Genomic DNA, 57,671 nt, shown 5'->3' with positions numbered 1-57,671 from the left:
AGCAATTGCAGCTGTTAATGTAGTTTTACCATGGTCAACGTGTCCGATAGTACCAATGTTAACATGGGATTTAGAACGGTCAAATTTTTCTTTTGCCATTTTGAATGTTCCTCCTAAAAATATAAATTTTATTGTTTGTTTTATATGTGATAGACGTTACTAAAAATCGTCTGATCATCATAAGCTATTTTACACGAAATCTTGAAAAAAGGATAGTTCTAAAAACAAACCTTTTATTCTCAAGGAAAATTATGCGTTGCCGCCGTTTTTCTTGATGATTTCTTCTTGAACAGACTTAGGTACGTCTTCATAGTGGTCAAATACCATCATAAATGTACCGCGTCCTTGTGTTGCTGAACGTAATGTTGTAGCATAACCAAACATTTCAGCTAAAGGTACCATCGCATTAACGATTTGAGAGTTACCGTGTGCTTCCATACCTTCAACACGTCCACGACGACTTGTTACGTGTCCCATGATATCACCTAAGTAATCTTCAGGAACAGTAATTGTAACTTTCATCATTGGTTCTAAAATAACTGGGTTTGCATTTTTAGCCGCAGCTTTCAATGCCATAGAAGCAGCTACACGGAAGGCCGTTTCATTTGAATCGACATCGTGGTATGAACCATCGTAAAGTTTTGCTTTGATATCAACTAATGGATAACCAGCAAGAACACCGTTGTTCATAGAGTCTTCTAACCCTTTTTCAACTGCTGGGATGTATTCACGAGGAACCACACCACCGACAATTGCGTTTTCAAACTCGAAGCCTTTACCTTCTTCATTTGGTGTAAATTCAACCCATACGTGACCGTATTGTCCTTTACCACCAGACTGACGAACGAATTTACCTTCTGCTTTAGTCGCAGCACGGAATGTTTCGCGGTAAGATACTTGAGGAGCACCTACGTTAGCTTCAACTTTGAATTCACGTTTCATACGGTCTACTAAAACGTCTAAGTGCAATTCACCCATACCAGAGATAACTGTTTCACCAGTTTCAACGTTTGTTTCAACGCGGAATGATGGATCTTCTTCAGCAAGTTTTTGTAGAGCCACGCCCATTTTATCTTGGTCAGCTTTTGATTTAGGTTCAACAGCGACTTGGATAACTGGATCAGGGAATTCAATAGATTCAAGAATAACTGGTGCATCTAATGCACATAATGTATCACCAGTTGTTGTGTCTTTCAGACCAACAGCAGCAGCGATATCACCAGAGTACACTTTGTCAATTTCTTGACGAGTGTTGGCGTGCATTTGTAGGATACGACCGATACGTTCTTTTTTGCCTTTTGAAGCGTTCAATACGTATGAACCACTTTCAAGGACACCAGAATAAACACGGAAGAAAGTTAAACGACCTACGAATGGGTCAGTCATAACTTTAAATGCTAATGAAGCGAAAGGTGCTTCGTCATCAGCTGGACGAGTTGTTTCTTCGTCTGTTTTAGTATCGATCCCTTTGATAGCATCGATATCTAATGGAGATGGTAAGTAATCAAGAACAGCGTCCAACATTAATTGAACCCCTTTATTCTTGAATGCTGAACCAGCTAATACAGGGAAGAACTCAACGTTGATTGTTGCTTGACGGATACCAGCGACTAATTCTTCTTCAGTGATTTCTTCACCTTCAAGATATTTCATCATTAAGTCTTCGTCAGTTTCAGCAACAGCTTCAACTAATTTTTCGCGCCATTCTTGCGCTTTTTCTAAATAATCTTCAGGAATATCAGTTTCTTGAATATCTGTTCCCAAATCATTTGTGTAGATTTCAGCTTTCATTTTAATCAAGTCAATGATTCCAGTGAAGTCTTCTTCAGCTCCGATTGGAATTTGAATTGGATGAGCGTTTGCTTGTAAACGATCATGTAATGATTCTACTGAATAGAAGAAGTCCGCACCGATTTTATCCATTTTGTTACAGAATACAATACGAGGAACTTTATATTCAGTCGCTTGACGCCAAACAGTTTCTGTTTGAGGTTCTACACCTGATTGAGAGTCAAGAACTGTTACCGCACCATCTAATACGCGTAGAGAACGTTGTACTTCAATTGTGAAGTCCACGTGTCCTGGAGTATCGATGATATTTACACGGTAGCCTTTCCACTGTGCAGTTGTCGCAGCGGATGTAATCGTGATACCACGTTCTTGTTCTTGTTCCATCCAGTCCATTTGTGAAGCACCTTCATGGGTTTCACCGATTTTATGGATTTTACCAGTGTAGTACAAGATACGCTCAGTTGTTGTTGTTTTACCAGCATCAACGTGGGCCATGATACCAATGTTACGAGTTTTTTCAAGTGAAAATTCTCTTGCCATTTTGTATGTTTACTCCTCTCTTTATTTAAATCGATTGTAAATTGACTTTCTGCTGCCACTTTACGCGACAGACAGAGAGGATCTTACCAACGATAATGAGCAAATGCGCGGTTTGCGTCTGCCATTTTGTGTGTGTCTTCGCGTTTTTTAACAGAAGCGCCAGTGTTGTTAGCAGCATCCATGATTTCTTTCGCTAGACGTTCTTCCATTGTGTGTTCACCACGTAGACGTGCGTAGTTAACTACCCAACGTAAACCTAAAGTTGTACGACGTTCTGGACGAACTTCAACTGGTACTTGGTAGTTAGAACCCCCAACACGACGTGCTTTAACTTCAAGAACAGGCATAACGTTTTTCATTGCTTGTTCAAAAACTTCCAATGGATCGTTACCTGTAGATTCTTTGATGATATCAAATGAATTATAGATAATGTTAGCAGCAATCCCGCGTTTACCGTCAACCATTACACGGTTGATTAAGCGAGTTACTAATTTTGAGTTATAAATTGGATCTGGTAAAACATCACGTTTTGCAACAGGACCTTTACGAGGCATCCGTAACTCCTCCTTCCGAAATATGATTTTTCAAGTTGTTATTGTCTTATTATAATTAAGCTTTAGGACGTTTTGTACCGTATTTAGAGCGGCTTTGTTTACGGTCGTTAACACCGGCAGTATCAAGCGCACCACGAACGATATGGTAACGTACCCCTGGTAAGTCTTTTACACGTCCACCACGTAATAATACCACGCTGTGTTCTTGTAAGTTGTGACCGATACCTGGGATATAAGCTGTAACTTCGATTAAGTTTGACAAACGAACACGGGCATATTTACGTAAAGCTGAGTTCGGTTTTTTAGGTGTCATCGTACCCACACGTGTACAAACTCCACGTTTTTGCGGAGAGTTAACGTTTGTTTGAGTTTTCTTAAAACTGTTATATCCTTTGTTTAAGGCTGGTGAATCAGATTTTTCTACTTTAGATTTACGAGGTTTACGTACTAATTGGTTAATTGTAGGCATTCCTTGTTCTCCTCCTTCCTTACTTCGCTTCTAGTTCCACACATCCAGGTGGTTCTTTTTTCGCGATAAAAAATAATGCAATCTCTGCACTCTTTATCAAATATGCTTTGATAGACAGTCAGCACGTCCCTATAAGGAACCTGTAGATAAAGCACCTTTGTTAGGATACCACGATAAGTATCAGCTGTCAACCCTCTTCTTTCGCCTTTCGTAAAAAAGCTTTTCCTTCTATTTAAATGCACTTTTTCTTTAAAAATTTTTATGACTTTTTCAAAAACTTTCTATCTTTTTTAGTTAAATAACGGTACAATATCTTTGACTATTGAAGGGGGCGGAAAACAGCGATGAATCTGAAACAAATGGTAGGAATCGAAGCTGCAAAATATGTAGAAGACGGCATGATTGTCGGTTTGGGTACTGGCTCAACAGCAAAATTTATGGTAGACGAAATTGGTCGTCGCGTAAAAGAAGAAGGATTGTCAATCGTGGGGGTTACTACTTCAAAAGAAACAGAGAAACAAGCCTTAGCCTTGGGCATTCCTTTAAAGGGTATTGATGAGGTTCCGTATGTGGATCTTACGATTGATGGCGCCGATGAAATCAGCGCTGATTTTCAAGGAATCAAAGGCGGTGGCGCTGCCTTACTTTTTGAAAAAATTGTGGCCACTTATTCAAAGAAATGTATTTGGATTGTGGATAAATCAAAAATGGTGGACGATTTAGGGGCTTTCCCACTTCCTGTTGAGGTTGTCCCTTATGGCAGCTGCCAACTAGTGCATTTATTTGAAGAAAAAGGCTATCACCCAGCACTTCGTCTAAACGCTGCTGGCGAAACATTAATAACAGATGGAGGCCACCATATCATCGATTTGCATTTAGAAAAAATTACAGATCCAGAAGCTTTAGGTTCTTATTTAGACAACTTGGTTGGCGTCGTCGAACACGGCTTATTTTTAAATATGGTTTCTATGGTAATCGTCGGTTATGAAGATGGACCGAAAACCTTACATGTTCCCGCACGTTAAGAATGTGTGAAAAAAGATTATTTATATAGGAAGGATAATATATGAAACGAATTGGTTATGCACGCACAACTATTATTGAAGACGATTTAAAAAATCAACTAACCACTCTCCAATCGTTTGGTTGTGATGATATTTTCCAAGAGACATTTGATCCTCAAGCGGAGATCAGTGTCTTAGACGAAGTCGAAAAACTTCTTTCTGCTGGGGATACACTTATTGTTTGTAAATTGCACCATTTAGGTAAAACAACCCGCCAATTAACAGACTTTATGAAAATGTTAAAGGAAAAACAAGTTGATTTTGTCAGCATTTCAGAAGGAATTGATACTCACCTTCCAACAGGTGAAGCCTATTTCCAATTAATGGAGAGCTTATCTGCGATGGAATGTGCACTAATTAAAGAACGAACACTCGTCGGGCTCCACAAAGCTCGTGAAAACGGAAAAGTAGGTGGACGTCCAAAAATCGATGGACGCACCGTCCGCAAAATCCGTGCATTATATTACGAAAACAAAGAAACCATCCAATTTATTTCTAATAAATGCGGCGTTTCGGTGGGCACTTGTTATAAGTACATCAATTTACCTGAGACAGATGTCGAACGGCTGTATTCCTAAGAATAAAAAAGAAGTCCTTCAGATGGGGCTTCTTTTTTGATTCGATTTCACTCTAATTTTTCAGCAACTTTCACGTTTTTTTACTATTTTCCATTGGAAATCTTGCGCAAAACGGTGTACAATAAACGTGGAAATCTTATTTTCAGAAAACTAAACTCAAAGGAGAGCTTATACATGCCAAAATTAGTTTTTTCTCGTCATGGACTTAGCGAATGGAATGCCTTAAACCAATTTACTGGATGGGCTGACGTAGATTTAGCACCTGAAGGTGTTGAAGAAGCAAAAGAAGGCGGCCGTAAAATTAAAGAAGCAGGCATCGAATTCGACGTTGCTTATACTTCTGTTTTAACTCGTGCCATCAAAACTTGTAACTATTTACTAGAATACTCAGATCAATTATGGGTACCTCAAATCAAATCTTGGCGCTTAAACGAACGTCACTATGGTAAATTACAAGGACTAAACAAAAAAGAAACTGCTGAAAAATACGGAGACGAACAAGTCCACATCTGGCGTCGTTCTTACGATACTCTTCCTCCATTAATGGAAGCAACAGATGAAGGTTCTGCAGCAAACGACCGTCGTTATGCAATGTTAGACCAACGCGATATTCCTGGTGGCGAAAACTTGAAAGTTACTTTGGAACGTGCATTACCATTCTGGCAAGATGAAATTGCGCCAGCTTTAAAAGACAACAAAACTGTCTTAGTAGCGGCTCATGGTAATTCATTACGTGCTTTAGCTAAACACATCGAAGGCATTTCTGATGAAGATATTATGGATCTTGAAATCCCAACAGGTAAACCATTAGTTTATGAATTAAACGATGATTTAACTGTGAAAGAAAAATACTACTTATAAGAACTTGTTTCTTATTAACAAAAGCGGTTTGCCAAGGCAAACCGCTTTTTTATGGATTAAATAAATTGACTTTCGGTTAAACAATCTTTATAAATCGCTACTATATCCGCTGCATACAATGGTACATAAGCCTTTTCGGCAATTGCACTATGGGCCACAGCTTGTTGTGCCATTTCTTCAAATTTATCTGCTTCGATGCCAACTTCTGGTAATGTCATTGGAATGCCACAAGCCACAAAGTAATCATACAATGCTTGAATACCTTTTTTCGCTGCTACTTCCTCCTCTTGTTCGACTATTCCCCAAACATTTCGAGCAAACTGTGCAAATTTGCCTACGGTTTGTTCAGACAAAACGTAATTCATCCAACGAGGCGTTAAAATTGCTAAGCCAATCCCATGCGTAATGTCATAAAACGCACTTAATTCATGTTCCATTGGGTGACAAGACCAAACACCTTGTTTGCCGCGCCCTGTTAAACCATTTAAGGCTAAACTACTTGCCCACATTAAATTAGCACGTGCATCATAATCTTCTGGATTTTCTAAAGCAATAGGACAATTTTTGATAACCGTTCGCATTAAGCCTTCTGACACAAAATCTTGGACATCCGTGCCTGTCGAAATACTAAAATAGTTTTCAATCAAATGACTGAAAATATCCGCTGAGCCAGCTGCTGTTTGATTTTGAGGAACCGTAAAAGTATTCGTTGGATCCAAGAACGAAACTTTTGGAATCATATTCGGACCACCAAAGCCTAATTTTTGATTGGTTTCTAAGTTAGAAATGACAGCACCTGCGTTCATTTCACTACCTGTCGCTGCTAAAGTCAAGATGGTCACGATTGGTAAAGCAGGACCTGTATACCCTTTTCTGGCTGCAATAACTGTCCAGATATCTTCTTCCGAATAAAAGCCCGCAGCTATTGCTTTGGAACAGTCAATGGTTGAACCACCGCCAACTGCTAAAATAACATCGACTTGGTTTTCTTTACACAACTCAATTCCTTTTCTAACGGTTTCAATGCGCGGGTTTGGTTCGACACCGCTCAACTCAATCAGTGTATGCCCGTTTTTTTGGGCCAAATCAGTAATTTGTTGGTACAAGCCATTACGTTTGATACTACCACCACCATAAACAAGTAAGACATTTTTGCCAAATTGATCTAACACAGCAGGTAATTCGTCTAAACGATCTTTCCCAAAACGGATGTCTGTTGGTACATAAAAATTAAAGTTTTCCATTCTTTCATCCTCCATTCAATGCTCTTACGCATTTATCATACTATTTTTTCAAAAATCCGCCAATAAAAAAGCCGAGCAAATGACAGTTGCTTTCACAACGATCGCTTGACCCAGCTTTCGATTCTTTTTTATAACGAATCGCTTGTTTTGATTAACAAATAAAGAAAATAAGGCGCACCGATGATCGCAACAATAATCCCTGCAGGCATTTCTCCATTGCCAGGCAATAGCCGACCAATCGTATCACTAACCAATAAAAGTAAACTCCCAAACAACGCCGCCAATGGCAATACCTGTTTTTGTTGCGTAAAACCACATTTGCGAGCAATATGTGGCGCAAGTAAACCTAAAAAATTAATTCCCCCTGTAACGGAAATCGCTGAAGCCGCCAACATCACCGCTAACAGCAGCGAAACGATTCGTTCTTTTTTCACAGCAATACCTACAGAAATAGCTGTTTCGTCCCCCAATTGTAAAATATCCAACAGACGATGACGCTTCATCGCAAAAAAGAACCCGATGACTAGCCAAGGCAACAAAGCGCCCACAAAGAACCAATTACTGCCCCAAATACTGCCTGCTTGCCACATTGTAACAAAACGGTACTTTTCAGTGTCAATTTTTGATGTAATTAATAAGGTGAGTGCTGAAATACCCGTACTCAAAATGACACCCGCTAAGACCATTCGAACTGGCGTTAATCCTAAACGATGATGATACGCGATTACCAAAATCCCAACAGCCGCTAGCAAGCCGCCAACTAAGGCCACAAGCGGAAGTGCAAACGTCGTGATACTTGTCGTCTCAACAAAACTAATAAACAAAATCACTGCCAACCCCGCACCGGCATTAATGCCTAAAATCCCAGTATCTGCCAACGGATTCCGAGTAATTCCTTGAAGAATAGCGCCGCTTAAGCCTAAAGCTGCGCCCGAAAGGACCGCTAGCACAATCCGTGGTAACCGAAAATCCCAAACTAACAGTTGTTTGGCCTGACTTCCCTGTCCCAAAAGAAGGGCTTTTAAATCCATGACGGAAACAGATAATTCCCCTTGCGTTAAACTGATACAAGCAGTTAGGATAATCCCAACTATTAAGACAGCCACCCAACGGGACACTTTTTTCTGTGTCATCCTAGTTGCCCTCCTTTACGAAATAAATAAAGAAAGAATGGGATGCCAATTAAGGCCGTGATAATCCCAAATGGTGTTTCAAAAGGCGGATTCACCATTCGAGCGATTAAATCTGCCACCAAAACGAGGAGCGCACCGCCTAACGCCGAGAACGGAATCAAGCGACGGTAATTTTCTCCAGAAACTGTTCGCATCACATGAGGCACCACCAAACCAACAAAACTGACCGAGCCAACCAGCGCCACAGACAATCCTGATAAAAGCAAAATCGTTATACTGGCAAACAACCGAATACGCTGCGGATTTCGCCCTAAACCAATTGTTGCATCATCGCCAAAACGTAAAATAGTCACCGACGGACTAATCAGAATTGCTAATGCAAATGCGCCCAGAAAGATCGGGACGACTATTTTTAATTGTGCCCAAGAAATAACGCTGACACCGCCAAGAAACCAAAACGTTAACTCTTGACTCAAATTGAACTGAATGGCTAAGAATTGACTAAATGATAAAAAAAGGGCACTAATACCAGCTCCCACCAAGGTCAGACGCATGGGGCTTGCTCCTCGAATTGAATGATTAGAAAGATAATAAATCAGTGCCACACTCACGCCGGCACCAAGAAAAGAAACAACTAAAAGCCACCAATAACTTGCCTGAGGGAGGAAAGCAAAAACAAGCGCTAAGCCCAAGCCAGCCCCAGCATTGATACCCAGCAAGCCAGAATCTGCCAATGGGTTTTGCGTAATCCCTTGCGCTAACGCCCCACTCACCGCTAAACTTGCTCCCACAAAAGCGGCCCCTAAAATCCGCGGCAACCGAACCGTTTGGATGACTTGATGCGCTTGATTGGTCGCATCGAAGTGCGTAAATGATTCAATAATCGTTTGAATCGAAACCGACGTCGCACCAAACATCAGCGACAGAAGCATTGTCCCCAGTAGCAAAAAAAGACAGACAAGTAACACTTGCCATTGGTGTCTATAAAATCCGCTTATGCCTTTCATCCATCCAGCTCCATTTCCATCAACTCATAAGAAAGCACTAGTGGCCGCTGTGTCTGACTATGATAACTAATTTCTGCTTGAATAGCGAAAACATCTGCTAAGCCAGTAACAGTAATCACTTCTTGCGGTGTTCCCTCATTGATAATCTTTCCCTCTTTCATCGCAATCACGCGATCAGAAAAACGAGAAGCTAAATTAATATCATGAATCGTCATCACGATAGTTTTCTGATGTTCTTGATTAATTCGTTTTAACACATTTAAAATTTCTAGCTGATGCGCTGGATCCAAATAGGTGGTCGGTTCATCTAAAATTAAAATATCCGTATCCTGTACTAGCGCCATAGCAATCCAAACCCGTTGGCGTTGTCCACCTGATAAAATCGCCACAGACTCTCTAGCTAATTCAGTTAAGCCTGTTAATTCTAATGCCCATTGTATGTACTCTTGATCTTCTGTGGTGACACTTTTCCAGCCCGATTGATATGGATACCGCCCAAAAGAGACGAGGTCAAAAACAGATAAATCGATTGTATTTTCTGGCGTTTGTGATAAAATCGCTAGTTCTTGCGCCACTTCTTTTGAAGAAAAATGTTGAAGTTCTTGGTTCTTAATGAACACCTTGCCTTTCTCGGCTGGCAAAATACGCGCAAGTGTTTTTAACAAGGTCGATTTGCCACAACCATTTGGTCCAATAATACTTGTAATAGTTCCCGATTCAAATGAACAGTTCAGCGCTTCACTAATCACTTGACGACCATATCCTGTAGTTAAGTCCTCTGCCTCTAAATAATTCATAACCATTCCTCTTTAATTTTTCTGTCGTTATTTTACATTTATTGAGAATCGTTCTCACTCATTGTTCCTTGATTATAAAAGACCCTTCCTTAAAAAGCAATGTTTCTTCCAATCAAAAAACGAATTATCTAAAAAATGCAACTTATTTGCTCAAAAAAGCAAGCGATGATTGACAAACGGTCGTTTTTAACTGATAATGAGAATCGTTATCAACTAAAAATAAAGGAGTTACACAATGAAACTTTTAAAAAAGACGGTCCTAATTGGTACCACCCTTCTTCTTGGTTCATTCTTACTCGCAGCTTGTGGTAATACGAATAAAGAAGCCAACAACGCTGACAAAACACATGAAGTAACAGATACCTTAGGCAATAAAGTAACCGTCCCCGCGAAACCCAAACGGATTATTGCGAGCTATTTAGAAGATTATCTAGTTGCATTAGGAGAAAAACCAGTGGCACAATGGACAGTTGGACAAGGCAGCATTCAAGATTATTTAGCGAAAGAATTGAAAGATGTCCCCACTATTTCCTATGACTTGCCATATGAAGCGGTTCTAAAATTTGAACCTGACTTATTATTAATCAGTTCATCTGCTCTAGTTGAAGGCGGTAAATACAAAGAATACAGTAAAATAGCGCCAACTTATGTAGTCAAAAACGGCGAAAATGTCACCTGGCGTGATCAATTGGAAGATATTGCCACTGTTTTAGATAAAAAAGAACAAGCGAAAAAAGTGTTAGAAGATTATGATACCTTAACCAAAGGCGTCCAAGAAGACCTTGGCAAAAAAGATGCTGGCAAATCTGCGGCAGTCTTATGGGTAACCAACAACCAAGTCTTTATGGTTAGCGATAATCGCTCAAGCGGAACCGTGCTCTATCAAGACTTAGGCCTCCAAGTTCCAAAATTAGTGGAAGAAATTTCTAAAAATGCTACTGCGGATTGGAATCAAGTTTCTTTAGAAAAATTAGCTGAGCTTGACGCAGACCATATTTTCCTTGTAAACAGTGATGAATCAGCACCTCTTTTCCAAGAAGCAATTTGGAAGAACTTACCTGCTGTGAAAAATAACCAAGTTCATACCTATGATAAAAAAAGTAGTTGGTTATACAACGGACCTATTGCGAATACCCAAATTGTTGAAGATGTAAAAAAAGCGCTCTTAAATTAAAAAAATGCTTGGATGATTGTTTTCATCCAAGCATTTTTTTAATTAGCAATTGCCGTTTCTAAGCCAACTTCAATCATTTCATTAAACGTCGTTTGGCGTTCTTCTGCCGTTGTTTCTTCGCCTGTCACCAAGCTATCACTCACCGTCATAATCGCCAATGCTTCTACATCAAATTTTGCTGCTAAATAATATAACATTGCCGCTTCCATTTCAATCGCTAATACCCCGTATCGACCTAAACGAAAGACATCATCTAAGCTATCTTTGTAAAAAACATCATCTGACAATACGTTACCAACATGGGTAGTAAAGCCTTTTGCTTTGGCAATTTCGTAAGATTTGAGTAAAAGATCAAAGCTCGCAATTTGTGGAAAATCATATTTAGGAAAATCATTGCGAATCGCGGAAGAAGGCGTCGCTGCTGCTTGTGCGATAACTAATTCACGAACGTTGACTTTTTCTGAAATAGAACCACACGTACCAACACGAATTAACTTCTTCACATCGTAAGAGTTAATTAACTCATGGGCATAAATACCTGCTGAAGGCATCCCCATCCCTGTCCCTTGGACCGAAACACGCTGTCCCTTATACGTTCCTGTGTAACCTAACATCCCACGAACTTGATTATAGCAGACAGGATTCTCTAAAAAAGTTTCCGCAATATATTTTGCTCGGAGGGGATCCCCTGGTAGTAAAATTTTATCGGCAATTTCACCTGGTTTTGCTTCGATATGCACACTCATTCTGGTTTACTCCTTTTTTTATAAAGCTGCTAGTGTTGCTTTCACTAACTCTTTGAATTGTCCTTTAACGCGTTCAGTTGTTTCAACTACTTCTGCATGATTTAAGCTACTTTGCATACCAGCTGCTAAATTCGTAATACAAGAGATGCCTAGTACTTTCATGCCACTATGCACAGCTACAATGACCTCCGAAACAGTTGACATGCCAACTGCATCCGCACCCATCGTCCGTGACATCCGAATTTCTGCAGGCGTTTCATATGTCGGGCCAGAAAAGCCCATATACACGCCTTCTTTTAAATCAATATTTTGTTCCGCAGCCACTTTTTTTGCCACTTCCCGATATTCTTGCGTGTAAGCATGACTCATATCTGGAAAACGCGGCCCGATTTCTTCATCATTTTCACCAATTAACGGATTATCGCCTGTAAAATTAATGTGGTCATTGATTAACATCAAATTCCCCGGTGTATATGTTTCATTTACGCCACCAGCTGCGTTGGTTACAATCATTGAATGAATGCCTAAAGCAGCCATCACACGAACGGGATAAGTGACCGTTTGCATCGAATGTCCTTCATAATAATGAAAACGTCCTTGCATCGCCAAAACTTTTTTTCCAGAAAGCGTTCCGTAAACTAATTGTCCAGCATGTCCAACGACTGTTGAAACAGAAAAATGGGGAATTTCAGAGAAAGGAATAGCAATCGCATCGGTTATTTCATTAGCTAATTCACCTAACCCTGAACCTAAGATTAGACCGAAGTCTGCTTGTTGCACCCCTTTTTCTTTCAAAAACTCAGTTGTTTCGTTTAAATGATTCGTTAACGTTGTCATGTGTTGCCTCCTCGAATTATTGTAATTGATTTAAAAAGCTTTGACCGTTTTCCGTTGCAGGAACTTCAAAGTTTTCAGCAATCGTTGCTGAAATATCTGAATAAAATCCTTGTGGCAAGCTGCCTTGTTTTGTCATTTTTTTACTATAAGCCAATAAAGGCACATATTCACGTGTGTGGTCTGTTCCTGGGAAAGTTGGATCATTCCCGTGATCTGCTGTAATTAAAAGCAAATCATCTTCGGCCATAGCTGCCATAATCTCTGGCAAACGACCATCAAAATCTTCGATGGCTTTTGCATAGCCCTTCACATCACGACGGTGGCCATACAGCGCATCGAAATCCACTAAGTTAGTAAAACTTAAACCTGTGAAATCTTTGTTCATGACCGTTAATAATTGATCCACCCCATCCATATTGCTCTTCGTGCGGATAGCTTCAGTAATTCCTTGTCCATTAAAGATGTCGTTAATTTTCCCAACAGCGATCACATCATTGCCGTTTTCTTTCAACGAATCTAAAACAGTATGGCCAAAAGGATCTAAAGCATAGTCATGACGGTTACTGGTTCGAGTGAAATTACCTGGTTCACCAACATACGGGCGGGCGATAATCCGACCAATCATATAAGGTTCGTCTTTCGTAATGTCACGAACATATTGACAAATTTTATACAATTCTTCTAATGGAATAATGTCTTCATGCGCCGCAATTTGTAAAACAGGGTCTGCTGAAGTATAAACAATTAAATCCCCAGTTTTCATTTGATGTTCGCCATAATCATCAATGACTGCTGTCCCGCTATATGGTTTGTTACAAACAACTTTTCGCCCAGAAAAATCTTCAATTTGTTTCAGCAATTCTTCAGGAAAGCCATTTGGGAATACCCGAAAAGGTTTTTTGATGTTCAAGCCCATAATTTCCCAGTGACCGGTCATAGTATCTTTTCCAACAGAAATTTCTTCTAATTTGGTGGCATAGCCATCGTGGTCTGCCACTGCTTTGACACCTGTTAAAGGAGCAATAGTTCCCAATCCAAGTTTTTCTAAATGAGGAATGGTTAGTCCCGCTTCTTTGGCAATATGACCCAGTGTATCACTGCCGACATCTCCAAATTTTTCAGCATCTGGTGCTTCACCAATACCGACTGAATCTAGTACGATTAAATGAACACGTTTAAACACACTTGCTTCCTCCTCTAAGGTCGTAAATACGTCAAGAATGACAATTATTTTACGCTAGCCTTTTAAATAGTCTCGAGAATCAAACAGAACAATCTATTTATTCTCAGCTCTTCAATTATACCATGAATCCGCTATTATTGCCTGAAAGAGCATTAAAATTTTCACTGATTCCTTCGATTTTAGCGGTTCTTAAGGTCCGTTAAAAGAAGAGTATCATCATGCTCTTCTTTTTACTGATGTTCACGAGTTACGCGCTTAATTATCGTTAAGAAAAAAGACCTTCGTCATAGATTGACGAAGGTCTTTTTCTTATTTCGTTTTGACGTAATTTTTCCCGTTCGCTTTTGGTCCCGATGATTTTCCGAAGAACACAACTAGGACTAAAATGGTCAATACGTATGGTGCTGCTTGTAGATAAACTTTTGGAATTTCTGAAATAATTGGTAGGTTTTCCCCAGCAATACTCAAGTTTTGTGCAAAACCAAAGAATAAGGCTGCGCCCATTGCCCCAAGCGGATTCCATTTACCAAAGATCATTGCGGCCATTGAAATAAACCCTTGTCCTGCAATTGTGGTAATCCCAAAACGACCCGCAATACTTTGAGCAAAGACAGCTCCGCCCATACCGCCTAAGAAGCCGGATAACAAGACGCCAGAATATCGCATTAAGTAGACATTAATTCCCAATGTATCTGCAGCTTGTGGATGTTCCCCCACAGAACGTAACCGTAAGCCAAAACGTGTTTTATAAATGACAAACCAAGCTAAAATCGCAATCAAAATTGCTACGAAAGCTGGTAAAGAGGTTTTTGCAAAGAATAGTTCACCAATCACTGGAATTTTTGACAATCCTGGGAAAGAAAAATAGCCAAATGATTGTGTAATCATATCTGTTTGTCCTTTTTGATAAATAACTTTTACTAGGAAAACCCCTAGCGCCGGTGCCATCAAGTTAATGACAGTACCACTGATAATATGATCTGCTCGTAAGTTAATAGTTGCAACGGCATGTAAGAGAGAAAAGACAATCCCGACAAGGCCTCCTACTAAACAAGCAATCCATGGTGTCGCCGCGCCAAATGTATCAGCAAACGTCAAGTTAAAAACGACCGAACTGAAAGCGCCCATTACCATAATACCTTCCAAACCAACATTAACCACACCACTTCGTTCTGAGAACGTTCCGCCTAATGCTGTCAAGATGAGCGGAGTTGCATACACTAATGTTTGCGTGATGATTGAGGAAATTGTTGCTAAATCCATTAGATGTCTCCCCCCTCTTGATTGTTTTTGTCTGGCGCCGCTTCAATTGTTTCTACAATCGCTACTTCTTTTTTACTACCAGACGCTTTTGCTAACAAGAAACGAATTAAATAACTAATTCCCACAAAGAAAATAATCGCTGCAATAACAACATCAACTAATTCGGTTGGTACACCAGCTATCAACGGCATTCCTTGTCCACCAAGTTTTAACATTCCAAACAGTAATGCGGAAAGTAAAATCCCGATTGAACTACCTGCTCCTAATAGAGACACGGCCATACCATCGAACCCAATGCTCAACGATGTGTTTTGAATAAAGAAGTTTTGGAAAGTCCCCAATCCTTGGACCGCACCACCTAAACCAGCCAGCGTTCCTGAGATCATCATGGATAAAATAATCGTTCGCTTGCTGCTCATTCCAGCATATTCAGAAGCAAATGGGTTTAACCCCACCGACCGAATTTCAAAACCAAGCGTTGTTTTTTTCATCAAGAACCACACAAGAATAAGGAAAATGAAGGCCAAGAAAATGCCGATGTTCAAACGAGAGCCATCACTGATACTTGTTAAAAACGGTGAGCGTAATGATGCATTCGCACCAATCATTTTGGTGATCCCTTTGTTCGCCATAATACTTGGTTTCATGACATTATTAGCAATATGATTTCCTGTGTATAATAAAATATAATTCAACATAATCGTAACAATAACTTCACTCGTCCCAAAATAGGCACGCAAGAAACCTGGAATGGCTGCTGCTAAAGCCCCTGCAACCGCGCCAACAATAATCGCCACCGGCAACGCAATCATCCGGGGTGCATCAGGCATGGATAAAGCGACCCAAATACTAGCCACCCAACCACATAAGGCTTGTCCAGAAAGCCCGATATTAAAGAATCCAGCCGAATTTGCCACCGAGAATCCTAAAGCGGTAAAAATCAACGGTGCTGCGGTTACAAAAATCTCACCAATACTTTTCTTTCCTTGGAAAGCTGTTTCAAACATCGCTTGATACCCAGCCACTGGGTCATAGCCAAAGATAACCATAATAATTGCCCCTAAGAGGAAACCCATAATAACAGATAACACAGGGACTAAAATATTTCTTATTTTTTCAGAACGATTATTCAACAGTTTCACCTGCCTCTACTTTTGATAACTCAGCACGGGCTTCTTCCAATGAGTAGCCAGCCATTAACAAGCCCAATTCATTTTCTGTCGTTTCTTTCGGATCAACAATTCCGACGATTTCCCCCGCATGAATAACAGCGATACGATCAGAAACGTTTAAAATTTCGTCTAATTCAAAACTTACTAATAAAACAGCTTTATTTTTATCTCTTTGTTCAATTAGTCGACGATGAATGTATTCAATAGCTCCGACATCTAAACCGCGTGTTGGTTGAGAAACAATCAACAAATCTGGATCGCGGTCAACTTCTCGGGCAATAATCGCTTTTTGCTGATTCCCACCTGAAAGCGCCCGAGCTGGTACTAATTCATTAGGAGTCCGTACATCATATTCTTCAATTAATTCACGGGCATGTTTGTTAATCATTCGATAGTTTAAAATACCTGTTGAACTGTATGGTTTTTGGTAATACGTTTGTAGGCCAATATTTTCAGCCAATGTCATCTCTAATACCAAACCATATTTATGTCGGTCTTCAGGAACGTGGGCGACACCCATTTCCGTAATTTCCCGAGGTTTGCGATTAGTAATCTCTTTTTCATTCAAATGAATGGAGCCTTTTTCGACTTTCGTTAATCCTGCTAAGGCTTGGATTAATTCTGTTTGTCCATTGCCATCAATCCCCGCAATCCCAACAACTTCCCCTGCTCGGACATCTAAGCTAAGATTTTTCACTGCATCTAAGCCGCGGCTTTCTTTCACTACTAAATCTTTAATTGATAGAATTGTTTCTTTCGGTTGCGCTGGTTTTTTCTCTGTTTTGAAAGAAACAGAACGGCCCACCATCATATCGGCTAACTGTTGCGAAGAAACGTCTTTCACATTGACGGTGCCAATACTTTGCCCCCGGCGAATGACCGTACAACGGTCCGCCACTTTTTTAATTTCATCTAACTTATGTGTAATTAAAATGATCGATTTGCCTTCATCGGTTAGTTCTTTCAAAATAATCATTAATTCATCAATTTCTTGTGGCGTTAATACTGCGGTTGGTTCGTCAAAAATTAAAACGTTCGCCCCGCGATATAAGGTCTTTAAAATTTCAACCCGTTGTTGCATACCTACAGAAATATCGCGAATATAGGCATTGGGATTTACATCCAACCCGTATTGCTTAGACACTTCTTCAATCTCTTTTTTCGCTTTTTTCCGGTCTAAAATACCGCCATGGGTAGGTTCACTACCTAAGATAATATTTTCAGTCACAGTAAAGGCTTCAACTAACATAAAATGCTGATGGACCATTCCGATTCCTAAACGATTGGCTGCAGTAGGACTTGTAATGTTGACTTTTTCGCCATTCATATAAATCTCACCTGAGGTCGGTTCCAATAGCCCTGATAAGATATTCATCAAGGTCGACTTGCCTGCACCATTTTCACCTAGCAGTGCGTGGATTTCACCAGGTTTTACTTGTAAATCAATTTGGTCGTTGGCTTTGAACGTCCCAAATTCTTTGGTGATTTTACGCATCTCAATTACGTTTTCTTCTTGAGACAAGGTCTATTCACTTCCTAACAAAATTATATTGGCAATACTTTAGAGGGTAATTTTGACCCTTAACTAAGTAGTTGAAGAACCTCAACTATTTAGTTAAAAATCCAAACATCATAAAGGGTTTCCTTGGCAGCCGTCGCTGCCAAGGACCACTTCATTTTTAGAAGGAACAATAATGAGCCCTTCTTTTTTCATTTAGGAGCTTAAATTATTCTGGTTTTTCTGGGACTTTTACGTCACCTGAGATTACTTTATCTTTTGCTGTTTTAACAGCTTCTTTTGTTTTGTCGTTTAAATAGCCGTCTGTTAAGTCAACGCCACCATCTTTTAATCCATAAACTAAATGTTCGCCACCAGGGAATTTGTCTTCTAACGCACGGTTGGCAATATCTTGAACCGCTGTGCCGACACCTTTAAGGGTTGAAGTTAACGTGAAGTTGTCTTCTTTGCCGTCTTTTGTTTTGTACTTGCCATCAGCATCTTGATCGCGGTCAACACCGATTACCCAAACTTTGTCGCCAGAACCTGATTCATTCAAGTCTTTTGCTTCTTGGAAGACCCCTTGTCCAGTAGCACCAGAAGCATGGAAGATGATATCAACGCCATTTTGGTACATTGCAGCAGCTAAAGCTTTCCCTTTGGCAGGATCAGCAAATGAAGCCGCATATTTTGTATCAACAGTAATTTCTTTACCTAATTCTTTCGCAGCATCAGCCACACCTTTTTCAAAACCAGCTTGGAAACGGTCAATTACGACCCCTTCTTCACCACCAACAAAACCGACTTTGTTCGTTTTTGTTTCGTTTGCAGCAGCAACACCGGCTAAGTAAGCTGCTTCATTATCTCTAAATGTTGCAGAAACGACATTCTTTTTGCCATCGATTTGATCATCGATTAAAACAAAGTTTGTATCAGGGTTGGCATCTGCTGCAGAAGAAATTGCATCTTTTAGCAAGTAGCCAATACCAAAGATTGTGTTGAATTTACTTGATACCGCTTGGTCAATATTTGTTGTATAGTCAGCTGCATCATTCGATTGAATATATGCATACCCTTTTGAACCTTCTGGTAAATCATGTTCTTTACCCCAAGCTTGCAATCCTTCCCAAGAAGATTGGTTGAACGACTTGTCATCCACGCCGCCTGTATCTGTAATGATTACAGCACTATGCGCTGCATCCCCTTTGCCACCGCCGCTTTCAGCGGTTTTGCCTTTGCCACCACCACATGCTGCAAGTGAAACTGATAAACCTAATGCAATCAAACTAAAACCGAATAATTTTGCTTTTTTCATTTCTGTAAAGCCTCCTAAAAATAGTTTAATGTATTTAAACAACTAAGTTGTTTCTAAGGTTGGTCTGGGACTTTTACGTCACCAGAGATGATTTGTTCTTTGGCTTCTTTAACTGCCGTTTTGGCTTGATCGCTTAGGGCTTCTGTTGTTAAATCAACACCGCCATCTTTCAATCCATAAGTTAAATGTTCGCCGCCAGGGAATTTATCTTCTAATGCAAGATCAGAGATTTTTTTCACAGCAATATTTACCCCTTTAATGGTTGAAGCTAACGTTAAGTTATCATCCTTGCCATCTTTGGTTGTATATTTACCGTCTTCGTTTTGGTCACGGTCAACACCAATCACCCAAACTTTATCTTTTGAACCTGTTTCATTTAGCGCTTTGGCTTCTTGGAAGATTCCTTGTCCTGTAGTCGCCGCTGCGTGATAAATAATGTCGGCACCTGCTTGATACATAGAAGAAGCTAAGGCCCGTCCTTTTGAAGCGTCTGCAAATGTCCCTGCATAAGTAGACGTAATTTGAATATCTTTTCCTAATTTTTTGCCAGCATCTGCTACACCTTTTTCAAAACCAGCTTGGAAACGGCCAATAACAGGTCCTTCAACCCCGCCGATAAATCCTACTTTGTTGGTTTTCGTAGTGTTAGCTGCTGCCACACCTGCTAAATACGCAGATTCATTATCTCTAAATGTTGCAGAAGCGACGTTGTTTTTCCCATTAACTGTATCGTCGATTAGAACGAAATTCGTTTCTGGGTTGGCGTCCGCTGCATCTACTACTGCATTTTTTAGTAAATACCCAATGCCAAAAATCGTTTTAAATTGACTTGAAATGGCTTGGTCAATGTTTGATGTATAATCAGATGCTTCATTTGATTGAATATACGCATACCCTTGAGGTCCTTCTGGAAGTTTGTGCTCTTTGCCCCACTCTTGCATTCCTTCCCACGCAGATTGGTTAAAAGATTTGTCATCAATGCCGGCTGTATCTGTGACCATTACGACACTATGTTGTGGATCACCTTTTGTGTTGGCGTTCTTTTTGCTATTGCCGCCACATGCAGCTAACCCAATGGTTAAGGCAACTGCTGCCAATCCTAGACCTAAAAATTTTACTTGTTTCACTTTCCGAAAAGCCCCCTACTATTTTATCTATTATTTCATTCGCATTTATGCTATTGAAATCTACTTTGAGCCCAACGAAACCTTATGTCCTTTTTTTAAAAATCTTTATCTGTAAATGAATAGGGCAATAATGCCTCAACTGTCATTGTTTTAGTCGCGCCATCTTTACCAACTAGCGTGACCGGCATTTGTGGATCAAAGAATTCAGCCATTACTTGACGACAAGCGCCACATGGAGAAATGGGTGCCTCTGTATTACCTGCTACAACTAAATGTTGGAAGGTCCGTTCATCTTCTGAAATGGCTTTAAAAATCGCCGTTCTTTCTGCACAATTTGTTAAACCAAAGGAGGCATTTTCAATGTTGACCCCTTGATACATTTTCCCGTCTGTAGTCACTAAGCAAGCGCCCACAGGAAAGTTAGAATACGGTACATAGGCGTGTGCCAATGCTTCTACGGCACAATCAAGCCATTCTTGTTTTACTGTCATCTTTTTCGCCACACCTTCGTTTAATTTGAAATACGAATTAATACCCTTCGCCAGTTGCGCCAGAAACAATTGCTACACCCGTACTTGCACCGATGCGTGTTGCCCCCGCTTCAATCATTGCTAACGCTTCTTCTGCATTATGCACGCCACCGGAAGCCTTAACGCCCATGTCAGGACCAACTGTCTCACGCATTAAACGAATGTCTGCTACTTTAGCGCCGCCTGTTGAGAAGCCAGTAGATGTTTTAACGAAATCGGCACCTGCTTCTTTGGCTAATTCACAAGCTTTAACTTTTTCTTCGTCTGTTAATAATGCTGTTTCAATAATCACTTTGACTAACGCTTTTCCTTTGGCTGCATCTACTACGCCTTGAATGTCTTGACGTACGTGATCGTATTGTTGTGATTTTAATGCACCAATATTAATCACCATATCCACTTCATTCGCACCATTTTTAATCGCATCAGCTGCTTCGTATGCTTTAACTTCTGGTGTATTTGCCCCCAAAGGAAAGCCAATAACGGTACACACAGCGACGTCGGTATCTGCTAATTGCTCGCTAGCAAAAGCGACCCAACAAGGATTGATACATACAGAGAAAAAGTTGTACTCCTTAGCTTCGTCAATAATTTTTTGGACAGCGGCTTCTGTCGCTTCTGGTTTCAAAATAGTGTGGTCAATCATGCGGTTTAATTCCATGATGAGAATTCCTCTTTTCTTATTGTTTTATTCCGTAATAATATCGTGAATCAAAATAGGCTCTTCGCCGGTTGGTCCAATTTCAATGTTTTTATAAAGCAATTGTTCGACTTCTGTCACGTCTTCACGATTGGCATAAATAGTTAGTAATGATTCGCCTTTTTCAACTGGGCTCCCTACTTTTTTGTGAAGTTTCAAGCCAACTGCAAAATCAATCGTATCTTCTTTCGTAGCACGGCCAGCGCCCAGCAACATTGCGGCAACGCCAATTTCATTGGCAACGATTTTTTGTACCACGCCTGTTTCTTTGGCAGGTAAATCAAATTGATAAGTTGCGGTTAATAATTTTTCTGGCTGGTCAACAACGGAACTGTCGCCGCCTTGATTTTCAATCATTTCTTTAAATTTTGCGAGTGCTCGACCGCTTGCTAATGCTTCTTCTAATAAAGCCCGTGCTTCGTCTAACGTCTCGGCTTTTTTAGCTAAAACGACCATCTGACTTCCTAAGACATAGCACATCTCCACTAAATCTTCTGGCCCGTTTCCTTGCAAGGTCTCGATTGCTTCAACGATTTCTAAACTGTTTCCGATGGCCTCCCCTAAAGGTTGTGACATGTCTGAAATCACTGCCATCGTTTGGCGATTTGCCAGTTTCCCAATGCGAACCATTGTTTCCGCTAATCGACGAGCACTTGCTAGGTCTTTCATAAAGGCCCCTTCACCAGTAGTCACGTCTAAGACAATCGCATCTGCCCCTGCGGCAATTTTTTTACTCATAATGGAACTTGCAATTAATGGAATTGAGTCAACAGTGGCGGTCACATCACGTAACGCATAAAGTTTTTTGTCTGCTGGTGCTAGATCACCTGACTGACCAATTACTGCCACTTTTGTATCGTTCACCAATTGAATAAAACGTTCTTCTGTCAATTCAACTTTAAAACCAGGAATCGCTTCTAATTTATCCAACGTACCGCCCGTGTAGCCTAAGCCACGACCAGACATTTTTGCTACATTGACCCCGACACTAGCAACTAATGGCGCTAAAATAAGCGTCGTAGTGTCGCCTACGCCACCTGTAGAATGCTTGTCGACTTTGATTCCTTCTATAGAAGAAAGATCCACAATTTCGCCTGAATGGACCATTGCTAACGTCATTTGTGTAATTTCTTCGTCTGTCATATCTTGGTAAAAAACAGCCATTAAAAAGGCACTTACCTGATAATCTGGAATTGAACCATCTGTGTATCCGTTGATAATAAATTGAATTTCTTCGCTTGTTAGTTGATGCCCGTCACGTTTCTTTTCAATAATGTCTACCATTCTCATGAATTCGTTCCCTCCGATTTCCCGATAATGTATTATACAACAAAATCGTTCAGCTTTAAACCATTTAGTAAACCAGTTTACTATTATTTTTTTCTTGTGAAAACGCAAACAACACGAACATTCTATTTCTAAGCTGTTTTTTAAATCGGTTTTGTGCTTTTTCTAGCAATAAACGTTGCATCAAAAACTTTATTTGGAACTTTCCCTGTTGGATCTGCAATAGCTTCCACCAAAAATTTTGCTGCATAATAGCCAATATCAAAACTCGGCTGATAGACGGTTGTTAAACTCGGCACCAAATATTCGGAAATTTCCAAGCCATCAAAACCAACCACCGAAATATCGTCAGGAATTTTCTTGCCCGCTTCTTCAATGGCTTGATAAGCTCCCATCGCCATTTCATCATTGCCACAAAAAATTGCTGTGATTTCTTCATTTTTCAAAACTTCTTTTGCCGCAGCATAGCCGCCATGCAAGTTCAATTCCCCAGCACAAACATAATGCGGACGAAAAGGTAAATTGTTGTCCTGTAACGCATGCTGATACGCCGTCACTCGTTCCGTTAAACGATAATAGCCGGCACTTTCACGCAACATGCCAATATGCTGATGCCCTTGTTGAATCAAATGATGGACCGCTTGATAAGCACCTTCGTACTCTTTAACGATTAATCGTCCACTATCTCGTGGATTAATCCCACGATCGACAAGAATGACAGGAATCGGATGTTCTCGTCGGTCTTTTAAAATATGATTTTCTGGCAAAACATTCGGCGTGGCAAAAATAATGCCATCTACCGACCGATGAATCAGCTCGCTAACATATTGCATCGCTTGTTCGGAATCATGCTTTGAATTGCATAACAAAATCATGTAGCCTAACGAATTTAAATATGTTTCCACACCTTCAATCACTTTTGAGAAAAAGAAATCCGTCACATCTGGCACAATCATACCAATGGTTTTGGAATGACGGTTGATTACATTCGAAGCAAAGTAATCTGGTTTGTAATGATTTTCAGCGACTACCGCCAACACCTTGTTGCGGGTTTTTTCACTGAAACGACTCCCTTTATTATTCAGAATTTGTGAGACGGTTGTGACAGAAACACCAGCCATATCAGCAATTTCTTTAATCGTTAGTTTCATCGCGCCCCTCCCAACGTCTCCTTTTGCATTGACAGACATTTGTAGACGTGTTACAGTCTTCAAAATACTTATCGAATCTTTTACATTTTAACAAAAAAAAGACAAAAGAAATAGACTAAAAAGATTAAAAAACAAAAGAAAATGGAGGCTATTTTTTTCATGGAAGAATCCCGTGTCCGTCAATTACCAAAAATCGAGCTGCACTGTCACTTAGATGGGTCGATTCGACCAACCACTTTACGCACCATTGCTGAAAAACAAAACATTCCATTACCCCAAGACGAACAAGCCTTGAAAGAGTTAGTGGTTGCCCCTGAAAAATGCACCGATTTGAATGATTATTTAACTCGGTTCGACTTCGTGCTAACCTGTCTACAAACGGCCGAAGCTTTGCAAGCAGCGGCGTATGACGTGATTAGCCAAGCTGCCGAAGATGGCGTGGCTTACATAGAGGTGCGTTTTGCGCCTTCGCAACATACAGAAAAAGGCTTACGGTTACCTGAAATCGTGACTGCTGTTTTAACTGGCTTAAAACAAGGCGAAGAAGATTTTGGTGTAAAAAGCAATGCACTGTTATGCGGCATGCGGCATGATCAACAACAAGCCATAGAAAAAATCGTTCACTTAGCGCATGATTTCAGAGAGACAGGCGTTGTCGGCTTTGATTTAGCTGGCAATGAAGTCGATTTCCCTCCATACACATTTGAAGACGTATTAGCTTTAGCCAACCAATTGTCAATTCCATTAACACTCCACGCTGGGGAATGCGGCTGTGGCAAAAATGTCGCTGATGCTGTCACTTTAGGTGCCACTCGGATTGGCCACGGTATTGCTTTGAAAGATACACCCGAATATTTGGCGCTCTTAAAAGAAAAAAAGGTTCTTTTAGAAATGTGTCCAACTAGCAACTTCCAAACAGGCACCGTCAAAACATTGGCTGAATACCCTTTTCAACAATTTATAGAGGCTGGCTTAGCCGTCTGCATCAATACCGATAATCGCACTGTTTCAGATACTACGTTAACGAAGGAATTCATGAAATTGGCCACTTGGTATCAATTAAGTTATGACGAAATGAAGCAACTCACTAAAAATGCGCTTGCAGGTGCTTTTTTATCGCCAGACGAAAAAAAACTGTTGAACCAAAAAATTGATCAAGCATATCTATTCTAAAAAAGAACCTCCACTAAAGTGGAGGTTCTTTTTTACTCTGCTTCTTTAACACTTCGTAAAATATAATAGCCTTTGTCTTTTGTCACAATTTCAACATTGCCAAATACTTCAGCCATTTTCTTTTCTGCACTAGGTGCACCTTGTTTCTTTTGAATAACTACCGTTAGTGTGCCACCAACTTTCAACAACGGAAAAGCCCCTGTTAAAATGCCATGGACAACTTTTTTGCCTGCACGAATGGGCGGATTGCTAACAATCGCCGCGTAGGTCGTTTCGTTTAAGGTTTCATACACATTGGAAGAATGGATATCCACAGTAGTAATTTGGTTGCGTTGGGCGTTCATTTGAGCTAGCCCAACTGCCCGTTGGTTGACATCCACCATTTCCACCAGTCGACCAGTCGCCGCTGCTAAGGACAACCCAATTGGTCCATAGCCACAACCAACATCTAACAAACGGCCTGCTGGTAAATTTTCCCATTCAAAGGCATCAATCAACACACGAGAACCATAATCCACTGTTCCTCTTGAGAAGACCCCGCTATCGGTCGTAAACTGAAAGGTCCGACCACGTAATGGAAAAGACCAGCTTTCTAAATCATGTGCTAATTCTGGATTTTCTGTATAATAATGATTCGCCATTTTGTTCTTCCTATCTATGCTTGTTTTGGTTTTAGTCTACCCTTTATTTCTCGAACAATCAAGGCACCTAATAATTCATAGCCCACTTGTGAAAAATGCAAACCATCTGCTTGTAAAAATTCATCCGTTCCAGGATAAACAGTCATCGCTTTATACAAATCAATAACTGGCAAGTTATGTGCCGCTCCGACTTCTTGTGCAACCTTGACCAATTCCTTGATACGCGTTTGTGGACGTTCTGGACGTCTGCCACTATCCGCATATGGTGGTGTAATTAAAATCACCTTTTCTGAACCAATTTCGTGAATCATTGTTTCAAGGTTTTCTCTAAACGTGGCTACTGTTATATTTCGATCCAGTGACGCATCATTGGCGCCAAAGAAAATCACCACCTCATCAGGTTTCTCAATTAGTACTTCTTTATTTAATCGTTTTAAACCATCCTCTGTTGTATCGCCAGGCATTCCAGCATTAATAACGGCCACTTCTTCTAGACCCATCGCAGCAATATCCCGTTTCACTAAGTCAACAAGAACAGGTGAGACGGCTTCCTCTAAATAACCAGCAGTAATGCTATCACCAAATAATACAATTTTTCTCATGGCTTTTCCCCTCTTTTCTAACAGTTTTCTCTTTTCATGATACCATTTTCATCATAAATTGGCGAAGAAGGGAATTCTTTTGTAAAATCCTGTGTTTCCCTTGTGAAATTATGGTAAAATGTACAAAGATTGAACAGGGTTTGGTGGAGGAACAATGGACGATAAAATGAATTACTACCCAATTTCCAGAGAAGAATGGCATGGGTTTTATCATGACGGCAAAGCACCGTTAACCGAAGCAGAATTGGATAACATTAAAAGTGTGAACGACCAAATTTCACTAAAAGATGTACAAGAAATTTATGTACCCTTAACGCATCTTATCCATTTATACATGAAAGAATTTGAATCGCTAACACTTAGCAAAGGATTATTCCTACATGAATATGTCTCTGTACCACCATTCATCATTGGAATTGCCGGCAGTGTCGCCGTTGGTAAAAGCACCACCGCTCGTCTTTTGCAAAGAATTCTGGCCCGAACGTTTAAACGAAGAAACGTTCAACTCATTACAACGGATGGATTTTTGTATCCCAATAAAGTGTTAGAAGAACAGGGAATGATGGACCGAAAAGGGTTTCCTGAAAGTTATGACATGGAAAAGCTAATTAATTTCTTAAACGAAGTCAAAAGCGGCAAAGACGAAATTAAAGCACCCGTCTATTCTCACAGTGTCTACGATGTTATCGAAGGCGAATATGAGTTGATTCAACAACCAGATATTCTGATTGTTGAAGGCATTAACACCTTACAGTTACCCGCCAATCAACAAATTTATGTGAGTGATTTTTTTGATTTTTCTATTTTTGTGGATGCCGATCCAGCCTTAATTGAAAAATGGTACCTAGAACGTTTTGGGGCCTTATTAGATACGGCTTTCTTAGATCCTAATAATTATTATTACCAATATGCAATTGGCAAACGGGAAGATGCTTTCGCCATGGCACGGAATGTTTGGAAAACCGTGAACTTGCCGAACTTGGAGGAATATATCTTGCCAACGCGCGGACGTGCGGACATTATTTTGCATAAAACGGAAAATCATTTGATTGACCAAATCTATCTACGTAAATATTAAGGGTTGACGAGCTAAGAAATATCCTGTATCTTTTGTAGAAATATCCTTGAAAATTTTCAGCAGAATGCATGACTTTCAAGGAGTAAAATGTTTTAATAAGTATAGCTAGACAAAGAAGAGTACGGAGCAAAAGTGAACCACTTTTTAACCGCCTGATTCTCGGCTGTTTGAAAGTAGCCCCTGCGGAATTAAGCCAAAATTTTCTAAAAATCGTAAAACAATTTTTGAAAATCCTTTCTTAATTCTTGGTGCTGACCACTTTTTAACCGCCTTTTCTTTAGATAAATTTAAATGGATAAGGGGTAATAGACGTGACTAACGTTGCCGATTTGACATCTGTCGAAAAAATTATTGTTTTAGACTTTGGTAGTCAGTTTAACCAATTGATTACTCGTCGTATTCGTGAATTTGGCGTATTCTCTGAGTTATTAAGCCACCGAACTACGGCAGAAGAAATTCGCAAAATCGCGCCTAAAGGAATCATCTTCTCAGGTGGACCAAACAGCGTGTATGACAAAGATGCTTTTAGCATTGATCCAGAAATTTATGAGTTAGGAATTCCCATTCTTGGCATCTGCTACGGTATGCAATTAATGACTCATAACTTAGGCGGAAAAGTAGAACCTGCCGCAAACCGTGAATACGGAAAAGCAGAATTAGAAATCCTTGGTGATGCGACATTATTCCAAGGAACACCTGCGAAACAAACCGTTTGGATGAGCCACGGTGATTTAGTAACAGAAATCGCTCCTGGATTCGAAAAAGTTGGGACAAGCAACGACTGTCCAATCGCTTCTATCGAAGATGCCAACCGCAAATTCTACGGCGTACAATTTCACCCAGAAGTTCGTCATTCAGAATATGGTAACGACTTATTACGTCACTTTGCTTTTGATGTGTGTGGCTGTACTGGTGACTGGAGCATGGAAAACTTCATCGATATGGAAGTCGCTAAAATCCGTGAACAAGTAGGCGATAAAAAAGTCTTACTTGGTTTATCAGGTGGCGTTGACTCAAGTGTTGTCGGCGTGCTTTTACAAAAAGCTATTGGCGACCAATTAACTTGTATCTTCGTTGACCATGGATTATTACGTAAAGGTGAAGCGGAACAAGTAATGGAAAGTTTAGGCGGTAAATTTGGCTTAAACATTATTAAAGTAGATGCGAAAGAACGCTTCTTAAGTAAATTAGCAGGCGTTTCTGACCCTGAACAAAAACGTAAAATCATCGGTAACGAATTTGTGTATGTTTTTGATGACGAAGCAACTAAACTTGCTGGGGAAGAAGGCGTTTCATTCCTAGCACAAGGAACTCTTTACACAGACGTCATCGAATCTGGTACAGAAACTGCGCAAACAATTAAATCACATCACAACGTTGGTGGTCTTCCTGAAGACATGCAATTTGAATTAATTGAACCTTTAAATACATTATTCAAAGACGAAGTTCGTGCCTTAGGAACTGAACTTGGCATGCCTGATGCAATCGTTTGGCGCCAACCATTCCCAGGACCAGGATTAGGTATTCGTGTGCTTGGTGAAATTACAGAAGATAAATTACAAATTGTTCGTGATTCAGATGCTATCCTACGTGAAGAAATCGCAGCAGCTGGCTTAGATCGTGACATTTGGCAGTACTTTACTGTCTTACCTGGCATCCGTTCAGTAGGCGTTATGGGTGACGGCCGTACCTACGATTACACAGTCGGTATCCGTGCTGTGACTTCTATCGACGGCATGACCGCTGACTTTGCTCGTATCCCTTGGGATGTTTTACAAAAAATCTCTGTGCGCATCGTGAACGAAGTTGCACATGTAAACCGTATCGTGTACGATATTACTTCAAAACCACCTGCAACTGTGGAGTGGGAATAACAATCAACCCGCTAGAAAACCTATTTTATAGGTGTTTCTAGCGGGTTTTCTTTTGTGTTATCACACTTTCCTCCCACCATTCTCCGTTTTTCCTTTGCTCCACCGCCCTCAAAGTCCTATAATTTAATCATAAGAATAGTGGCTATTAATAAAATTCATCAATTAAAAGGAAGCGATTTCAACATGTCAAAAGCAACTTTTCTTAAGTATGGTTTTGTTGTCCTCTTCATAGGAATTTTTTTACTTCGTGCCCAAAAATTTATTTCTGAGCCCCTTTCGTACCTTTTTTCGGGTATTCTTTTGCTTATTGTTGCGTATTTAATACTCGTGAAAAAAATGAACTTTTTCTCAAGTTTGCTCACTGTTACCGATCAACCTTCTTCTACCCAACAACGATTGGGTCAAATCTCTGGTTTTGTCAGTTTATTGATTGGTTTACTTCTGGTAATTCTTAGCTTCATTTTCTTTCTCCAACTTTGATTCCCCCTTGACTCTCCCTTCACTCTTGGCTATGATTACCTTAGCAAGTACAATGGTGTACTGTAAACAGTCGAGCAACGGCGCTCAAAAAGATTGGCTTTCGTGCATTCTTTTTGAGCGCTTTTTATTTTTAGAAAGTAGGGAAATTGAATGGAAAAAATGTACCGCAGTCCGTATGAAGCGTACCCGTATCTATCTTCTAAACCAGAAGATTTACGATGTGATTTTGAATTAATGACTGATGAATTAGCCTCGATGACAGGTCTTCTACGAGGATATGTGCAACAATTAGACGTCCCTGAACAGCCTGCACTAACAGAAGAACTAGCTAAAATTTGCGAGTTAATCTACCATGTCAATCCAACGACCCGAACAAAATTAACAGTCACAGAGGAAGAAATAGCTTGGCTTTTGGAACGTGTCAATACTATGAATGAACTGACATACGAAGAAAATCGTCCTTTTGTTTTACCGATGGGCACAATCTGTTCCTCTTATGCACACATTTTAAGAGCCAAAGCCAAAGATATTGTTCGTTTACTTTATCGCATGGACTATGGTGGTAAAAAAATTGATCCGCAGCTGTATGATGTAGTCAACTTACTCTCAGGTTACTTTTTCATGTTAGCTTTGTATCTAAATCAGCTCGAAAATGGTGAAGAAGTCCCCTTTGTTTCTCGCAACTATTCTATTTAATTTGGAGGAAGATGATGAATTCATTACCAATACTTGAAAAAGCAGTGGGCGCGATCACCCTGCTTTCCGAAGAAAAACAAAATGCCGAATATGAAGGCTTTTTATGCCAAGTTAATGAATCGCAACAACTTATCCGCAGTCGCTTAGCCAAAAAAACGCCGAAAAAAGAAGGCTATTTTGTAGCCTTTTGGGAAAAAAATCAACAAAATCAGAACGAAGCCTTTGATGCAACGGAAGCCCCTGAAATGTTAGCAATTGTCATTTCTGATCAAGAAAAGCAAGGTCTCTTTCTTCTGCCGAAAGAATGTTTAATCCAACAAAAAATTCTCAAAACGCACCAACAAAAAGGCAAAATGGCAGCCCGTTTTTATCCTTCTTGGTGCCAAAACCTTAATCAAACCGCGAAAAAAACACAAAAATGGCAACTAGCTTACTTTACTGATTTATCTAAATACTAAAAACGTCAGCTGGCTTCAGAAGCCAGCTGACGTTTGTTTCTTCTACTGTTTAACCAATTGGTGGCGTACCTTCTGCGTTCCCAGCAATCGCTTCGATTTGAATCTGGGCACCTTTTGGTAAATCCGTCACACCAATCACTCTTCTGGCAGGCGTGCCTTCAGGGAAGTACGTTTGGTAGACGTCATCTACTGCCGCCAGCTCTTCAATCTCTTTCACAAAAATGTTCACTTTCACCAGATCAGCTAAGCTGTGATCCACACTTTCAATAATCGCTTTAATGTTTTCTAAACATTGCGTCGTTTGTTCCTTGATTCCGCCAGCAACTAACGCATTTGTTTTAGGGTCCAATGGTAGCTGAGCTGATAGATGGTTGTAATGAGAAAAAGCAACAGTTTGTGTCGAAAATGGACACTTCGGTGCGTGATCTGTATTATTTGCTTCAATAATTAATCCATGTCGATCTTCAATCGCTTGTGGTGGTGTACCATCTCCATGAGAAACCACCGCTTCTACTTGCACCGCCGCGCCCATTGGTAAATCAGCAACAGCAACCACTGTTCGTGCTGGCATATAATTGACCGTGCGCGCAATTCCTGAATCTGGGAAAAAAGCGGCATATACTTGATTGACAGCTTCCAGCTTAGATAAATCTTTTAAATAAATGTTGATCTTCACAATATCATCAAAAGGCACATCAATACTGGTTAAAATGGCTTTTATGTTTTTCAAACATTGTTTTGTTTGCGTTTTAACACAGCCAGCCACAACTCTGCCCGTTTGAGGATCTATAGGCAATTGTGCAGACAGATTGTTATAGTGAGAAAACGCAACCGTTTGACTGGCTAAAGCATCAATTGGTGCCTGAACCGTCTGATTTGTTAATTTAATTAAATCCCCAGCTTGAGGTGCATTAGGGATAGTTCCTTCCCCATTTGAAACAAGTGCCTCCATTTGAACAGAAGCGCCTAACGGCAAATCTGCGACGGCGACCACTGTTTTAGCTGGATAATAATGGGTAAAAAAGGCCGCATAGACCTCCTCAACTGCGGCAACATCCCGCATATCTTTGACAAAAATGGTCATTCTGACAATGTCACTCATCACATGGTTGATACTTTCAACAACCGCTTGGATATTTTTCAAGCATTGTGTCGCTTGGGACCGAATGCCACCTTCTACCAATTGTCCAGAGGTTGGCTCAATAGGTAACTGTGCTGACAAATGATTATAGTGGGAAAATGCGACTGTTTGGGCTGCGAGAGGATGCTTTGGTGCACGCTCTGTATTTCTTGCTAAGACGATATTTTCATTACTCATAACTCTACTCCCTTTTTTAGCATTCCAACAAAAATGATTCCGCTTACATTTCCAAGCGTTAAACTTCCAACAAGATCCTTTTTATTTTCCTGCTTTTCTATTAATGGTGATAGCTTTCCACCACCACTTCTTTCAGTCTACAATAAGAACAGGAACATTTCAATAAGGCATTCCTAAATTGATTGTTGGCACTCAAACAAATCTTCTTCCGTTAAAGAAGACTGGCACGAATCAAGCTTGATTCGTGCCAGTCTTTATAGATAACTCGTTAGCTTTAACTAGTTTTATTTAACCACCATATACTCACGATAATTTTCCGAGAACGTATCCATTAGCGTATAAATTCGTTCAAAATCATAGTCACGACGAGGGTCATCATACCAAACACATTGAATACTTCCAATAATTGGAAGATTTGGGCTACCTGCTGGCACATCTGTAAATGCTTTTTTCGACATATTTGCTAAAGCATCGTCATATTGATAAATGCCAGAATCAACATTGCCAGCGACCCAATACCACGCATCATTGGTATTAAAAATTTTGTGTCCTTTTTGAACAAAGTACTCAGGTTTGGCTACGTCATATCCGCTCCAACCGGCTGTCCAATAAGAAATAATAATCTCTGGGTCAAATGTACCGAAAGAATCGTCGCTGTTGTAATAAATGCCATCATTGAAGCTCATTGGCTGCATGCCCGCATCTTTAATTATTTTAGCTAAATCATTCGCATAAGCGACAAAATCCTTGTAGCGCCCAGAAGATTGCAGTTTCGCCCAACCGCCTGTGTCGACATCATTTGCATACTCATCGCCACCAAAATTGAAAATTTCACTATGCGCGGAAAAATAAGCCACGTACTTACTGATAATCGCCTTTGTGAAATTCACTGCCTTTTGGTTTCCTAAATCTACTGTGCGTTTTGAGCCATCAAAAGTGGGATTTTTAATCGCTAGTTTTTCCATAGCCACTAACAACGCATCCATATGTCCTGGACTGTTAATCACGGGAATGATGTTGATGTTGCGCGCTTTCGCAAAAGCCAACAACCGATCCATTTCTTTTTGTGTTAACGCGTTGCCATTAGGATCATTGTAATACGCGTTGTTGCCTCGTTGGATTGCTTTTGAAACCCGGTTGTGGTTGTATTTTTTACCATTCACATTGACCGACATATCATCCAAGATAAACCGTAAGCCATCATTTCCTAAAATTAATTGGACATCTGTGTACCCATTTTGACTGGCTTTGGCCACTAATTCTTCCAGTTGTTCCACGGAAAAATATTTTCTTCCCGCATCAATGGAGAAGACACTTTTTAAAGGTTGTGTTTGTTTCTCTTTTAAATTATCCAAAGCTGTTTGGACCTCCGTTTGCCAAGTAGTCACTTGCGCGGCTGTATACGTTTTTCCCGCAAGTTCTGTTGCGACTGTCTCTTTTGTTGTTTGTAGTGCTTGAATCGTTTCTGGTGTATAGTTTTCTGCCTTTTCAATGGCTGTAACTGCTTGATCCAACGTACGATATAAAGTGGTTAAGTCAATGGCTAACAGGCCTTTTTCTAATTCAGCATCATAGGTATTTGAAATCCCTTGGCCATAATCGCCACCTAAAATAGCTTTATTCACATCATAAAGCGTTGTTGCTTGTGTCACTGCTTCTGCGGCTCTATTTTGTGCTTCAAGGTCTGTGTTGGCGTAGCTAATTCGTTTTAAATAGTGTTGCGCAGCCGCTTTCATCTCTGCAAGAGAAACGCCTTTACTCTCTGCAATGGCCGTTTTTGTCCAAAGTAAATTAGAAGGTTTTATCTGATTTAAATCGTCTTCATTATAGGTGCGACCATCGCGATCTAAGGCATAGAGGAACATGCCCCCTAAATTATTTTCATAAGAATAACGAGCTACTTTATACATGTTACTTTCCATATACGGCTCTTTTGTGTCATACCAGCGGTTGCGATCTTGCTCTTCTGGGAAAGTTAATCCTGGAACAAATCGTTCCCCATTGAGAACCGGACTTAAATTATTTAATGCTCGTTGCGTGCGTTGGTCATCGCTGCCGTACTGTTGATACGCGAGAAAATCGAAACAGTCACTGACATCTTGTAAAGGTGGTAAATATTCTGCATTGGTATCATACAAAAATGGACGATCCGTTCCCGACTTCGGTCCAATGTATTTTGATAATGCACGAATGACACCATTAGATAAAACAATATCTTTTTCACTTGGACGAGTTTCCATGTCAATATCTAACCCATCAATTCCTAAATCATCAACAAATTTGGTTAGCAACTCTTTCGCATAAGCATCAAATTCTGCTTCTGTAGGCGTTGTTCCTGCATAAGGAACTTTTAATAGCTCGCTATAATCAATCCCTCGAACTAAACGAACACCTCGTGCATGTAATGCTGGCGCATACTCATTTTTTAACGTATCATAAAATGGCTGTGCAAGTGCTTCTTGTCCTTTTGGCACATAACTAAAGACATTCACAATGTCAATACCATAAGGAATATCGTGCATCGTTAGCCAATTTTCATCTGGCAATGTTGTATTAACTCCTTGCATCGTTTTGTCACGCCAAGCCCGATAATAAACCATAAAATGTTTCTCTTGGGTCGGCTCATTGGCTTGGCTGACCATTGGTTGATGAAACAGACTAAATAAGATAAACGTCAAGCCAACCAATAACAAAAGACCCAGCCAACTGACAATTGTTTCTCTGTTTTCTCCTCTTCCTGTCGATAAATCGTTCCCCACTTTGAACACCATTCCTTTCTGCACTCCATTCATTTTTGTGTATCCGCCTAAAAAGAAAGCGCATACACAGTCATCAATAGAATAACAAAAAATAACGAATTTGCAAAATAGAAACTGGAAAAATGAGGATTTTCTATAAAAATCTTTTCCCGCCTAAAATCACTTTCGTTAGGCGGCGTTTAAATGGTAAATTTTGAGACTTGCAAGAAAAACAGGCCTATTTTTCTTGCAATTCTCCTTTACTTAGTCGTGATCAACATCGGCGATTTTCACAACAATTTTCCCTTGTGCTCGTCCTGTCAGTGAATAATCCACCGCTTCTTGAATTTGGCTAAAAGGAACGACTCGGTCAATTATCGGCTGTAATTTTCCCTGTTCAATGAACTCAGTGAGTAAAGCTAATTGCTCGCCATCTGGACGCATAAACAAAAAATGATAACTAACATCTGTGGCTTGCTCCAATCGATGAATCTTGCGAGTAGCTATTTTAAAGGCCCATTGTTTCCAAAGCGGCAAGCCATACTCTTTAGCAAAACGTTCGTTGGGAATGCCTGACAATGTAACGACTTTTCCCTGAGGTTTAACCACTGAGAAAGCTTTTTCTAAGATTGTCCCCCCCATTGTATCAAACACATAATCGTAGTCGGATAAAACTTCTTCAAAATTTTGTGTCCGATAGTCAATCACTTCATCTGCTCCCAACGCTTGAACCCATTCTTTATTTTTACTACTCGTGGTGGTGGCAACGTAAGCGCCTGCTAGTTTTGCTAATTGAATCGCAATGGTTCCAATCCCTCCTGAACCTGCTTGAATCAGGACTTTCTGGCCTGGCTGCACATTCATAATATCATGTAGCGCTTGATAACTTGTCAAACCGACTAACGGAATGGCCGCAGCTTCTTCAAACGTTAAATTTTTCGGCTTCATAGCTACAGCCGCTTGATCCACTGCAATATATTCAGCAAAAGTTCCCACGCGATTTTTGGGTACTCGTCCGTAAACTGCATCGCCCAGCCTAAAATTTTGAACATTTTTTCCAACAGAGACAACAATCCCAGCAAAATCACTGCCTAAAATCAGTGGCATTTGATAATTTAAAAGCATCTTTACTTTACCATCTTTTGTTTTTAAATCAATCGGGTTGATACTGGCAGCGATAATTTTGACCAAAACATCATTGTCATGAATGGTGGGTAAGGGCACCTCCTCGATTGCTAATTCTTTTTGTCCGTATTTATGAATTAAAGCGGCTTTCATCATTGAATCTTTCCTCTCTTTCTATCTCTTTTATTGGTTTAAAAGTTTAAACCTTTAATCAATTAGTATCTTAACGAAGAATGGAATCCACGTCAAGTTTCAGCCCTCAGCGTATTTTATTGACAAAAAACACGAAAAATGGTTTAATCGTTTAAAAATACGAACCAAAGAGGCGGAAAAATATGAAAGAATTAGAAGAAATTCAAACAGAATTTACTGCGCTTAGTGATTTTTTAATCGCATTGGGTGATGAAAAACGCCAAGCAATTATTATTGCACTGTTAGAAGACCAAGCCTGTGTTGGCCGTCGTGTCACTGAGTTAACAGAGGCGACACAGCTCTCACGCCCCGCTGTTTCTCACCACTTAAAAATTTTGAAACAAGCCAAATTAATTGATTGTCGCAGTGAAGGAACTAAAAATTATTACTCACTTTCTCACGATACCACCAAAATTGAGCAACTCCAACAACTATTGACCCACATTACGTCGATTATGCCAGGGAGGAAGCAAGCATGAAAAAAATTCTCGTGGTCCTCACAAACGTTTCCCGTTATCACGGCACCGAAGAACCGACTGGCCTCTGGCTAGGTGAAGCCACGGAGTTCGTGGAAGAAGTAACCAAAGCAGGATTTTCAGTTGACTATGTTAGTCCCCAAGGAGGCTATGTCCCTTTGGATCCCCGGAGTATGAAATATGTAGATTCATCCATTATGGCGGTTTATGGAAGTGCCGATTTTCAAGAACGAGCGCTAGCGCATTCCCTCTCTCTTGAAGAAATTGAGCCAGATGAATACGCAGCAATTTACTTTACAGGAGGCCATGGCGTTATGTGGGACTTTCCTGATAACCCTCAGTTGCAAGCAATCACTCGTAGCCTTTACGAACAGGGCAAATACCTAACTTCTGTTTGTCACGGAATTGCTGGTCTTTTAAATGTCAAAGATGCGTCAGGAAATTATTTGATTGCAGATAAAACCATTACTGGCTTCACTACTGCAGAAGAAATTTTAGCCATGAAAAAAGCAGTTGTTCCTTTCTTAAACGAAACAATTGCCAAAGAACATGGTGCTACTTTTGCGAAAAAACGCCCCTATAAAGAATTTGCGTATCAAGATGGCCTTATAATCACTGGGCAAAACCCTTTTTCTGTCCGCGCTGTCGCAAAATTGTTAATTCAACAATTATCAAAATGAAACAACAGCGACTACTTTTAGGTAGTCGCTGTTGTTTCATTGCTTCTTCTTTTTTCCGAAAGCCGAAGCCCTAACATAAAAAATTTTTGATTAGCTAAAGAGTAACATCGCGCCAATTAAGATAATTAGGTTAATTAAGCCTAAGACAATCATTGGTTTGGCCATGAATTTTGTCCAAGTGGCATATTGAACTTTGGAAATTTCCAAACCACCCATTACGACACCAGATGTTGGCGTGATCAAATTAATCAAACCACAACCTGAAGCAAAAATCATAACCATCACTTCTGGACTTAAACCAATGTTTTTAGCTAACGCACCCATTACAGGAATGGAAACGTACGCTAAGCCAGAAGTTGAAGGAATTAGGAAAGATAAACCTAAGTATAAAACAAAGGCACCGATGACAAATAAAACTGGGGAGAGTCCTTGTAATAAGCCTGCCGCTTTATCAAGGATAAATGAATCTAAATACGTTTTAGACATCAAAACAGATGCCCCGCGAGCAACTACAATGATTAAAACAACGGATAACATATCTTTGGCACCGTCGATAAATGCTTCAATGGTTTCTTTTTCAGTAAAGCGACCAATCAAGGCAGCAATGATCCCTAAAAGGAAGAACCACATCGCTAAGTCGCCAAAGTACCAGTCACCGAAACTGTTGCCTGTTAAAACAGACGTCCAGCCTTTGAAAATCGTCACTCCAAAGTCGTTCCATGGAATTAAGGAAACAATCATAACGACAAAACAGAAAGCGAATACCATTAAGATTTTTTTATGACGATTCGTAAATGGCATTTCTTTCGACGCTGCTTGTCCATACGTTTTTTCCATATCCTCTTGTTCTTGTAAAGATAAAATTGTTGAACCTTTGTCAGCCTTCACTTTTTTCGCATAACGCATCACAATGAAAATAGAATAGCTGGTAGAGGCCGCCCACAAAATAGCACCGACAATTAAAATAATTCCTGTATTCGGCTGAATGCCAATACCTCGTAACGCATCCATCGCTACCCCTGTGGAGAAAGGGTTAACCGTTGAACCGATAACACCTGATCCTGCACCCAATAGCACAGTCCCCACTGCGACAAACGTATCAAAACCAGCGGCGACCATGGTGGCACTCAATAAACCATAAAAAGGAATTGTTTCTTCTGCCATTCCATAAGTCGACCCACCAATAGAAAATAAAATCATTAAAATCGGAATGATTTTCAATTCGTTCCCTTTTAACTTTTTAACGACTGATTGAATCCCTGCTTCAAGAGCCCCAGTTTGCGTCACAATATTTAAAAAGCCACCGAGTACTAAAATAAAAATATTAATTTCAATGGCATCTTTAAACCCATTGAATGGAGCCATGATAATATCCGATAATTTGGCCCCTACCACGTGGTCAACCATTTTGCCATCAATTTCTCTTGGGGTAAATGGCTGGCCATTTAGCAAGACCGTTACGATACCTAAAACAATTAAAATAATAAATAAAATACTAAAAGACGAAAGCTGTTTTTTGTTTTTCTTCTTTTTTTCTGCCATATCCTTTTATACAGGAACCTACTTTCCTGTATCTCCCTTCTCTATGATTAATTACTCAATCGATCAATAAAGAATGGTGTATCTAGAAAAGTTAAGAATTTATGACTGTAGCTAATACGGTTCATTTGGACTAATTTTTTCATAACACTGCTTGCTGTTTCCCGCGTAGTTCCGCTCATTCGTGCAATGTCATTAATGGTAATTGGACAAGCAATTGCAACGCGTTCTCTGTTGTCAATTCGTTCTCCTAAATCATTTAATAACATCGCCAGTGATGTCACAATCCGTTCACATGCATCATTGGTTGTTCCTTTTTGGATTTTGATCATGCTTTCTTTTAAAAGGACCGATTGTTCTTGAATCCAATGAATCAATTGCTGGGGATTATTTTGGAGAAAACGCTCAAACAGTTTAACTGGCACAAATACAACCTCAATATCCGTATAGGCAATCGCGGAGTCGTAATGAACCTCATCTTGAAACAGTCCGATTCTCGGAAAAAGAGCCTGCTTTTTCATAAAATGCAGATAGGAAAAATTACCACTGCGATCATTTTTTTCAATTTTAATGACACCTGAAACCAATAAAATTAAATGATTTCTCGGATCACCTGGATAAAAAAGGACTTGGCCTTTTTTATAGGAGCGAACGAAACTCTCGTTACGCAATTCTGTTAGTTCTGATTCAGAAAAGTATTGAAAATCTTGATTATTTTTAGTGATTATTTTCTCTATCATCATCTTAATTCTCCTAAATACTATACTTTATTTTGTCACAACCGTTCCTACGATTTCATCGCCGCTCATACTTCCTAAGTTTTCCAAAGAAGTGATAATTGCTTGTTTATTAGGTTGGCTTTCTACAAAATGAATGGCGGCTTCAATTTTCGGTAACATACTACCTGGTGCAAAATGACCCGCTTGTTTGTATTCTTCCAACTCTGCTACAGTGACATTGGTTAATTGTTTTTCATCTGGTTTGCCATAATTAATGCACACATAATCCACGCCAGTTAAAATAACTAGTGCATCCGCATCCACTAATTCTGCTAGTTTTTCAGAAGCAAAATCTTTATCAATTACTGCTTCGACACCTTTTAATTCTTGTCCTACGACAGGGATGCCGCCGCCACCACATGAAATGGTAATTATATCATTTTTTATTAAGGTATTAATAGTCTCAGCCTCGTGGATGTCAATTGGCTTAGGACTTGGAACGACTTTGCGCCATCCACGTCCTGCATCTTCTTTAAAAATAGCACCTGCTTGCATTGCTTCTTTGGCTTCAGCTTCTGTTAAAAATGGACCGATCGGTTTTGTTGGATTTTTGAAAGCCTCATCTTCTGGATCCACCACCACCTGTGTTAAAACAGTAGCCACTTGTTTCTTGATTCCTGCTTTATTTAATTCTTGATTAAGCGCATTGGACAACCAGTAGCCGATACTTCCTTGTGTCATAGCAACACACGTATCTAGCGGCATTGCTGGATTTTTTTCAGAATCAGCTGCTTGTTGTTGCAATAATAGATTACCGACTTGTGGACCATTGCCATGTGAAACAATCAACCGATGCCCTTGTTTAATTAAATGAACTAAATAGGCAGATGTTTGAACTAATGCTTGCTGTTGTGCGTGTGCGCTAGCATCATTTGAAAGGATGGCATTTCCGCCTAGTGCAACGACCATTTTTTTCCCCATTACAAATCCTTCTTTCCTATCATAATAAAGAATAGGCCGCCCTTCAAAAGAAACTCTTAAAGGGCGAAACAACTATTCTTTTTTCAATGTTTTTTCAGTTGCTTCCTACACACGAGGAATGAATAAGTTGCCTAAAGTAGCTGCCATGATCGCTTTAATAGAATGCATTCTGTTTTCTGCTTCTTCAAATTGACGACCATATTTACTGCGGAAGACTTCATCCGTAATTTCCATTTCAGTAATGCCAAATTTTTCAGCAACCATTTCTCCGTATTGTGTTTTCGTATCATGAAAGGCTGGTAAACAGTGTAATACGATTAAATCGCCATCCATGTTTTCGGTTTTTTCTAACATAGCCATATTAATTTGATAAGGTTTCAACAGATTGACACGTTCTTCAAATTTATCTTCTTCACCCATGGACACCCAAACGTCTGTATATAACACGTTGGCTCCTTTAACGCCTTTAGCAACGTCGTCTGTAATCATTAATTCTGCACCAGATTCTTTCGCAAATTCTTTTGCGTAATTAACGACTTCATCAGAAGGGAACAATTCTTTTGGTGCACAAATGCGAACATTTACGCCTAAAATAGCACCTGTCACTAACAAGCTGTTTGCCATGTTGTTACGGCCATCGCCGACATATACTAAAGTGATTCCTTCTAAACGACCAAAGTTTTCTTTCACTGTCATAAAGTCCGCAATCATTTGTGTTGGATGCCATTGATCCGTTAAACCATTCCAAACAGGAACACCAGAATATTTCGCTAAATCTTCCACTACTTCTTGACTAAACCCACGGAACTCAATCCCGTCAAACATACTACCTAAAACAATCGCTGTATCTTCAACAGATTCTTTTTTACCTAATTGAATATCGTTGGCGCCTAAATACTCAGGATGTGCCCCTAAATCAATCGCTGCTGTAGTAAATGCAGAGCGTGTCCGTGTCGAAGTTTTTTCAAATAAAAGAGCGATATTTTTTCCTTCTAAATAGTGATGTGGAATCCCTTTTTTCTTCAATTCTTTTAAGTGAATACTGAAGTCTACCAAATACTCTAATTCTGCTCTTGTAAAATCTTTTTCTGCTAATAAACTACGTCCTTGAAATACTGAATTCATGATGATTCCTCCTATTTTTGGGTGTTTTTTAAAGATCTTCACGGTAAAGTGGCATACTCATACAACGAGGGCCACCACGGCCACGTACTAGTTCACTTCCTGGAATGTAATTCAATTTCACGCCTGCTTCTTCTAGCGCTTTATTCGTAATCGTATTCCGATCGTAAACAACAACTTCCCCAGGGGCAATTGCTAATGTATTTGAACCGTCGTTCCATTGTTCACGGGCTGCTGCGGTTAAATTCCCAGCGCCGCAACGGATTAATTGAACATTGTCTAAATGCAAGTATTTGCATAAAATGTTATCTAATGTATCTTTTTCTTTTGTAATTTGGATGTCTCCATCTGCTTTTTCAGTGATCGAGTAAACAACCAAACCACCTTCGATTTCTGGATGAATCGTAAATTTATCATAGTCAATCATGGTAAAAACGGTATCTAAATGCATGAATTTACGATGTTCACCGATATCAAAAGCCAAGATATTTTTGAATCCTAATTTTTGTTCAAAAATATTTCTCGCAATTTTTTCAATTGACGCGGCATCCGTTCTTTGAGAAATCCCAATGGCCACCACTTCTTTTGAAAGAATTAATTCATCGCCACCTTCAATTCTGGTTGATTCTGAACGATCATAGACTCTAGGAACCTCTTTTCCAGCAAAACGAGGATGATAATCAAAAATGTATTGCCCAAAAATGGTTTCCCGTTGTCGAGTTACTGAATACATATGATTTAAAGAAATCCCGTGCCCCATTGTCGCAAAGTTATCACGTGTGAAGTATAAGTTAGGCATTGGATCAATAATGAATGGATAATCCGCTTCAACCATATCTGTTAAAAATTCTTGCTCATATTTAGGTAATTCTTGTTTTTGAATGCCTGCAATCGCTTTTTGAATAAGTTCTTCGTTGTCGTCAATTTCTAACATTAACTCTCTAACTTTTTCTTTTGCTGATTCGCTGCGAATATTGGCTTCTTCTAAGAATTGGTCAATAAATTGTCGGCGGACCTCTTCATTAATCAACGCTTCAGCAGCTAAGTCCTCTAAATAGACCACTTCGATATCTTTTGATCGTAACAACTCTGCAAATGCATCATGTTCTGCTTGTGCTTTTTCTAAAAACGGAATATCATCAAACAACAATCTCTCCAGATAATCTGGCATTAAATTTTCTAATTCCTTACCTGGACGATGTAACATCACTGTTTTCAATTTCCCGATTTCAGAAAATACATTAATTGGATGACTCATGTGAAATAACCTCCTCAACTTAATTACAAACACAGAATAACAGACCTGATTAACCTAGGACGTGAGCCATTTGCCAAACAAAATACCAAATATACAACGGTATTCTTTCTTATGCATATTTCCAGCCTAAAAGAATGCGCTTTCATAGATATTCTAAAAAAATAATGCATAATTAAATAAAAAAAAATGCATTTATTCAAAAAAAATTATTTTTTCATGCACTTCATAAAGTTATAATCTTACAGAGGTAAAAGGAAGGGAGCCAGCAGTCAAAACGACTTCTGGTTCCCTTCCTTTTATGCGTTACTTTTTGACAAAGGTGTTGGCTGAATAAATTGTTGAAAATACTGCTCTAGTTCTTGTGCTTTTTCCTCGGATGATGAAACAATAATAACAGTGTCGAAGCCAGCGACAGAACATTTCTTTTCACACAAAGACACTTCATCAAGTACAGCTGAAAACAATGTTGCGTTGTCTGGTAATGTATGAACCACTAGTAAAAAGGCGACACGTTCAACTTTGGTCACTACCTCACGAATTGCTTGTATCAACTGTTCTTTTTTTCGTTCTTCTAAAGAAGTGAATTGTTCAAAAATCGTTAACCGCATCTCGCCAGACTCATCTAATGCTTTGACGACTTTTAATTCCCATAAATCCCGTGAAATCGTTGCTTGTGCGACATTTATCTCGCGCTTTTTTAATTCTCTTAACAACTCATTTTGACTATGAATTACAGTTGTTTGAATGATTTTTTTAATCAAACTTTGGCGTGTTTGCTTATTCACAAATAACACCCTTCCTCCAGACATTTACAAAGCAATACTAGCAGAATCTCTCTAATTAGAATAGAAAAAGGGTCGTTTAGCTAAAAGGTTCTCATTGACTTTGTCGGATATTTCGCATTTAAAAAAGTGAGACTTGCACAATTTAGTAAAACGTTGTACAGTGATTTTAGGGAATTACTGGCACCGTTTTAAATAACAGCAATGATGTTTTTTTTGCATGATTAACTGAACTGGAGGAAAGTAATGAACCGATTAAAACGCCAAACGATGATTAAGCGATTGGTCACAGAAAATGAAATCCATACACAAAGTGAATTACTAGCATTATTGGAAAAAGAAAATATTCACACCACACAAGCAACTATTTCTCGTGACATTCGTGAGCTGAATTTAAACAAAGTAGACAATGGTCAAGGAGAAGCCTATTATCGTATCTTGAATAATTCTGCCCTTCGTCCAAAATATAAAACAGATGAAGAACGTCTTGTTGACATTATTATTGAAACTGGTGTTTCTTTAACACAAATAGAGTTCACAAATCTTTTAACCGTCTTACCTGGCAACGGGCAAGCCATCGGGGTTTTAATTGATCGCATACGTATCCACAACCCTCATATCTTGGGCTGCATCGCTGGGGATGATACTATCTTAATTCTTTCAAAAAATAAAGAAGATGCCCTTGAAGTTAACAACTATTTCCAGCAGTATTTGTACCACCCATAATTCGTCACTTAGTGAAATCGACTATTTTTTGACATCATTGCTATTTTTATTAAAGATAAAAATCTCCAGAGGATACTTTCCTCTGGAGATACAATTATTTCATTGAATCTCTTACTACTAATTATCAGATAACTATTTACATAAAATTAAACAGTTCAATTCAATATAATTTTCTCATCCACAAAATCTAAAGATTTTTCGTCATGAGCTATATATATCCTTAAGCTCTTTGGTAATGTATCTCTGATATATTCTAATATTTTCCTTTTACTGCTCTGATCCAAATTACTCATGGCCTCATCTAAAATAAGTATTTTTGGCTTCCTTAACAATGCTCTAGCCAAATTTATTTTTTGTTTTTGTCCACTTGATAAATTAATTCCACCCTCTGCTATTACTGTATCTAATCCTAAAGGAAAGGAATTTATTACTTCTTCCAATCCTATATTTTTTAAAATATCATAAATATATTCATCATCAAATGAATCAGCTTCTAAGAACAGATTTTCTTTTACTGTTCCAGCCATTATAAACGGTCTGCTCGTTATCTGGATAACGTCTTTTCTATAGGAACTTATATTATTGAAAATATCGTTGTTACCAAGGTATATATGTCCTTGGTCTGGTTTATAAAGTGATGCTAAGATATTACTTAAAGTGCTTTTGCCACTGCCATTTTTACCGTAGATACCATATGTTTTTCCAAAATAAAATTCTTCTGAAAAATCTTTCAAAACATAAGAAGTAGCTCCGTAAGAAAATCGAAGTTTCTTTACAGATAATTTTTTTGAATTATTGAAGTCTATTTGTTTTGCGATAGATTCAGTTTCTTCTTTTGTCACATGAATGATATCATTTAACTTTCTAACCATAACAACTACGTTTTGTATCTCTTTTTGATATTCAATGATGTTTTTTACTGGTGAAGTAAAATAAGTTATCAGTGATATATAGGCTATTAGTAGCCCAATACTTATACCTCCATTAATTACTAATATCCCCCCTTGCCATAATACACAAAGTGTGCCTACTGATTCGATCAAAATAATGATACTAGATTGTACGTTCTGATAAATTACACTAATTTTTTCTTGAGAAGTCAGTTTTTTTGCATTTTTTAAAAATTTTCTAGTAAAAAAATTTTCTAATTGAAAAACTTTAACTGTCTCATATCCATTTAAAATCTCATTTAATGAAGTAATTGTTCTTGAATTTATGTCTATAATTTTAGTATTAACTTTATTTAAAGGCTTAATAAACAATATAGTAATTAATAAATAACTAAAAAATATTCCTAAGGTAATACTAAAAAGTTCCTTACTTATAACAAATAAGATAGCTCCACCTGCTAATGCTATAAAAAATTCCAAAAACAGCGATAGTACTAGTCTAGTCAATATTGATTGTACTTGTGTAGCTATATTATATCTTGTCAGCACTTCTCCACTGTTTTTACTTTTTAAGTTAACTATCTCCATATTTATAAGCTTATTCAAAAAAACTGAGAACAAGCTATCATTCATACGCTTTGACATTTTAGCTATAAACAACGTACGTACTATTCCTAAAATCCATTGAAATAGATATAACAAAATGATAGCCATAAATAAATAATTAAAATTATCAAGTATATTTAGATAGATTTTTTCAAAAAAGTTATATGTATGTATTTTCTGCACGCTTTTTTCTGTCTGTAATATAAAAGTATCTATAAATTTTTGGTAAGAGAAGCTTCCTATAAAAGAAATTAATGCCATTATGATTGAAAAAAATAAAACAATGCTCAAGGTTCCTTTTTCTTGCTTTAAGCTCTCATAATAAAAATTGTGATTTTTCATCTTAGGAACAGAATTTTTTATTTTATCTATATCAAAGTTCACTATTCTTCCTGTCCAAGTAGATTGAAAATCTTTTAATTCTTGTTTTAAAATCCCCAGAGCTGGGTCAAAGATTTTGATATGCTTTTTATTTATAGCTTCCACTACTACAAAATGAGCTAAACCTGATTTTGTAATGATATGTGCTATAAAAGGCAGATGTATTTCATTATTTTGTATACCTTCAATTAATTCAGCCCAATTACCTTCAAGCCCTTCAGGATTTAAGTTTAATTTCCTTGATCCATCCAGTATTCCTTGAATCGTAGTCCCAGATTCACTTGTTTTTGTTAATTCTTTAGCTGTCACCAGAGATAACTTCCCACCAGAAAGGTTTACGATGGTTGCTAAACAAGCTGGTCCACAATCCTTTATTTCTGTTTGTCTTATCCTTTTAAACATATCTTCCCCCTATTTTGAAATATTTAGATATTACTTTTTGATATACAAAAATAAATTGAATTCCACAAAAAATAAGTACCCCTAAAAATAGTTTCAAATCATAAAATAAGAAAAAATTGAAAGGAGTAATTAAAAAAACTTGAGCACGAGTATCGATTAAAAAGTCATACAGATAGAAATATGAAATACTTGTTATAGATATCCCTATACCACTTCCTATCCATGTACCTGTTAATAATTTTAAACAAAACTCTTTAGTCAATTGTAGCGGACTACATCCAAGGGATGTTTTTATCTGTAGTTCTTGTTGTGACAACAAGAATCGTCTCTTTAATTGCATAACAATGTAAAAAATAAAAAATAAAAATAATGCAATTATTAATACTAACAAACTCACTTCCAGCATTGCTAACAAGAAAATTAATTCTTCTGAAGTATCATTATTAAACAAATGGAAAATTGGAGAGATGTTTTGAGCATCCTTTTCTTGGCTCTTTTTAAATAAATAGACATAAAAATATAATCGGACAAACACAGTAATCCATAAGTTAATAAACATTGAAAAATAGAAATATTTACTGATTGATTTTATTTTTAATAAGTAATTAGACCTATTTATAGTCAATTCTCCACCTCTATAACTTCATTCAATTTTTTTTCTGTTATTTCGTAAATCTTCTTCTTTATTGATGGAATCTGATCATAGTCATGTGTAACCACGATTAGAGGGATATTATACTTATTACTTACACGGTATAAAATATTCATTATTTTTTTTGATGTATCTGGATCTAAATTTCCTGTAGGTTCATCTGCCAAAATAAGTTCAGGATTTTTTATAATTGCCCTAGCAATAGCAACCCGTTGTTTCTCTCCTCCTGAAAGAAGAGAGATTCTCGTGTGTAGTAACTCTGTAATTTTTAATTCCACAGCTAGTTTCTCGACCTGTTTTTTGATAATCTGACTAGGAATTTTTTTGATTTTTAAGGGATAAGCAATATTTTCATACGCACTTAACCATTCAATTAGTTGAAAATCTTGGTGAACATAACCTATGCTCCGCCTATACGATATCAATTTTTTCCTCGTATCTAAACAGACTTTTTTTTCATCTAGAACAAATTCTCCCGTAAAATACGGATGTTCACCTGCGAGTATGTTTAAAAGCGTTGATTTACCTACGCCGCTTTTTCCTATAATAAAAGAGACTTCTTTGCTAGAGAATTCAACAAAATCAATTTGATAAAGAAAAAAATTTTTTTGAGTCAGTACTTTTACATCTATCAACTTAATATTCATTATCTAACCTGCAATTCATTCTAAAAATACGCTATAATGTTTTTTTATTTGTTCTTTGTATGTGGAAGTAAATTCAAATATTACTTCTTCATCAGATACTAACAGAAATTCAACAACTACTGTGCTCGTTTTTAAAAATTTATCTCCCTCAATTTTAGTGGATAAATTTTTCAAATTAACTTCACCTTGTAAAGCCTTAACTGAAAATATATCTTTTATCTGTGTATTCTGAGGAACTCCATCATTCAATAAATTAAGTGTTAATTTTATACTATTGTTAGCTTCCTTTTTTAATCTACTCACTTCAACTAACTGAACATAATAATAGGGAAAGGCTATTTGTTCTGCTTCTGAATACGTTTCAACCACATCGATAGCCGAGTCATCATCTTGCTTATGCACTAGAGACTCAGGTGTAGCACATCCTGTAATAACTAACAAAGCTAAGATATTGTATAATACCTTCATATTTTTCATTCGTACAATCCTCATATTATCTGTGCAACTTCAAAAGAATACAATTTTTGTTGACTAAAACTGTATTCTTTTGAAAAGACAACATTTTATCTCCAATATGAAACAAAAATATGGTTATATACTTGCACATGTCTTAAGTAACCTGCTTTACTTCCACCACCTGCATTACACAACCAACAATGCCAATGAAAACCAGCTTTAACTTCTCTTGCAACCGTTTCGTTAATCTTTTTCATTTTATCACTCCTTCCTAAATTATAAAACAAATATATTATAATTAGAAAACAATGTCAATTGTTTTAATGTTAAAAAACATTGCTTGTCCAAAAGCTTGTATATAAAGTTATTTTTTGGTCAACCTTTGCATTTAGTTATTAAAGAATAAAAGCTGTAATGTAATTTTATTCTAATAAAATAATGAGTTTTTCTTTTGAACACCGTCTTTTTTTTGTATAATAATCAAAAAGCAAAGAAAGGGTTTCTTATGACTGAACAATTCATACTCACTTCAAACGATCAACAAACTCAGCTCAATGTACGTCATTGGCCCTGTCCTTCACCCAAAGCCGTAGTTCAATTGATTCACGGCATGGCAGAGCATATCCAACGTTATGATGAATTTGCTCGTTTTTTAAATCAATTGGGGTTTGCCGTAATTGGGCATGATCATCTAGGTCATGGCGAATCTGTACAACCAAGCTCACCGATCTATGGTTTTTTTGGAGAACAAGGGCCTGAAAATGTCGTTACAGATATTCATCAAGTGAAACAATGGGCTATGAATCACTATCCACAATTGCCCTATTTTATGATGGGTCACAGCATGGGGTCTTTCGCCTTGCGCAACTACCTGCAAGACTATCCTGTGACTATGCAAGGAGTCATTTTCATGGGCACTGGAACAAGTCCGTTACCTTTAACCGCCGCATTGCCTTTTATTAAAAAAATGGCCGAGAAACAGCCGAAAAAACCAGCTCCGTTCATTGATAAGCTGGCATTTGGTTCTTTTAGCAAAAAATTTCCTGAAGCAAGTTCCTTTAATTGGCTCTCTAAAAATCAAGCCAATGTGGCTGACTATGAAAATGACCCATTAATGGGCTTCGTATTTACCAACAATGGTTTTGCTACCCTTTTTTCGCTTGTTAAACGAGCCAATCAAAGGAATTGGTACCAAGCGATCCCAAAAGAATTGCCTATTTTAATCATTAGTGGCGCTGAAGACCCAGTTGGTGATTTCAGCAAGGGACCAGCGAAAATTCAAAAGCAATTAAAGCATGCAGGTTTTCAGCACGTGACGTTACGGCTATTTCCCACTTTGCGTCATGAAATTTTATTAGAAACGGAAAAAGCAACAGTTTTTCAAGAAATTGGGCATTGGTTAACGGATTTAACGAAATAAAAAAGAAGGTTGATGTTGTGACATCAACCTTCTTTTTTAATCTATTTTCGTTAAACCGCCCATATAAGGACGTAGAACTTCTGGAATCGTTACCGTGCCATCTTCATTTTGATAATTTTCCAAAATGGCAGCCACTGTTCGACCAACAGCAAGTCCTGACCCATTAAGAGTATGAGCATATTGAACTTGACCCGTTTTATCACGATAACGAATCAACGCCCGACGTGCTTGGAAGTCTTCACAGTTTGAACAAGAACTAATTTCTCGATACGTTTTCTGTGCCGGAATCCAAACTTCTAAATCATAGGTTTTCGCTGCCGAGAAGCCCATATCACCTGTCGAAAGAGTAATCACTCGATAAGGGAGGCCCAATTTTTCTAAAATGTCTCCAGCATTGTTGGTCATTTTTTCTAATTCTTCATAGGAGTGTTCTGCATCACTAAATTTAACCATTTCTACTTTATGGAACTGGTGTAAACGAATTAATCCTCGGGTATCACGGCCTGCGCTACCCGCTTCCGAGCGAAAAGAAGGACTTAAAGCAGTAAAATAAATCGGTAACTCTTGCGCCTCTAAAATTTCATTATTATAGTAGTTAGTTAATGGGACTTCCGCTGTGGGGATCAGCGTCAAATCACTTTCTGCAACTTGGAAAACATCTTCTTTGAACTTAGGAAACTGACCGGTGCCAAACATTGCTTTGCTATTGACCAAATAAGGAGGAATCACCTCGGTATAACCATGTTCATTAACATGTTGATCTAACATAAAATTATAGACCGCTCGTTCTAAACGAGCCCCTAAGCCTTTGTAATAAAGAAAACGGCTACCAGATACTTTCGCGCCTCTTTCAAAATCTAAAATTCCTAAGGCTTCACCGATTTCCCAATGTGGTTTCGGTTCAAATGAAAAAGTTTTCGGCGTACTCCACCGCCGAACTTCTACGTTAGCGGCTTCGTCTGCACCAACAGGCACGCTCTCATGAGGTAAGTTAGGCAGACGTTCTGCAATGGCTGTGCATTGTTCTTGCAAATGAACAACTTCTTGGTCTAAAACTTTAATTTGCTCGCTAACTTCTTGCATATTTAGCAATTGTTGTGAAGCATCTTTTTGTGCACGCTTTAATTGTGCAATTTCTCCTGATACCTGATTACGGTGTTTTTTCAATTCTTCAACTTTAACAAGTAACGCTCTCCGCTCTTCATCTAAAGCCAAAAAGCGTAATAAAACTTCCTCGTCCACACCACGTGTTTTTAACTTTTTCTGCACCACTTCTACATTTTGGCGAATTTTTTTCATATCCAGCATCTTATTTCCCTCTTCATGATTAAATTTTAAACAATGGTGAATTTTACTTTTTCAAAAATCTCATTCTTCATTCGTTGGCCAGTCGCTGTGCCAGCTAAGCCACCTAAACCCGTTTCTCTCAATTCTCGTGGTAATTGACGGCCGACTTTATTCATGGCTTCCACTACTTCATCTGCTGGTATTTTATTTACAATTCCAGCTAAAGCCATATCTGCAGCGATTAACGCATTGCCTGCACCTACTGTATTTCGTTTGACACAAGGAATTTCGACTAACCCAGCCACTGGGTCACAAACTAAACCTAATAGATTCCCTAAAGCCATAGCAAAAGCTTCAGAAGATTGGCGTGGTGTTCCGCCAGCCGCTTCAACAGCTGCGGCGGCGGCCATCGCTGAAGCACTGCCTACTTCGGCTTGACATCCACCAACTGCACCAGCAATCATCGCATTGTTGGCTGTGACCATCCCAAATAAAGAACTGGTAAACAAGAAACGAATTTGTTGATCACGCGTTAAATTCAAGGTATTTTTAATCGCTGTTAAAACCCCTGGTAAGGTGCCACTTGCACCAGCAGTTGGCGTTGCGCAAACAACGCCCATTGCTGCATTGACTTCATTAGTACCTAGTGCGGCTTGAACTGCAGACATCATTAAATCACCTGATAACGTTTTGCCAGCTGCGCGGTATTTTTTTAAACGTGCCGCATCACCGCCCGTTAACCCAGTAGGAGAAAAAACGCCTGCTCCTTCTTGCGAGCGTTTAACAGCTGCATCCATGACATCCAAATTTTGACCCATCTGTGTCCAAATTTCTTCATAGCTTTTTTGGCTACGCTCCATTTCTTGCTCAATCATCAAATCAGAGATTTTTTTTCCTGTTTTTTCAGCTTTATCGATAAATTCTTCAATCGAAAGGTACATATGTCAAACTCCTATCATAATAAGATTATTTTCGATGTGTCATCTAGTGAAAACAGTTGTTCTTTCACCGAGGAAATTGGTGCCGAATCTAAGTCAAAGATGAATAAAATTTGATCCCCTTCCACATAACGAGACACAGCATTCACTTGAATATTATTTTTTTGTAACGTATCTTTAAAAGCTTGCATCGCCTGCTCTTCTTGATTAATGACTAACAAAATAGGTAAAGGACCATGTAGTTGGACATTGAAACCGTCTAATTCAATGTATTTCACCTCGATAGTGCCGCCACCTACAGAAATTCCTGTTAAATGAATTTCGTGCGTTGCATCACTGAGTGTTACACATGCTGTATTAGCATGCTTCACTGGACTTTCTTCACTCATTTCTAAAAATTGAATCTCGATTCCTTGTTCTTCCGCAAGTTCAATGGATTGTGTTACGTTGGCATCATCTGCTGCTAGTCCAAGAATTCCACCAATAATTGCAAAATCAGTCCCATGTCCTTTATGCGTGTCTGCAAAAGATTCATAGTATTTAATCACAATTTTTTCTGGCGTTCCGCCGAATAACTTTCTTGCCGCTAAGCCAATCGCTAATGCTCCAGCTGTATGCGAACTAGATGGACCAATCATAATAGGACCGATAATGTCAAAACAACTTTTGTAGTTCATTACTTTGTTCACTTTTTTAGGTTTATTGATGGCCATAGCTGTGTTCATACGTAACTCCTCCTTTGGTTTTTACTGCTTCTTTTTCTTTCTCACTGGTTACTTCCGTCGTTCCTTCAAATTCTGGTGTATTATCCACCGCTTCAATTCTGTAACGTTTAAAGACCAGCGCACCTAAAAATCCAAACATCAGACTGACCACTGTGATAATCGCTACTGCTAGTAAAGTCGTTTGAATGGCATTGTTACCTAATGTCACAAGTAAACCAGCCCACGGCGTTGCCATTCCTGTCACAGGTACTTTTAAGCCAAAGAAAGTCACTACAATACCACTAACCATTCCAGAAAATAAATTCGTTGCGTAAATAGGAATTGGATTGGAACTGATGATATCGACTTGTGTTAGTGGCTCGATTGCTACAGCTAACGGGGTTGAAGCTGTGCCTAGTTTTAACTTTTTAAATAGCGCCGCATTGACAATGGAACTGCCGTAACAAGTCAACGCACCGACAGCCATTGGTACACCAGTCAAACCAATCAAGGCAGTTAAAACCATTGAACTTAACGGTGTCATACCAACAATCGGGATAATAGCACCTAAAATTGCGCCCATCACATATGGATTGCCATCTACTGCACTTAAAATCGTGCCCCCAATAACTTCTAGGACACCTAATACAACGGGTTGAATAAAACCAGCAACTAACGAAGCAGCGACTGGAATGACTAAAATAACGACTAATAAGTCAATCCCTTCTGGAATACGTTTTTGCATCTGCTCAACAACAAAAGATAAAAGATACGCGGTAATAAAAGCTGGTAACAAGCTGACTTTAATCAATGACAGACCTAAAATAATTGAAAAAACTGGACTAATCCCGAAAGCCAGCGGCACAAGAGCTCCAGCTGCTAAACCACCTAGACTACCCATAGTTTCACCAATTTGCGACACATAATCTAAATGAAAAACGCCGCCTACTGCATACCGCAAAAATGCCTCTGGTAGAAAGGTGGCACAAGCTGCACCAGACAAAGCACTTAAAGATTTTTTCCCTCGCGGTGCTTTAAAAGAGAATAGGGACATGCCACATAAAACTAAGACTAACATCAAGATTCCTGATAACGTTTTCATTTCTTTGCCTCCAACTATATTTTTTTATAACGGATGGTACTCCTGAATAAAATTTTTATTGCTCAACAAGTGAAAGAATGAGCGAGCATTCTGATGAACTAAAGTACAATGAGTAATAAAAATTTCATTCCACATTCAGAGTATACGACTAAACAAAAGTTTAGTCAATGTATTTTTTTTAACGTAAAGAATCTTATTGCTTTTCCATTAAAAAAGTATTACACTAAAATTAATTTCAGTGTAGGGGAGGATATCACTTGGAGTCATATTTACGTTTAAGTGAAGTAGATAAACAAATCTTACATTCACATGCCTTAATGCTTGATGGATTAGGGAACTTCTTTGGTAGTACCCATGAAGTCATTCTTCATAGTTTAGAAAATTTGGAAAGTTCAGCTATCAAAGTCATCAATGGCCATTTCAGTAACCGCAAGGAAGGTGCCCCCATTACTGATATGGCGTTAAAAATGTTAAGTCAAGTAGAGTCGGAACATGATTACGCTGTGAAACCCTACTACAATAAAAATCAAAAAGGGGTTATTTTAAAATCTTCCACCATTCCAGTTATCGGTGAAAATGATCGTATTATTGGATTAATCTGTATCAATATGCATTTAGAAATGCCATTAATTGACTACTTGCAAGACTTATTACCTTCAGGACAACAAAATGATATGTCCCAAGAGCTTAAAAATTCTGAACATTTTTCTGACAATATTGACGAATTAATCACTACTTCACTGACAAAAGTAAAACAAGCAGTAGAAAGCGATCCAAATGTATCACATTTGAATCAAAATAAAGAAATTGTTATTCGTTTATATGATCAAGGAATTTTCAATCTCAAAGATTCTGTCATAAAGATTGCCGATCGATTAGGTATTTCAAAAAATACCATCTATTTACATATCCGCAATCATAAAAAAGAAGAAGCTTAAACCATCAAAGCCACCAACGCTAGTTAGCGTTGGTGGCTTTAATCACTTCTCTTCTATTTTAATTTGGTAAATCAAACAAGTAAGGTGTCCCTATTTCTCCATTTAACGTAACATCTAAGCGATTTTTTGTGCCGGGAACTAAATTACTGGCTGTGAAATTCCCTTGGGCATCCGCAGTAAAACTTGCTAAAATCACCCGCGCATCATCTGCACGTGACACTAAAATAGTTGCATTAGGTGCTGTTTTACCAGAAATTGTCCCTTGTTTCGGATCAATCGTAATATTGCTAAAAGAAAGCGCTGCTTCTTGTCCTGAACTTGGAATGTCAATTTGGACAGGTGCACTATTCCGTTGATCAACGGTTGCGATTAATTGAGTAGTCGCTCCCGCTCTGGGACTAATTACTGTAAAATTGCCATTGGCATCCGCATAAAAAACACCTGCTTGTGCAGAAGCATCACCTACTACCGTTGCTGTAATGGTTGCATTAGGTAATGTAGTACCATTAATTTCATTTCTTTCAGGATTGAAAACAACATTGGTAATTGTAATGTTTGTATCAGGTGCTTGGTTTTGAGGGACTTCATTCGTTTCATCAGTTCCTGCAGAAGGCTGCGCGGCATTTTCTGACGGATTTTCCCCTGCCACATTAGAATTTTGACCCGTGACAGACGAATGACTATTTTTCATTTCTTGTTGGCTAGAGGATTTCTGCGTGGCTTTCTTTGTTTCTTGCTTTGGCTTAGAATCATTTGTGCTTGCTGTTTTTTTGTTTCCACATCCTGCTAAACTTAAAGACAATACACTGAACGTTAACATACTGAACAAAACAATTTTTTTCATTTTTCGTTACCTCCAGAAATCTTTTTGTAACATTAATGTAACATTGTTTTAAAAATCTAGCAATAATTTTTCAACCGTTTTCCTTTTTGTTTAAAAAGAAAAAACCTACACAAAGGCATTTAGCCTTTGTGTAGGTTTTTATCTGCTAAATGGATTTAATGTTTGCGATAGCTTAAATAGTAAAAGCCAGAAACAAAAATAGCGCCACCAATGATGTTACCTAAATAAACAAAAATAAAATTACGGAAAAAATCCCCCCACTGAACGCCGCCTTCAAAAATTGCGGCTGGAATGATGAATGCATTCGCCACACTATGCTGAAAGCCAATTGCAACAAAAATCATTACTGGAAACCAGATGCCTAATAGTTTCCCCGCTGCATCTTTCGCACCATAACAAAGCCATAAGGCCAGCCCTACAAACCAGTTACAGCCAATACCTGAAATAATTGCCTGAAGCCAAGTTGCTGCAACTTTATGTTCCGCAAGAGAAAGAACCTGATTTAAATAGGCGCCGCTACTGGTTAAACCTAAATAATGGCCAAAAAAATAGGCAACAAATAGGGCACCAACTATATTTGCCAATGTGATTGTGACCCAGTTCACGATTAATTCTCTGAAAGAAACCTTTTTAGCAAACCAAGCCGTACTCACCGCCATCATATTTCCTGTGATTAACTCACCACCAGCCATTAAAATAACAATTAGACCAATTGGGAAAACCGCAGCTCCCACTAAAGCTTGAACACTGGCTAAATCTGCTGGAATAGAGGCGGAAACACGCACATAAGCCAAATAGCCGAGGGAAATCATGGCACCGCCGATAAATCCTAAAATGAGTTTTGCTACCAAAGGCTTTTGAATTTTTTTCTGACCATTTTCAATACTGATACTTAAAATTTCATCTGGTGTATACAAATATTTCACTTCCTTTGTTTTTTGTCCTCCTTTACTTTACCCTTATATCACAGAAATTCAAGTACTTTTGTGTATTTTTTCACTAAAAACTGTAGTTCTTTTAATTTTATATAAAAACATCCTGAAACAAGTCCTATTTCTTGTTTCAGGATGTTTACTTATCCGTTTTTAAAGAGTTATCTTTTCACTTTAAAACAATAGGTTGCCATGGCTAACGATAACATGCTAAGACCTAGGAAGCTCCCAACTGCTGAAGATTGTTCCCCTGTTTTGGGGAATTTTTTCTTGGCAATTTTAGTCGTATTATCCGCTTTTTTGACTGTTCCTGACGAATCTTGTTTCGTTTGTATCTGTTTAGTTGCTTGGTTTTCTGCTGCGGATTCCTTTGTTTGACTAGCCTTGGCAGAGGTCTTTGAATTACTTTGAGAGGCATTAGGATCTTGATTAGACTCTTCCGCGTAAATGACAGAGTTTTCGCCTTTGTTTTGGCTGTTTGCGTTTACAGTGCTTGGGGTGCTACTCTCGCTTGTACTGTTGGTTGCGCTGGTCGTACTTGAAGTGTTACTTTCATTTGTATTGCTTGGTTCACTTGGCGTAATTGAAGCACTGCTTTCCCTTGTACTACTTGTTTCGCTAGTTGTGCTTGGCGTGCTGCTTTCCCTTGTACTACCGCTCTCACTTGACGTGCTTGGCGTGCTGCTTTCACTCGTGCTACCGCTCTCACTTATCGTACTTGAGGTGCTGCTTTCGCTTGTATTACTGGTTTCGCTGGTTGTGCCTGGAGTACTACTTTCGCTTGTACTACTGC

Annotated in this window: 58 protein-coding genes (1 of these 58 running past the window's edge); 15 read left to right on the top strand and 43 right to left on the bottom strand. The window is 38.7% G+C overall.

Annotated features, from left to right (window positions below; translation table 11 throughout):
* The 4 genes from tuf to rpsL form a co-directional block, all read right to left on the bottom strand.
* On the bottom strand, positions 1 to 99 hold the 5' portion of the coding sequence (gene tuf, locus HMPREF2810_RS00565) for an elongation factor Tu (protein WP_002356194.1). Its footprint begins 1,089 nt before the window's first position; the window shows 99 of its 1,188 coding nt (coding positions 1-99); its start codon is at positions 97 to 99; its stop codon lies beyond the left edge, outside the window.
* Between the two features lie 150 nt (positions 100 to 249).
* Positions 250 to 2,331 (bottom strand): elongation factor G, encoded by a 2,082-nt coding sequence (gene fusA, locus HMPREF2810_RS00560; protein ID WP_002356192.1) that lies wholly within the window; start codon positions 2,329 to 2,331, stop codon positions 250 to 252.
* An 83-nt stretch (positions 2,332 to 2,414) separates the two neighbouring features.
* Positions 2,415 to 2,885 carry a 30S ribosomal protein S7 gene (rpsG, locus tag HMPREF2810_RS00555; RefSeq protein WP_002356191.1) on the bottom strand — a complete coding sequence of 157 codons (471 nt, stop codon included), beginning with the start codon at positions 2,883 to 2,885 and terminating at the stop codon, positions 2,415 to 2,417.
* Positions 2,886 to 2,940: 55 nt separating this feature from the next.
* Positions 2,941 to 3,354 carry a 30S ribosomal protein S12 gene (gene rpsL / locus HMPREF2810_RS00550; RefSeq protein WP_002356190.1) on the bottom strand — a complete coding sequence of 138 codons (414 nt, stop codon included), beginning with the start codon at positions 3,352 to 3,354 and terminating at the stop codon, positions 2,941 to 2,943.
* A gap of 344 nt (positions 3,355 to 3,698) precedes the next feature.
* On the opposite strand from rpsL, the gene rpiA reads away from it, so the two are divergent.
* The 3 genes from rpiA (at position 3,699) to gpmA (ending at position 5,857) form a co-directional block, all read left to right on the top strand.
* Positions 3,699 to 4,379 (top strand): ribose-5-phosphate isomerase RpiA, encoded by a 681-nt coding sequence (gene rpiA / locus HMPREF2810_RS00545; protein WP_002383851.1) that lies wholly within the window; start codon positions 3,699 to 3,701, stop codon positions 4,377 to 4,379.
* A 41-nt stretch (positions 4,380 to 4,420) separates the two neighbouring features.
* Positions 4,421 to 4,996 carry a recombinase family protein gene (locus HMPREF2810_RS00540; RefSeq protein WP_002356188.1) on the top strand — a complete coding sequence of 192 codons (576 nt, stop codon included), beginning with the start codon at positions 4,421 to 4,423 and terminating at the stop codon, positions 4,994 to 4,996.
* 174 nt (positions 4,997 to 5,170) lie between these two features.
* Complete coding sequence (gene gpmA, locus HMPREF2810_RS00535; RefSeq protein WP_002359343.1) at positions 5,171 to 5,857, top strand: 2,3-diphosphoglycerate-dependent phosphoglycerate mutase; 687 nt, start codon at positions 5,171 to 5,173, stop codon at positions 5,855 to 5,857.
* Between the two features lie 56 nt (positions 5,858 to 5,913).
* On the opposite strand, the gene HMPREF2810_RS00530 is transcribed toward gpmA, so the two are convergent.
* The 4 genes from HMPREF2810_RS00530 to HMPREF2810_RS00515 form a co-directional block, all read right to left on the bottom strand.
* Positions 5,914 to 7,116 (bottom strand): iron-containing alcohol dehydrogenase, encoded by a 1,203-nt coding sequence (locus tag HMPREF2810_RS00530; protein ID WP_002383849.1) that lies wholly within the window; start codon positions 7,114 to 7,116, stop codon positions 5,914 to 5,916.
* Between the two features lie 113 nt (positions 7,117 to 7,229).
* The gene (locus tag HMPREF2810_RS00525) at positions 7,230 to 8,234 is read right to left on the bottom strand and encodes a FecCD family ABC transporter permease (protein WP_002383848.1); all 1,005 of its coding nucleotides are present in this window, start codon (positions 8,232 to 8,234) and stop codon (positions 7,230 to 7,232) included.
* Positions 8,231 to 9,241: a FecCD family ABC transporter permease gene (locus HMPREF2810_RS00520; protein ID WP_002367634.1), complete on the bottom strand. Its 1,011-nt coding sequence runs from the start codon at positions 9,239 to 9,241 to the stop codon at positions 8,231 to 8,233. Before HMPREF2810_RS00520 ends, HMPREF2810_RS00525 begins: the two co-directional genes overlap by 4 nt.
* On the bottom strand, positions 9,238 to 10,044 hold the full coding sequence (locus HMPREF2810_RS00515; protein ID WP_002383847.1) for an ABC transporter ATP-binding protein: 807 nt from the start codon (positions 10,042 to 10,044) through the stop codon (positions 9,238 to 9,240). The genes HMPREF2810_RS00520 and HMPREF2810_RS00515 overlap by 4 nt, the downstream gene beginning before the upstream one ends.
* A gap of 229 nt (positions 10,045 to 10,273) precedes the next feature.
* On the opposite strand from HMPREF2810_RS00515, the gene HMPREF2810_RS00510 reads away from it, so the two are divergent.
* A complete protein-coding gene (locus HMPREF2810_RS00510; protein WP_002361532.1) occupies positions 10,274 to 11,212 on the top strand; it encodes an iron-hydroxamate ABC transporter substrate-binding protein in 939 nt (312 codons plus the stop codon).
* A gap of 38 nt (positions 11,213 to 11,250) precedes the next feature.
* On the opposite strand, the gene deoD is transcribed toward HMPREF2810_RS00510, so the two are convergent.
* The 12 genes from deoD to HMPREF2810_RS00450 form a co-directional block, all read right to left on the bottom strand.
* Positions 11,251 to 11,958 (bottom strand): purine-nucleoside phosphorylase, encoded by a 708-nt coding sequence (deoD, locus tag HMPREF2810_RS00505; protein WP_002359338.1) that lies wholly within the window; start codon positions 11,956 to 11,958, stop codon positions 11,251 to 11,253.
* An 18-nt stretch (positions 11,959 to 11,976) separates the two neighbouring features.
* Positions 11,977 to 12,795 carry a purine-nucleoside phosphorylase gene (locus HMPREF2810_RS00500; protein ID WP_002356180.1) on the bottom strand — a complete coding sequence of 273 codons (819 nt, stop codon included), beginning with the start codon at positions 12,793 to 12,795 and terminating at the stop codon, positions 11,977 to 11,979.
* A gap of 16 nt (positions 12,796 to 12,811) precedes the next feature.
* Positions 12,812 to 13,978, bottom strand: coding sequence for a phosphopentomutase (gene deoB / locus HMPREF2810_RS00495; RefSeq protein ID WP_002356179.1), 1,167 nt, complete (start codon positions 13,976 to 13,978; stop codon positions 12,812 to 12,814).
* 309 nt (positions 13,979 to 14,287) lie between these two features.
* Positions 14,288 to 15,241: an ABC transporter permease gene (locus tag HMPREF2810_RS00490; protein ID WP_002383846.1), complete on the bottom strand. Its 954-nt coding sequence runs from the start codon at positions 15,239 to 15,241 to the stop codon at positions 14,288 to 14,290.
* The gene (locus tag HMPREF2810_RS00485; RefSeq protein ID WP_002356171.1) at positions 15,241 to 16,374 is read right to left on the bottom strand and encodes an ABC transporter permease; all 1,134 of its coding nucleotides are present in this window, start codon (positions 16,372 to 16,374) and stop codon (positions 15,241 to 15,243) included. The genes HMPREF2810_RS00490 and HMPREF2810_RS00485 overlap by 1 nt, the downstream gene beginning before the upstream one ends.
* On the bottom strand, positions 16,367 to 17,935 hold the full coding sequence (locus HMPREF2810_RS00480) for an ABC transporter ATP-binding protein (protein ID WP_002383844.1): 1,569 nt from the start codon (positions 17,933 to 17,935) through the stop codon (positions 16,367 to 16,369). The genes HMPREF2810_RS00485 and HMPREF2810_RS00480 overlap by 8 nt, the downstream gene beginning before the upstream one ends.
* Positions 17,936 to 18,140: 205 nt before the next feature.
* Positions 18,141 to 19,226 carry a BMP family lipoprotein gene (locus tag HMPREF2810_RS00475; RefSeq protein WP_002356169.1) on the bottom strand — a complete coding sequence of 362 codons (1,086 nt, stop codon included), beginning with the start codon at positions 19,224 to 19,226 and terminating at the stop codon, positions 18,141 to 18,143.
* A gap of 53 nt (positions 19,227 to 19,279) precedes the next feature.
* The gene (locus tag HMPREF2810_RS00470; protein ID WP_010714989.1) at positions 19,280 to 20,353 is read right to left on the bottom strand and encodes a BMP family lipoprotein; all 1,074 of its coding nucleotides are present in this window, start codon (positions 20,351 to 20,353) and stop codon (positions 19,280 to 19,282) included.
* A 95-nt stretch (positions 20,354 to 20,448) separates the two neighbouring features.
* A complete protein-coding gene (locus HMPREF2810_RS00465) occupies positions 20,449 to 20,913 on the bottom strand; it encodes a cytidine deaminase (protein WP_002383839.1) in 465 nt (154 codons plus the stop codon).
* Positions 20,882 to 21,544, bottom strand: a complete 663-nt coding sequence (gene deoC / locus HMPREF2810_RS00460; RefSeq protein WP_002359333.1) for a deoxyribose-phosphate aldolase — start codon at positions 21,542 to 21,544, stop codon at positions 20,882 to 20,884. Before deoC ends, HMPREF2810_RS00465 begins: the two co-directional genes overlap by 32 nt.
* Positions 21,545 to 21,571: 27 nt before the next feature.
* Complete coding sequence (locus HMPREF2810_RS00455; protein WP_010714988.1) at positions 21,572 to 22,873, bottom strand: pyrimidine-nucleoside phosphorylase; 1,302 nt, start codon at positions 22,871 to 22,873, stop codon at positions 21,572 to 21,574.
* A gap of 140 nt (positions 22,874 to 23,013) precedes the next feature.
* Positions 23,014 to 24,021, bottom strand: coding sequence for a substrate-binding domain-containing protein (locus HMPREF2810_RS00450; RefSeq protein WP_002356164.1), 1,008 nt, complete (start codon positions 24,019 to 24,021; stop codon positions 23,014 to 23,016).
* 141 nt (positions 24,022 to 24,162) lie between these two features.
* On the opposite strand from HMPREF2810_RS00450, the gene add reads away from it, so the two are divergent.
* Complete coding sequence (add, locus tag HMPREF2810_RS00445; protein WP_002356163.1) at positions 24,163 to 25,194, top strand: adenosine deaminase; 1,032 nt, start codon at positions 24,163 to 24,165, stop codon at positions 25,192 to 25,194.
* Positions 25,195 to 25,226: 32 nt separating this feature from the next.
* Here add and HMPREF2810_RS00440 read toward each other — a convergent pair whose 3' ends face one another.
* Both HMPREF2810_RS00440 and HMPREF2810_RS00435 read right to left on the bottom strand, forming a co-directional pair.
* The gene (locus HMPREF2810_RS00440; protein WP_002356162.1) at positions 25,227 to 25,835 is read right to left on the bottom strand and encodes a class I SAM-dependent methyltransferase; all 609 of its coding nucleotides are present in this window, start codon (positions 25,833 to 25,835) and stop codon (positions 25,227 to 25,229) included.
* 14 nt (positions 25,836 to 25,849) lie between these two features.
* Positions 25,850 to 26,437 (bottom strand): SGNH/GDSL hydrolase family protein, encoded by a 588-nt coding sequence (locus HMPREF2810_RS00435; RefSeq protein WP_002383835.1) that lies wholly within the window; start codon positions 26,435 to 26,437, stop codon positions 25,850 to 25,852.
* A gap of 154 nt (positions 26,438 to 26,591) precedes the next feature.
* Here HMPREF2810_RS00435 and coaA point away from each other — a divergent pair, with 154 nt between their 5' ends.
* From coaA to HMPREF2810_RS00405, 5 genes are all read left to right on the top strand, one after another.
* Complete coding sequence (gene coaA / locus HMPREF2810_RS00430) at positions 26,592 to 27,515, top strand: type I pantothenate kinase (RefSeq protein WP_002361524.1); 924 nt, start codon at positions 26,592 to 26,594, stop codon at positions 27,513 to 27,515.
* A 311-nt stretch (positions 27,516 to 27,826) separates the two neighbouring features.
* Positions 27,827 to 29,389: a glutamine-hydrolyzing GMP synthase gene (gene guaA, locus HMPREF2810_RS00425; protein ID WP_002356158.1), complete on the top strand. Its 1,563-nt coding sequence runs from the start codon at positions 27,827 to 27,829 to the stop codon at positions 29,387 to 29,389.
* 138 nt (positions 29,390 to 29,527) lie between these two features.
* Positions 29,528 to 29,869 carry a hypothetical protein gene (locus HMPREF2810_RS00420; RefSeq protein WP_002383834.1) on the top strand — a complete coding sequence of 114 codons (342 nt, stop codon included), beginning with the start codon at positions 29,528 to 29,530 and terminating at the stop codon, positions 29,867 to 29,869.
* Between the two features lie 150 nt (positions 29,870 to 30,019).
* Positions 30,020 to 30,565, top strand: a complete 546-nt coding sequence (locus tag HMPREF2810_RS00410; protein ID WP_002383833.1) for an ATP:cob(I)alamin adenosyltransferase — start codon at positions 30,020 to 30,022, stop codon at positions 30,563 to 30,565.
* Positions 30,566 to 30,579: 14 nt separating this feature from the next.
* Positions 30,580 to 31,023, top strand: coding sequence for a MepB family protein (locus tag HMPREF2810_RS00405; protein ID WP_010714986.1), 444 nt, complete (start codon positions 30,580 to 30,582; stop codon positions 31,021 to 31,023).
* A gap of 49 nt (positions 31,024 to 31,072) precedes the next feature.
* On the opposite strand, the gene HMPREF2810_RS00400 is transcribed toward HMPREF2810_RS00405, so the two are convergent.
* The 3 genes from HMPREF2810_RS00400 to HMPREF2810_RS00390 form a co-directional block, all read right to left on the bottom strand.
* Positions 31,073 to 32,341 (bottom strand): RidA family protein, encoded by a 1,269-nt coding sequence (locus tag HMPREF2810_RS00400; protein WP_002419414.1) that lies wholly within the window; start codon positions 32,339 to 32,341, stop codon positions 31,073 to 31,075.
* Positions 32,342 to 32,625: 284 nt separating this feature from the next.
* A complete protein-coding gene (locus HMPREF2810_RS00395; RefSeq protein ID WP_010714984.1) occupies positions 32,626 to 35,133 on the bottom strand; it encodes an EndoS/ChiA family endoglycosidase in 2,508 nt (835 codons plus the stop codon).
* 210 nt (positions 35,134 to 35,343) lie between these two features.
* Positions 35,344 to 36,360, bottom strand: a complete 1,017-nt coding sequence (locus HMPREF2810_RS00390) for an NADP-dependent oxidoreductase (protein WP_002419416.1) — start codon at positions 36,358 to 36,360, stop codon at positions 35,344 to 35,346.
* Positions 36,361 to 36,539: 179 nt separating this feature from the next.
* Between HMPREF2810_RS00390 and HMPREF2810_RS00385 the strand changes: the two genes are divergently transcribed.
* Both HMPREF2810_RS00385 and HMPREF2810_RS00380 read left to right on the top strand, forming a co-directional pair.
* Entirely contained in the window at positions 36,540 to 36,875 is a 336-nt protein-coding gene (locus tag HMPREF2810_RS00385; protein WP_002356136.1) for an ArsR/SmtB family transcription factor, read from the top strand.
* A complete protein-coding gene (locus HMPREF2810_RS00380; RefSeq protein WP_048942525.1) occupies positions 36,872 to 37,552 on the top strand; it encodes a type 1 glutamine amidotransferase domain-containing protein in 681 nt (226 codons plus the stop codon). The genes HMPREF2810_RS00385 and HMPREF2810_RS00380 overlap by 4 nt, the downstream gene beginning before the upstream one ends.
* Positions 37,553 to 37,642: 90 nt before the next feature.
* Here the strand turns inward: HMPREF2810_RS00380 and HMPREF2810_RS00375 are convergent, their stop codons facing one another.
* The 6 genes from HMPREF2810_RS00375 to HMPREF2810_RS00350 form a co-directional block, all read right to left on the bottom strand.
* Positions 37,643 to 39,094: a YfcC family protein gene (locus tag HMPREF2810_RS00375; RefSeq protein ID WP_002383451.1), complete on the bottom strand. Its 1,452-nt coding sequence runs from the start codon at positions 39,092 to 39,094 to the stop codon at positions 37,643 to 37,645.
* A 47-nt stretch (positions 39,095 to 39,141) separates the two neighbouring features.
* Positions 39,142 to 39,834 (bottom strand): Crp/Fnr family transcriptional regulator, encoded by a 693-nt coding sequence (locus tag HMPREF2810_RS00370; RefSeq protein WP_002363490.1) that lies wholly within the window; start codon positions 39,832 to 39,834, stop codon positions 39,142 to 39,144.
* Positions 39,835 to 39,858: 24 nt separating this feature from the next.
* On the bottom strand, positions 39,859 to 40,791 hold the full coding sequence (gene arcC / locus HMPREF2810_RS00365; protein WP_002383452.1) for a carbamate kinase: 933 nt from the start codon (positions 40,789 to 40,791) through the stop codon (positions 39,859 to 39,861).
* Between the two features lie 105 nt (positions 40,792 to 40,896).
* Entirely contained in the window at positions 40,897 to 41,919 is a 1,023-nt protein-coding gene (gene argF / locus HMPREF2810_RS00360; RefSeq protein WP_160747730.1) for an ornithine carbamoyltransferase, read from the bottom strand.
* 25 nt (positions 41,920 to 41,944) lie between these two features.
* Entirely contained in the window at positions 41,945 to 43,171 is a 1,227-nt protein-coding gene (arcA, locus tag HMPREF2810_RS00355; protein WP_002356129.1) for an arginine deiminase, read from the bottom strand.
* Positions 43,172 to 43,467: 296 nt separating this feature from the next.
* Complete coding sequence (locus HMPREF2810_RS00350; protein ID WP_002383454.1) at positions 43,468 to 43,980, bottom strand: arginine repressor; 513 nt, start codon at positions 43,978 to 43,980, stop codon at positions 43,468 to 43,470.
* 219 nt (positions 43,981 to 44,199) lie between these two features.
* On the opposite strand from HMPREF2810_RS00350, the gene HMPREF2810_RS00345 reads away from it, so the two are divergent.
* A complete protein-coding gene (locus HMPREF2810_RS00345) occupies positions 44,200 to 44,679 on the top strand; it encodes an arginine repressor (protein ID WP_002356125.1) in 480 nt (159 codons plus the stop codon).
* Positions 44,680 to 44,834: 155 nt separating this feature from the next.
* Here HMPREF2810_RS00345 and HMPREF2810_RS00340 read toward each other — a convergent pair whose 3' ends face one another.
* The 5 genes from HMPREF2810_RS00340 to HMPREF2810_RS15850 form a co-directional block, all read right to left on the bottom strand.
* Positions 44,835 to 46,958 carry a peptidase domain-containing ABC transporter gene (locus tag HMPREF2810_RS00340; RefSeq protein ID WP_002416131.1) on the bottom strand — a complete coding sequence of 708 codons (2,124 nt, stop codon included), beginning with the start codon at positions 46,956 to 46,958 and terminating at the stop codon, positions 44,835 to 44,837.
* A complete protein-coding gene (locus HMPREF2810_RS00335) occupies positions 46,951 to 47,583 on the bottom strand; it encodes a hypothetical protein (protein WP_010714982.1) in 633 nt (210 codons plus the stop codon). The genes HMPREF2810_RS00340 and HMPREF2810_RS00335 overlap by 8 nt, the downstream gene beginning before the upstream one ends.
* Positions 47,580 to 48,257 (bottom strand): ABC transporter ATP-binding protein, encoded by a 678-nt coding sequence (locus HMPREF2810_RS00330; RefSeq protein ID WP_002383460.1) that lies wholly within the window; start codon positions 48,255 to 48,257, stop codon positions 47,580 to 47,582. The genes HMPREF2810_RS00335 and HMPREF2810_RS00330 overlap by 4 nt, the downstream gene beginning before the upstream one ends.
* A 15-nt stretch (positions 48,258 to 48,272) precedes the next feature.
* Positions 48,273 to 48,734: a hypothetical protein gene (locus HMPREF2810_RS00325; RefSeq protein WP_002383461.1), complete on the bottom strand. Its 462-nt coding sequence runs from the start codon at positions 48,732 to 48,734 to the stop codon at positions 48,273 to 48,275.
* 86 nt (positions 48,735 to 48,820) lie between these two features.
* Positions 48,821 to 48,970 carry a hypothetical protein gene (locus HMPREF2810_RS15850; protein WP_002367605.1) on the bottom strand — a complete coding sequence of 50 codons (150 nt, stop codon included), beginning with the start codon at positions 48,968 to 48,970 and terminating at the stop codon, positions 48,821 to 48,823.
* A 212-nt stretch (positions 48,971 to 49,182) separates the two neighbouring features.
* On the opposite strand from HMPREF2810_RS15850, the gene HMPREF2810_RS00320 reads away from it, so the two are divergent.
* Positions 49,183 to 50,133 carry an alpha/beta hydrolase gene (locus tag HMPREF2810_RS00320; RefSeq protein ID WP_002383462.1) on the top strand — a complete coding sequence of 317 codons (951 nt, stop codon included), beginning with the start codon at positions 49,183 to 49,185 and terminating at the stop codon, positions 50,131 to 50,133.
* A gap of 36 nt (positions 50,134 to 50,169) precedes the next feature.
* Here the strand turns inward: HMPREF2810_RS00320 and serS are convergent, their stop codons facing one another.
* The 4 genes from serS to HMPREF2810_RS00300 are packed head-to-tail and all read right to left on the bottom strand — an operon-like array spanning position 50,170 to position 54,164.
* Positions 50,170 to 51,441, bottom strand: coding sequence for a serine--tRNA ligase (gene serS, locus HMPREF2810_RS00315; RefSeq protein ID WP_002383464.1), 1,272 nt, complete (start codon positions 51,439 to 51,441; stop codon positions 50,170 to 50,172).
* Between the two features lie 26 nt (positions 51,442 to 51,467).
* Positions 51,468 to 52,361 (bottom strand): L-serine ammonia-lyase, iron-sulfur-dependent, subunit alpha, encoded by an 894-nt coding sequence (sdaAA, locus tag HMPREF2810_RS00310; RefSeq protein WP_002356122.1) that lies wholly within the window; start codon positions 52,359 to 52,361, stop codon positions 51,468 to 51,470.
* Between the two features lie 14 nt (positions 52,362 to 52,375).
* Complete coding sequence (gene sdaAB / locus HMPREF2810_RS00305) at positions 52,376 to 53,071, bottom strand: L-serine ammonia-lyase, iron-sulfur-dependent subunit beta (RefSeq protein ID WP_002392236.1); 696 nt, start codon at positions 53,069 to 53,071, stop codon at positions 52,376 to 52,378.
* Positions 53,058 to 54,164, bottom strand: coding sequence for a PTS sugar transporter subunit IIC (locus tag HMPREF2810_RS00300; RefSeq protein ID WP_002383466.1), 1,107 nt, complete (start codon positions 54,162 to 54,164; stop codon positions 53,058 to 53,060). The genes sdaAB and HMPREF2810_RS00300 overlap by 14 nt, the downstream gene beginning before the upstream one ends.
* 317 nt (positions 54,165 to 54,481) lie before the next feature.
* On the opposite strand from HMPREF2810_RS00300, the gene HMPREF2810_RS00295 reads away from it, so the two are divergent.
* Positions 54,482 to 55,102 carry a helix-turn-helix transcriptional regulator gene (locus HMPREF2810_RS00295; RefSeq protein WP_002383467.1) on the top strand — a complete coding sequence of 207 codons (621 nt, stop codon included), beginning with the start codon at positions 54,482 to 54,484 and terminating at the stop codon, positions 55,100 to 55,102.
* Between the two features lie 58 nt (positions 55,103 to 55,160).
* Here the strand turns inward: HMPREF2810_RS00295 and HMPREF2810_RS00290 are convergent, their stop codons facing one another.
* The 3 genes from HMPREF2810_RS00290 to HMPREF2810_RS15085 all read right to left on the bottom strand — a co-directional run.
* Positions 55,161 to 55,946 carry a hypothetical protein gene (locus tag HMPREF2810_RS00290; RefSeq protein ID WP_002416129.1) on the bottom strand — a complete coding sequence of 262 codons (786 nt, stop codon included), beginning with the start codon at positions 55,944 to 55,946 and terminating at the stop codon, positions 55,161 to 55,163.
* 155 nt (positions 55,947 to 56,101) lie between these two features.
* Positions 56,102 to 56,863 (bottom strand): formate/nitrite transporter family protein, encoded by a 762-nt coding sequence (locus tag HMPREF2810_RS00285; protein ID WP_010714980.1) that lies wholly within the window; start codon positions 56,861 to 56,863, stop codon positions 56,102 to 56,104.
* A 176-nt stretch (positions 56,864 to 57,039) separates the two neighbouring features.
* Positions 57,040 to 57,671, bottom strand: a 632-nt coding sequence (locus HMPREF2810_RS15085) for an LPXTG cell wall anchor domain-containing protein (RefSeq protein WP_002416575.1), incomplete at its 5' end; no start/stop codon positions are given.

Origin of the sequence: Enterococcus sp. HMSC078F03, assembly GCF_001811595.1 — a bacterium.
GTDB lineage: Bacteria > Bacillota > Bacilli > Lactobacillales > Enterococcaceae > Enterococcus > Enterococcus faecalis.
The sequence above is the reverse complement of the archived record's forward strand: the minus strand, read 5'-3'. Positions and strand labels throughout refer to the sequence as shown.

Coding starts and splice junctions, on each gene's coding strand:
- fusA (WP_002356192.1), bottom strand. CDS start 2,331: ATGGCAAGAGAATTTTCACTTGAAAAAACTCGTAACATTGGTATCATG.
- rpsG (WP_002356191.1), bottom strand. CDS start 2,885: ATGCCTCGTAAAGGTCCTGTTGCAAAACGTGATGTTTTACCAGATCCA.
- rpsL (WP_002356190.1), bottom strand. CDS start 3,354: ATGCCTACAATTAACCAATTAGTACGTAAACCTCGTAAATCTAAAGTA.
- rpiA (WP_002383851.1), top strand. CDS start 3,699: ATGAATCTGAAACAAATGGTAGGAATCGAAGCTGCAAAATATGTAGAA.
- HMPREF2810_RS00540 (WP_002356188.1), top strand. CDS start 4,421: ATGAAACGAATTGGTTATGCACGCACAACTATTATTGAAGACGATTTA.
- gpmA (WP_002359343.1), top strand. CDS start 5,171: ATGCCAAAATTAGTTTTTTCTCGTCATGGACTTAGCGAATGGAATGCC.
- HMPREF2810_RS00530 (WP_002383849.1), bottom strand. CDS start 7,116: ATGGAGGATGAAAGAATGGAAAACTTTAATTTTTATGTACCAACAGAC.
- HMPREF2810_RS00525 (WP_002383848.1), bottom strand. CDS start 8,234: ATGACACAGAAAAAAGTGTCCCGTTGGGTGGCTGTCTTAATAGTTGGG.
- HMPREF2810_RS00520 (WP_002367634.1), bottom strand. CDS start 9,241: ATGAAAGGCATAAGCGGATTTTATAGACACCAATGGCAAGTGTTACTT.
- HMPREF2810_RS00515 (WP_002383847.1), bottom strand. CDS start 10,044: ATGGTTATGAATTATTTAGAGGCAGAGGACTTAACTACAGGATATGGT.
- HMPREF2810_RS00510 (WP_002361532.1), top strand. CDS start 10,274: ATGAAACTTTTAAAAAAGACGGTCCTAATTGGTACCACCCTTCTTCTT.
- deoD (WP_002359338.1), bottom strand. CDS start 11,958: ATGAGTGTGCATATCGAAGCAAAACCAGGTGAAATTGCCGATAAAATT.
- HMPREF2810_RS00500 (WP_002356180.1), bottom strand. CDS start 12,795: ATGACAACGTTAACGAATCATTTAAACGAAACAACTGAGTTTTTGAAA.
- HMPREF2810_RS00490 (WP_002383846.1), bottom strand. CDS start 15,241: ATGGATTTAGCAACAATTTCCTCAATCATCACGCAAACATTAGTGTAT.
- HMPREF2810_RS00475 (WP_002356169.1), bottom strand. CDS start 19,226: ATGAAAAAAGCAAAATTATTCGGTTTTAGTTTGATTGCATTAGGTTTA.
- deoC (WP_002359333.1), bottom strand. CDS start 21,544: ATGGAATTAAACCGCATGATTGACCACACTATTTTGAAACCAGAAGCG.
- HMPREF2810_RS00455 (WP_010714988.1), bottom strand. CDS start 22,873: ATGAGAATGGTAGACATTATTGAAAAGAAACGTGACGGGCATCAACTA.
- HMPREF2810_RS00450 (WP_002356164.1), bottom strand. CDS start 24,021: ATGAAACTAACGATTAAAGAAATTGCTGATATGGCTGGTGTTTCTGTC.
- add (WP_002356163.1), top strand. CDS start 24,163: ATGGAGGCTATTTTTTTCATGGAAGAATCCCGTGTCCGTCAATTACCA.
- HMPREF2810_RS00440 (WP_002356162.1), bottom strand. CDS start 25,835: ATGGCGAATCATTATTATACAGAAAATCCAGAATTAGCACATGATTTA.
- HMPREF2810_RS00435 (WP_002383835.1), bottom strand. CDS start 26,437: ATGAGAAAAATTGTATTATTTGGTGATAGCATTACTGCTGGTTATTTA.
- coaA (WP_002361524.1), top strand. CDS start 26,592: ATGGACGATAAAATGAATTACTACCCAATTTCCAGAGAAGAATGGCAT.
- HMPREF2810_RS00410 (WP_002383833.1), top strand. CDS start 30,020: ATGGAAAAAATGTACCGCAGTCCGTATGAAGCGTACCCGTATCTATCT.
- HMPREF2810_RS00405 (WP_010714986.1), top strand. CDS start 30,580: ATGAATTCATTACCAATACTTGAAAAAGCAGTGGGCGCGATCACCCTG.
- HMPREF2810_RS00400 (WP_002419414.1), bottom strand. CDS start 32,341: ATGAGTAATGAAAATATCGTCTTAGCAAGAAATACAGAGCGTGCACCA.
- HMPREF2810_RS00395 (WP_010714984.1), bottom strand. CDS start 35,133: ATGAATGGAGTGCAGAAAGGAATGGTGTTCAAAGTGGGGAACGATTTA.
- HMPREF2810_RS00390 (WP_002419416.1), bottom strand. CDS start 36,360: ATGATGAAAGCCGCTTTAATTCATAAATACGGACAAAAAGAATTAGCA.
- HMPREF2810_RS00385 (WP_002356136.1), top strand. CDS start 36,540: ATGAAAGAATTAGAAGAAATTCAAACAGAATTTACTGCGCTTAGTGAT.
- HMPREF2810_RS00380 (WP_048942525.1), top strand. CDS start 36,872: ATGAAAAAAATTCTCGTGGTCCTCACAAACGTTTCCCGTTATCACGGC.
- HMPREF2810_RS00375 (WP_002383451.1), bottom strand. CDS start 39,094: ATGGCAGAAAAAAAGAAGAAAAACAAAAAACAGCTTTCGTCTTTTAGT.
- HMPREF2810_RS00370 (WP_002363490.1), bottom strand. CDS start 39,834: ATGATGATAGAGAAAATAATCACTAAAAATAATCAAGATTTTCAATAC.
- arcC (WP_002383452.1), bottom strand. CDS start 40,791: ATGGGGAAAAAAATGGTCGTTGCACTAGGCGGAAATGCCATCCTTTCA.
- arcA (WP_002356129.1), bottom strand. CDS start 43,171: ATGAGTCATCCAATTAATGTATTTTCTGAAATCGGGAAATTGAAAACA.
- HMPREF2810_RS00350 (WP_002383454.1), bottom strand. CDS start 43,980: ATGTCTGGAGGAAGGGTGTTATTTGTGAATAAGCAAACACGCCAAAGT.
- HMPREF2810_RS00345 (WP_002356125.1), top strand. CDS start 44,200: ATGAACCGATTAAAACGCCAAACGATGATTAAGCGATTGGTCACAGAA.
- HMPREF2810_RS00340 (WP_002416131.1), bottom strand. CDS start 46,958: ATGTTTAAAAGGATAAGACAAACAGAAATAAAGGATTGTGGACCAGCT.
- HMPREF2810_RS00330 (WP_002383460.1), bottom strand. CDS start 48,257: ATGAATATTAAGTTGATAGATGTAAAAGTACTGACTCAAAAAAATTTT.
- HMPREF2810_RS00325 (WP_002383461.1), bottom strand. CDS start 48,734: ATGAAAAATATGAAGGTATTATACAATATCTTAGCTTTGTTAGTTATT.
- HMPREF2810_RS15850 (WP_002367605.1), bottom strand. CDS start 48,970: ATGAAAAAGATTAACGAAACGGTTGCAAGAGAAGTTAAAGCTGGTTTT.
- serS (WP_002383464.1), bottom strand. CDS start 51,441: ATGCTGGATATGAAAAAAATTCGCCAAAATGTAGAAGTGGTGCAGAAA.
- sdaAA (WP_002356122.1), bottom strand. CDS start 52,361: ATGTACCTTTCGATTGAAGAATTTATCGATAAAGCTGAAAAAACAGGA.
- sdaAB (WP_002392236.1), bottom strand. CDS start 53,071: ATGGCCATCAATAAACCTAAAAAAGTGAACAAAGTAATGAACTACAAA.
- HMPREF2810_RS00300 (WP_002383466.1), bottom strand. CDS start 54,164: ATGAAAACGTTATCAGGAATCTTGATGTTAGTCTTAGTTTTATGTGGC.
- HMPREF2810_RS00295 (WP_002383467.1), top strand. CDS start 54,482: ATGCTTGATGGATTAGGGAACTTCTTTGGTAGTACCCATGAAGTCATT.
- HMPREF2810_RS00290 (WP_002416129.1), bottom strand. CDS start 55,946: ATGAAAAAAATTGTTTTGTTCAGTATGTTAACGTTCAGTGTATTGTCT.